Consider the following 57,216-nt stretch of genomic DNA (forward strand, 5'->3'; position numbering starts at 1 on the left):
GTCGGTCGACAGCGAAGCCTTGGTGATACCCAGCAGCACGTCGGCATGCGTGGCGATCAGCTTGCCTTCGGCACGCAGGCGGTCGTTGGTGTCCAGCAGTTCCGAACGCTCGACCTGCTCACCGACGATGTAGCGCGAGTCGCCCGAGTTCGTGATCTGCACGCGACGCAGCATCTGGCGAACGATCACCTCGATGTGCTTGTCGTTGATCTTCACGCCCTGCAAGCGGTACACGTCCTGCACTTCGTCAACGATGTAGCGGGCCAGCTCTTCGATACCCAGGAGACGCAGGATGTCTTGCGGGTCGGCAGAGCCGTCCACAATCAATTCGCCGCGGTTGACCACCTGGCCTTCGTGCACCAGGATGTTCTTTTCCTTGGGCACCAGCTCTTCGTGCTTCTTGCCATCGGGGTCGGTGATTTCCAGGCGAACCTTGCCCTTGGTCTCCTTGCCGAAGGACACGGTACCGGTCTGCTCGGCCAGCACGCCCACATCCTTGGGCGAACGGGCTTCGAACAGCTCGGCCACGCGCGGCAGACCGCCGGTAATGTCTCGAGTCTTCTGGCCTTCAACCGGGATACGTGCCAGCACTTCGCCCGGCGCCAGTTCCTGGCCATCGCGCACCTGGATCAGCGAGCCGACCTGGAAGGCGATGTTCACCGAGTGATCGGTACCGGGAATCTTGACTTCGTTGCCGTTCGAATCGAGCAGCTTGACCTGAGGACGGATGACCTTGGCAGCACCACGACGCTTCGGATCGATCACCACCAGGGTGGACAGACCGGTCACTTCGTCGACCTGCTTGGCCACGGTCACGCCTTCTTCGACGTTCTCGAACTTCGCCTGACCGGCGAACTCGGTAATGATCGGGCGCGTCAGCGGGTCCCAGTTGGCCAAGATGGTGCCAGCCTTGATGGTCTGGTCGATCTTGATCGACAGGATCGCACCGTACGGCACCTTGTGACGCTCGCGCTCACGACCGTGCTGGTCGGCAATGATGATTTCGCCGGAACGCGAAATCACCACCAACTCGCCCTTGCCGTTGGTCACGTAGCGCATCGTGGCATTGAAGCCGATGATGCCGTCCGACTTGGCTTCGACGCTCGAGGCCACGGCTGCACGCGATGCCGCACCACCGATGTGGAAGGTACGCATGGTCAGCTGGGTGCCCGGCTCACCGATCGACTGTGCAGCGATCACGCCCACGGCCTCACCGGTATTCACCAGGCCACCACGACCCAGATCGCGGCCATAGCACTTGGCGCAGAGGCCGAAGCGCGTGGCGCAGGTCAGCGGGGTGCGGGCCTTGATCTCGTCGACGCCGGCTTGCTCCAGCATGTCCAGCGTGTCTTCGTCCAGCATCTTGCCGGCTTCCAGCACGACGACTTGCGTCTCGGGATGCAGCACGTCGATGGCAGCAACACGACCCAGCACGCGGTCACGCAGGGACTCGATGACTTCACCACCTTCAACCAGCGCGCGCATGGCGATGCCGTTGTCGGTGCCGCAGTCGACCTCGGTGACGACCAGATCCTGGGTCACGTCCACCAGACGGCGGGTCAGGTAGCCCGAGTTCGCGGTCTTCAGCGCCGTATCCGCCAGGCCCTTACGAGCACCGTGGGTGGAGATGAAGTACTGCAGAACGTTCAGGCCTTCGCGGAAGTTCGCCGTGATCGGCGTCTCGATGATCGAGCCGTCAGGCTTGGCCATCAGGCCCCGCATGCCGGACAGCTGGCGAATCTGGGCCGCGCTACCGCGGGCACCGGAGTCGGCCATCATGTAGATGGAGTTGAAAGACTCCTGATCCACTTCCTTGCCGTGACGGTCGATGGTCTTCTGCTTGGACAGCTGGCTCATCATGACCTTGCCGACTTCGTCGCCGGTCTTGCCCCAGATGTCCACGACCTTGTTGTAGCGTTCGCCGGCGGTCACCAGGCCCGAGACGTACTGCTGCTCGATTTCCTTGACTTCCGCTTCGGCGCGGGCGATCAGCTCAACCTTCTGCTTCGGAACCAGCATGTCGTCGATGGCGATCGAGATGCCGGCGCGTGTTGCAAGCTTGAAGCCGCTTTGCAGCAGCTTGTCGGCCAGCACCACGGTTTCCTTCAGGCCGCACTTGCGGAAGGACGTGTTGATCAGGCGCGAGATTTCCTTCTTCTTCAACGCCTTGTTGATGTTCGAGAACGGCAGGCCCTTGGGCAGGATCTCGCTCAGCAACGCACGACCAACGGTTGTGTCGACCAGCTTGGTTTCCGGTACCCATTCACCATCGGCACCCTTGCTGTACTCGGTCAGACGGACCGAGATCTTGGCCGTGATTTCAACAGCACCGTTCTCCAGGGCGCGCAGCATTTCGCTGACGTCCGAGAAGATCAGGCCTTCGCCCTTGGCGTTGATGCGGTCACGGGTGGCGTAGTAAAGGCCCAGCACCACGTCTTGCGACGGGACGATGGACGGTTCACCCGAAGCCGGGAACAGCACGTTGTTGGAGGCCAGCATCAGCGTGCGGGCTTCCATCTGCGCTTCGATCGACAGCGGGACGTGAACGGCCATCTGGTCACCGTCGAAGTCGGCGTTGAAGGCGGCGCAGACCAGCGGATGCAGCTGGATGGCCTTGCCTTCAATCAGCACCGGCTCGAAAGCCTGGATGCCCAGACGGTGCAGCGTCGGTGCGCGGTTCAAGAGAACCGGATGCTCCTTGATGACCTCTTCCAGGATGTCCCAGACCACCGGCGTGCCGGATTCGACTTCCTTCTTTGCGGCCTTGATCGTCGTCGCGATGCCCATGGCTTCGAGGCGCGAGAAGATGAAGGGCTTGAACAGCTCGAGCGCCATCAGCTTCGGAAGACCGCACTGGTGCAGCTTCAGCGTCGGGCCGACGGTAATGACCGAACGACCCGAGTAGTCGACGCGCTTGCCAAGCAAGTTCTGACGGAAGCGACCGCTCTTGCCCTTGATCATGTCGGCCAGCGACTTGAGGGCACGCTTGTTCGCACCGGTCATGGCCTTGCCACGACGGCCGTTGTCCAGCAGCGAGTCGACGGCTTCCTGCAGCATGCGCTTTTCGTTGCGCACGATGATTTCAGGGGCCTTCAACTCCAGCAGACGAGCCAGACGGTTGTTGCGATTGATGACGCGGCGATACAGGTCGTTCAGGTCAGAGGTCGCGAAGCGGCCACCATCCAGAGGCACCAGCGGACGCAGGTCCGGCGGCAGCACGGGCAGCACGTCCAGCACCATCCAGTTCGGCTTGATGCCCGAACGCTTGAAGGCTTCCATCACCTTGAGGCGCTTGGAATTCTTCTTGACCTTGAGTTCCGAGCCGGTCATGTCGTTGCGCAGGCGATCGATCTCGACATCGAGATCCATATCTTCCAGCAACTTCTTGACGCCTTCGGCACCCATCAGCGCGATGAACTCGTCACCGTACTCGATGCGCTTCGCGTCGTAGTCGTCCTCGGTCATGATCGAGAACTTCTTCAGCGGCGTCATGCCCGAATCGACAACGACGTAGGCTTCGAAGTACAGCACGCGTTCGATGTCGCGCAGCGTCATGTCGAGCACCAGGCCCAGACGGCTGGGAAGCGACTTCAGGAACCAGATGTGCGCGCAGGGAGCGGCCAGGTCGATGTGACCCATGCGCTCACGACGAACCTTGGTCTGGGTGACTTCGACGCCGCACTTCTCGCAGATCACGCCACGATGCTTCAGGCGCTTGTACTTGCCGCACAGGCACTCGTAGTCCTTGATCGGGCCGAAGATCTTGGCGCAGAACAGGCCATCACGCTCGGGCTTGAAAGTCCGGTAGTTGATGGTCTCGGGCTTCTTCACTTCGCCGAAGGACCACGAACGGATCTTCTCGGGCGATGCGAGCCCGATTTTGATCGCGTCGAAGTGCTCGTCGGGCGTGAATTGCTTGAACAGGTCCAGCAAACCTTTCATGTGTCTCTCCTGTTCCTAATTAGTTGCGCTCGAGTTCAATGTCGATGCCAAGGGAACGAATTTCCTTGACCAGCACATTGAACGATTCCGGCATGCCGGCTTCGATGGCGTGCTCACCCTTGACGATGGACTCGTAGACCTTGGTCCGGCCATTCACGTCGTCGGACTTCACAGTCAGCATTTCCTGCAGGATGTAAGAGGCGCCATAAGCTTCCAGCGCCCACACTTCCATTTCACCGAAACGCTGGCCACCGAACTGGGCCTTGCCGCCCAGCGGCTGCTGCGTGACAAGCGAGTACGGGCCGGTAGAACGGGCGTGCATCTTGTCGTCGACCAGGTGATGCAGCTTCAGCACGTGCATGTAGCCAACCGTCGTGGGACGCTCGAACTGCTCGCCGGTGCGGCCGTCATACAGGAAGGCCTGCGTACGGGTCGGGGTCAGGCCCTTCTTCGCAGCGATGTCGTCCGGATAGGCCAGCTTCAGCATGCCGCGGATTTCTTCTTCCTTGGCACCGTCGAACACCGGCGTTGCGAACGGCACACCCTTGGACAGGTTGCCGGCCATCTCGATGACTTCGGCGTCGCTCAGCTCGTCAATGCTCTCGGCCTTGCCGCCGTTCTTGTTGTACAGCTCGTCCAGGAACTTGCGCAGTTCGCTGACGGCGGCATGCTGTTGCAGCATGTCGCCGATGCGCTGGCCAATGCCCTTGCCAGCCCAGCCCAGGTGGACTTCCAGCACCTGACCGACGTTCATCCGCGAGGGCACACCCAGCGGGTTCAGAACGATGTCGGCGGTGGTGCCGTCGGCCATGTAAGGCATGTCTTCAACAGGCACGACCTTGGAGACCACGCCCTTGTTGCCGTGACGGCCGGCCATCTTGTCGCCAGGCTGCAGGCGGCGCTTGACGGCCAGGTAGACCTTGACCATCTTCAGCACGCCAGCCGGCAGCTCGTCGCCTTGCGTCAGCTTCTTGCGCTTCTCTTCGAAGGCCAGATCGAACGAGTGACGGGTCTGCTCCAGCGAGTTCTTGATGGACTCGAGCTGGTTGGCGATGTCGTCCTCGGCAGGACGCACGTCGAACCAGTGGAACTTCTCGACGCCAGCCAGGTAGTCCTTGCTGATGACCGTGCCCTTGGCGATCTTCTGCGGGCCGCCGTTGGCCACGCGGCCCACCAGCAGCTTCTCGATACGGTCGAAAGCGTCGCTCTCGACGATGCGCAGCTGGTCGTTCAGGTCCAGGCGGAAGCGCTTCAGCTCGTCGTCAATGATCTGCTGGGCGCGCTTGTCACGCTGGATACCTTCACGGGTGAAGACCTGCACGTCGATGACAGTGCCTTGCGTGCCTTGGTCGACGCGCAGGGACGTGTCCTTCACGTCGGAGGCCTTCTCGCCGAAGATGGCGCGCAGCAGCTTTTCTTCAGGCGTCAGCGTGGTCTCGCCCTTGGGCGTGACCTTGCCCACCAGCACGTCGCCAGGGCCGACTTCTGCACCGACGTACACGATGCCCGACTCGTCCAGGCGAGCCAGTTGCTGCTCGGACAGGTTGGGGATGTCGCGGGTGATTTCTTCGCTGCCAAGCTTGGTGTCACGCGCGTTGACCACCAGCTCCTCGATGTGAATCGAGGTGTAGCGGTCTTCGGCGATCACGCGCTCGGAGATCAGGATCGAGTCTTCGAAGTTGTAGCCATTCCAGGGCATGAACGCCACCAGCATGTTCTGGCCCAGGGCCAGTTCGCCGATGTCGGTCGATGCGCCGTCCGCAATGATGTCTTCCGCTGCGACCTTGTCGCCGCGCTTGACGATCGGACGCTGGTGAATGTTGGTGTTCTGGTTCGAACGCTGATACTTGATCAGGTTGTAGATGTCGACACCAACTTCACCGGCCACGGTCTCGTTGTCGTTGACGCGAATCACGATGCGGTTGGTGTCGACATAGTCGACCACACCGCCGCGACGCGCCGCGACCACGGTACCCGAGTCCTTGGCTGCCACACGCTCGACACCGGTACCCACCAGCGCCTTTTCGGGGCGCAGGGTCGGCACGGCCTGACGCTGCATGTTGGCGCCCATCAGTGCGCGGTTCGCATCGTCGTGCTCGAGGAAGGGCACCAGCGAAGCAGCCACCGACACGATCTGCGTCGGGGCCACGTCCATGTACTGGATGCGTTCCGGCGAGGTCAGCACCGATTCGCCGTTTTCACGGGCAGACACCAGTTCGTCGATCAGCTGGCCTTGCTCGTTCAGCGAGGCGTTCGCCTGGGCGATGACGTACTTGCCTTCTTCGATGGCCGACAGGTAGTCGATCTGGTCGGTGACCTTGCCGTCCACCACGCGACGGTACGGCGTCTCGAGGAAGCCGTATTCGTTCAGCTGGGCGTACAGAGCCAGCGAGTTGATCAGGCCGATGTTCGGGCCTTCCGGCGTTTCGATCGGGCAGACGCGGCCGTAATGGGTCGGGTGCACGTCACGGACTTCGAAGCCGGCGCGCTCGCGTGTCAGACCACCCGGGCCAAGAGCGGAAACACGACGCTTGTGCGTGATTTCCGACAGCGGGTTGGTCTGGTCCATGAACTGCGACAGCTGCGAGGCACCGAAGAATTCCTTCAGTGCAGCCGAGATCGGCTTGCTGTTGATCAGGTCGTGCGGCATCAGGGCCTCGGTCTCGGCCTGGCCCAGACGTTCCTTGACGGCCTTCTCGATACGGGCGAGACCCGAGCGGTACTGGTTCTCAGCCAGTTCGCCCACGCAACGCACGCGACGATTGCCCAGGTGGTCGATGTCGTCGACTTCACCGCGACCATTGCGCAGCTCGACGAGGATCTTGACCACGTCGAGGATGTCCTCGTTGGACAGCACCATGGCGCCTTCCGGCGTGTCGCGACCCACACGGGCGTTGAACTTCATGCGGCCCACGCGCGACAGGTCGTACGTATCGACGCTGTAGAACAGGCGGTTGAACAGCGCTTCCACCGCGTCTTCCGTCGGCGGCTCGCCGGGGCGCATCATGCGGTAGATGGCAACGCGGGCAGCCAGTTGGTCAGCGGTTTCGTCAGCAGCCAGGGTCTGGCTGATGTAGGCGCCTTCGTTCAGCTCGTTCGTGTACAGGCACTGGACTTCCTTGATACCGGCCTGGCGCAGCTTCTTCAAGAGCGCGTCGGTCAGCTCGTCGTTGGCCTTGGCGATGATCTCGCCGGTGTCGCCGTCGACCATGTTCTTGGCCAGCATGCGGCCGACCAGGAAGTCTTCAGGCACCGTCACGTGTTGCGTGCCGGATTGCTCCAGCTGGCGCACATGGCGGGCGGTGATGCGCTTGTCCTTCTCGACGATGACGGCACCGCTCTTGTCGGTGATGTCAAAGCGGGCGACTTCGCCCTTCAGGCGGTCGGCGACGAATTCCATCTGCGCGCCGGCGTCCATCAGACGGAAATTGTCGAAGACGAAGAAGTGCGCAAGGATCTGCTCGGGGTTCAGGCCGATGGCCTTGAGCAGGATCGTGACCGGCATCTTGCGGCGACGGTCGACACGGAAGAACAGCACGTCCTTGGGGTCGAACTCGAAGTCGAGCCACGAACCGCGGTAAGGAATGATGCGGGCCGAGAACAGCAGCTTGCCGGACGAGTGCGTCTTGCCCTTGTCGTGCTCAAAGAACACGCCGGGCGAACGGTGCAGCTGGGAGACGATGACACGCTCGGTGCCATTGACGATGAAGGAGCCGTAGTCGGTCATCAGAGGCACTTCGCCCATGTAGACCTCTTGCTCCTTGATCTCCTTGACGGTCTTCGCCTGCGGCGATTCGCGGTCATAGATGATCATCTGCAGGCGCGCACGAACGGCGGCTGCATAGGTCAAGCCACGTTGTTGGCACTCGCGGGTGTCAAAGGGCGGCTTGGCGATGTTGAATTCGAGGAACTTCATTTCCACGAAACCGTTGTGCGAAACAATCGGGAACGCGGAAAGGAAAGCAGCTTGCAGGCCTTCAGGCTTGCGCTTCGCTGGGGGGGTATCTTTTTGCAGGAAGGCGACGTACGACTCCTTCTGCATGGTGAGCAAATAGGGAACGTTGAGAACGCTCGCTCGCTTGCCGAAGCTCTTGCGGATTCGCTTGCGCTCGGTATAGCTATAGGGGGTTGTTTGCGCCATAAACACTCCGTGTCGAGAGCCCACCCCTGGCCGTGGGACGGGCTTCGTCGGCGACTGGCTACTCGAACCCGATCCAGAACGGATGGCTCGATGCTTGGTGGTTGGCCACTACCAACCGCTGGCGGACAACCCAGGCATTGCACCCGGGCCCGACCAAACCGGCTCTCTGCAGTCGGATCAGAGAGCACTTGAAAGAACCGCGCATCATACCCGAGCGCGAGCCTTTCAACTGTTCTCAACAGGAGTAACCCTTAGACGACTAAAGGGGAGGTCCGAAGGACCGCCCCTTTAGTGTTGTGGAGGGGAGCACCCCTCCCCAAAGTCTTACTTGAGTTCGACCTTGGCGCCGGCTTCTTCCAGCTTCTTCTTGGCGGCTTCGGCGTCGGCCTTGGCGATGCCTTCCTTGACAGCCTTCGGAGCGCCGTCGACCAGGTCCTTGGCTTCCTTCAGACCCAGGCCGGTGATTTCGCGCACGGCCTTGATCACGCCAACCTTGTTCGCGCCGGCTTCCAGCAGAACAACGTTGAACTCGGTCTTTTCTTCAGCAGCAGCAGCGCCACCGCCAGCAGCGCCGCCAGCAGCGGGAGCAGCCATCGAAGCGGCGGACACGCCGAACTTCTCTTCAATTGCCTTGACCAGATCGTTCAGTTCCAGAACGGTCATGCTGTCCAGGGCGGTCAGGAATGCGTCTTTATCGAATGCCATGATGTGTTTCCTAAATACAGATTGGTTGCGTTTGACGATATCGTCGTCTTAGGCTGCAGCAGGGGCTTCAGCAGCGGCTTCAGTAGAAGCAGCGCCTTCACCACGCTTTGCAGACAGGGCTGCCAGCACGGCCGCGGTGCGTTGCACCGGCGACAGCAGCAGGCCGGCGATTTGCGACAGCAGGACTTCCTTGGACGGAACGGAGGCCAGGGCCTTCACACCATCCACATCCAGAGCCTTGCCACCGTAGGCACCACCCTTGATGACGAGCTTGTCGTTGGTCTTGGCAAAGTCAGCGATGACTTTGGCAGCCGCGACAGCGTCTTCCGAAAAGCCGTAGATCAGCGGGCCGACCATGGCATCCGATGCAGCTTCGAACGAAGTGCCTGCGACAGCACGACGTGCCAGGGTGTTCTTCAGCACGTGAAGATACACACCTTGGGCACGCGCAGTGACGCGCAGCTTGTTCAAGGCTTCAACGGTGAGGCCACGGTACTCGGCCAACGCCAAAGTCTGCGACTTGGCTGCTTGCGCGGCCACGTCGGAGACAACAGCTGCCTTCTCGTTGCGATTGAGACTCAAGGTCTACTCCTCACATTACGCCCTCGGTCTTGCGACCTTCGGGCACCGGGATTCAGCGACCTTCTGTTTCGGGAACCTGCGCTCTGTTGAAATTCAACTCGGCGCAAAAATCCTTTGCAGCGGGACCGCCATCTGCGCTGGTTGAGACCGAGGTCTCTGATTAAGCGTTGCCTCCCGGGACTGCGGAGACTTCACACCAGCGGTCTTGGATGACGCGCTGCGAATTTGCATTCGCAACGCCCCACCAATTCATCGGTGCGACGCCAGACTCGCGTCGCCCCTCAATTGAATCAAGCTTAGGCAGCAGCCGATGCGTTGATCGAGCCGATGTCCACGCGGGCGCCAACGCCCATCGTCGACGAAATGGCGACCTTGCGCAGGTAGACGCCCTTGCTCGACGCTGGCTTGCTCTTGTTCAGAGCTTCGATCAGCGCGCGCAGGTTGCCTTCCAGCTTGTCGGTGTCGAACGAGCGACGGCCGATCGTGCCGTGGATGATGCCGGCCTTGTCAACGCGGAACTGGACCTGGCCAGCCTTGGCGTTCTTGACGGCGGTGGCGACGTCCGGGGTCACGGTGCCAACCTTGGGGTTAGGCATCAGGCCGCGCGGACCCAGGATCTGACCCAGGGTACCGACGATACGCATCGTGTCCGGCGAGGCGATGACCACGTCGAAAGGCATGTCGCCAGCCTTGACGCGCTCAGCCAGGTCTTCCATGCCGACGACGTCAGCGCCAGCGGCCTTGGCTTCTTCAGCCTTGGCACCCTGGGCGAAAACGGCGACGCGCTTGGTCTTGCCGGTGCCGTTAGGCAGCACGACAGCGCCACGAACGACTTGGTCCGACTTCTTCGCATCGATGCCGAGTTGCACTGCAACGTCAATCGACTCGTCGAACTTGGCGGTAGCCAGGCTCTTGACCAGGGTCAGAGCGTCATTCAGACCGTACAGCTTGGTGCTTTCGACCTTGCCTTGCAGGGCCTTCTGCTTCTTGGTGAGCTTTGCCATGATCAGACGCCTTCCACGATGATGCCCATCGAGCGGGCCGAGCCAGCGATGGTGCGAACAGCGGCGTCCATACCGGCAGCCGTCAGGTCCTTCTGCTTGATCGTGGCGATCTCTTCCAGCTGAGCGCGGGTCAGCTTGCCGACCTTGTCCAGGTGAGCGCGGGGCGAACCCTTCTCGACCTTGGCCAGCTTCTTGATCAGGGCGGTCGCCGGTGGCGACTTGATCACGAAGGTGAAGCTCTTGTCTGCGAAGGCGGTAATCACCACCGGCAGCTTCATGCCCGGCTCATGGCCCTGCGTCTGGGCGTTGAACGCCTTGCAGAATTCCATGATGTTCAGGCCACGTTGGCCCAGTGCGGGACCGACCGGGGGCGAAGGGTTCGCCTTGCCGGCAGCGACTTGCAGCTTGATAAAGCCGACAATCTTCTTTGCCATGTTTCTCTCCAAACAGTGTCATTGCGGCAAAGCATTGACACCTGAGTGCTAGCGCAAAGGACTGGTTACCTTTGCTCCTCTTGTCCGCATCTCGTTGCGGACTGACTACGGTCGGTAGCAGCGGCCGAAACCGCCAGGCACCGACAGGCCTTAAACCTTCTCGACTTGCCCGAAATCCAGTTCGACCGGCGTGGCACGACCGAAGATCGTGACCGAGACGCGGACCTTGGACTTGTCGTAGTTGACTTCCTCGATCGCGCCGTTGAAGTCGGTGAACGGGCCGTCCTTGACGCGCACGATCTCGCCCACCGTCCACTCGACCTTGGGCCGGGGCTTCTCGATGCCTTCTTGCATCTGGTTGACGATCTTCATGACCTCGGCTTCCGAGATCGGAGCCGGGCGGTTCTTGGCGCCACCGACAAAGCCGGTCACCTTGGAGGTGTGCTTGACCAGGTGCCAGGTGTCGTCTTCCATCGCCATTTCGACCAGCACATAGCCGGGGAAGAAACGACGCTCGGTGACCGACTTCTTGCCGTTCTTGAGCTCAACGACTTCTTCGGTCGGCACCAGGATGCGGCCGAACTTGTCTTGCATGCCGGCGCGGTCGATGCGCTCACGCAGGTTGCGTTCAACAGCCTTTTCCATGCCCGAATAGGCATGCACCACGTACCAGCGCTTGGGCAGGCCAGCGGGGGCTGCAGGAGCTTCTGCACCTGCGACGACGTTCAGTTCTTCACTCATCTCGTCGTTCCTTTTAGCGCTTCCAGCCCAGGATCAGGTCGTACAGCACCCATTCCAGCGTCTTGTCGGTCAGCCACAGGAACAAGGCCATCACGACGACAAAGGCAAACACGTAGCCCGTCATCTGCATTGCTTCCTTGCGGGTCGGCCAGACCACCTTGCGCACTTCGCGCAGCGAGTCCTGACCGTAGGCGATCAGCGACTTGCCAGACTCGGAGGTGAAGAAGGCGCCCGCAGCGGCGGCCAGCAAGACCAGCAGCGCGGCCCACTGCGCGATCGGGCCTTGCTTGGCCAGCGCGTAATACGCGGCCAGTGCACCGATCAGCAGCACCACGGCGCCGGCCAGCTTCGCCTTGTCGGCGCCGGTCGTCACTGTTTCGACTTGAGTATTGGACATTGAACTCTTCAACTTTCAGGCCCGGCCTCGCAGCCTGACAAATACATTCGGGACAGACCCATCAGCAGCAAAGCCCGCCGGGAATTACTCCCGCGGGCTGCTTGCTTGACCACTGGAACCGGCGATTATCGCAGAGGACTAATCGCTGGCAGGGGCAGAGGGTCTCGAACCCCCAACCTTCGGTTTTGGAGACCGACGCTCTGCCAATTGAGCTATGCCCCTGTGGTCTTTCAAACTTTAGGCAATGATCGTAGCGACCACGCCCGAACCGACGGTACGGCCACCTTCGCGGATAGCGAAGCGCAGACCGGTTTCCATGGCGATCGGAGCGATCAGCTTCACGGTGATGCTGACGTTGTCGCCAGGCATGACCATTTCCTTGTCCTTGGGCAGCTCAACAGCACCCGTCACGTCCGTCGTGCGGAAGTAGAACTGGGGGCGGTAGTTGTTGAAGAACGGCGTGTGACGGCCGCCTTCTTCCTTGCTCAGGACATAGATCTCGGCCGTGAAGTGCGTGTGCGGCTTGATCGAACCCGGCTTGGCCAGCACTTGGCCACGCTCGACGTCTTCACGCTTGGTGCCGCGCAGCAGGATACCCACGTTGTCGCCTGCTTGACCTTGGTCCAGCAGCTTGCGGAACATTTCCACGCCCGTGACGGTGGTCTTCTGCACGTCGCGGATACCGACGATTTCGATTTCCTCGCCAACCTTGACGATGCCGCGCTCCACGCGACCCGTCACCACCGTGCCGCGACCCGAGATCGAGAACACGTCTTCCACCGGCAGCAGGAACGTGCCGTCAATGGCGCGGTCCGGCTGGGGGATGTACGTGTCCAGCGCATCGGCCAGACGCATGATGGCTTGCTCGCCCAGGTCGCCCGTGTCGCCTTCCAGCGCCAGCTTGGCCGAACCCTTGATGATCGGGGTGTCGTCGCCCGGGAAGTCGTACTTGGACAGCAGCTCGCGCACTTCCATTTCGACCAGCTCCAGCAGCTCGGCGTCGTCCACCATGTCGCACTTGTTCAGGAACACGATGATGTACTTCACGCCCACTTGGCGAGCCAGCAGGATGTGCTCGCGCGTCTGGGGCATCGGGCCGTCAGCGGCCGAGCACACCAGGATCGCGCCGTCCATCTGTGCCGCGCCCGTGATCATGTTCTTCACATAGTCAGCGTGGCCCGGGCAGTCAACGTGAGCGTAGTGGCGGTTGGCCGTTTCGTACTCGACGTGCGCGGTGTTGATCGTGATACCACGGGCCTTTTCTTCAGGAGCCGCGTCGATCTGGTCGTAGGCCTTGGCCTCGCCGCCGAACTTCTTCGACAGCACCGTGGCGATTGCAGCCGTCAGCGTGGTCTTGCCGTGGTCAACGTGACCGATCGTGCCCACATTGACGTGCGGCTTGGTCCGTTCGAATTTACCTTTTGCCATCTTGCGCTCCTGGCGATCAGATCAAAAACAACAAGGGGGAAGAAAAGAGGTGGTGCCCATGACGCGGATCGAACGCGTGACCTCTCCCTTACCAAGGGAGTGCTCTACCACTGAGCCACATGGGCATCGACACAGGTTTGACGGCCACCCTCTTGGTGACCGACCGGCAAACCGGTGCCGACGACTTCTCTTTTTGACGACTTCTTCTACTGCCGCAGAACCTGCCCCATCGCTGGAGCGGGAAACGGGAATCGAACCCGTGTCATTAGCTTGGAAGGCTAAGGTTCTACCATTGAACTACTCCCGCCCGGGAGCAACACCTACCGCCAAGATCGCACCCTTTCGGGCCGGTTCAAGACGTTCGCTTTGGTGGAGGAGGCTGGATTCGAACCAGCGTACGCGTTAGCGGGCAGATTTACAGTCTGCTGCCTTTAACCACTCGGCCACCCCTCCGAAGCGAGCCCACGACTATAGCACAGCATTTTTGGTCGGCAAAGCAATTTCACCCCAAGGCCAGCAAGGCGACTTCCGCACACGGGCACCCCACAAGCAGAGATCGCCGGCCAGCACAGGTTCGGTCGCACGAGCACCCTCCCGGGGCGCGCGCCAGCAATACCACCATCACCCGGCATGCAGCAGACCAAAGAGGAACCGGCCATACCAATCTACTACCAAGCACAGGAACCCAGGCTGCGCAAGTCGCGCACCTCCATTTTCAGGGGGATCCTGCCGCCATGTCGCGTCGGGAAAGCAACGCGCAAGGGAAAACGCGAACTCAAAAGTGGTAGCAAAGTGGCACTACTGAACAGTATAGTGGCATGGCATTGGTTGCACTTACACGTCCCCTGGAGGCGCCAGCCCCATGCCACTTGCCTAACTGGTATGCGTTGGTTCCACGTTTCAACAGGCCGAGATTGATCCCTACAGGCCATTTCGAGGAGCAGTTCATATGAAGGTCAAGAAGACCCCAGTCGCCGCAGCGGTGTCCATCACCCTGCTTGCTGCCACGTTTGCAGCACATGCTCAGCAAGCTGAGCCGGCGAAGAAAGAAGCCGCGCAGCTGGAGCAAGTGGTTGTCACGGGTATCCGTGCATCGCTGCAGACGGCTGCCAACATCAAGAAGAACGCCAACGCCGTGGTGGACGCCGTGTCTGCCGAAGACATCGGCAAGCTGCCGGACTCGGACGTGGGCCAATCGCTGGGCCGCATCCCGGGCATCTCGGTGGGCCGCGCGTTCGGTCAAGGCGCGACGGTGTCGATCCGCGGCTCTGACCCGCAGATGACCTACACGACCCTGAACGGCCAGACCGTCGCTTCGACCGGCTGGTATGACCAGCTGGACATCGACCGCTCGTTCAACTACTCGCTGCTGCCCTCCGAACTGATCGGCGGCATGAAGGTCTACAAGTCCTCGCAAGCCGACCTGACCGAAGGCGGCATCGGCGGCACCGTGATCGTCAACACCCGCAAGCCGCTGGAAATGCCTGCCAACACCGGCTTCGCCAGCATCAAGTACGGCAAGGGCACGATCAGCGACGCCGAGAAGGAAATCTCGGGCCTGTACAGCTTCAAGAATGATGCACGCACCTTCGGCGCCCTGATCGCCGTGGGCCATTCGGACGGCTCCTACATCCGCCGTGGCATCGAGGCCGACAGCCGCTGGTCTTCGGACATCGCTCCGACCGCCTTCGTGCAAGACCGCAAGCGCGATGCCATCAACCTGTCGCTGCAAGCCAAGCCGGTGCAAGGCCTGGAGATGGGCCTGAACATCCTGAAGCTCAAGCTGGCGGCCGACAACTCCAACAGCAGCGACTACATCTTCCACGATGCCAACTGCGACAAGCGCAACACAGCCGTCAAGTCGCCCTGGAATCCCGATGGCATGTGCCTGCACAGCACCACCACGGCCGCCAAGCCGCTGATGAACCAGTTCTTCCAGAACTGGGCTCGTGCTGCTGAAATGACTTCGGACAGCGTGACCTTCGACGGCCACTACCAGACCGAAGGCGCCAAGTTTGACGTCGTCGTCGGCAACACCAAGGCCGACGGCGGCACATCGCTGACGACCAACTACGCCTACGGCTGGTGGGACAAGCCGGCCAAGTGGCAAGGCACGATCGACGCCACCGGCAAGCAGATCGTTCTGAGCCCGACCTCGAACCAGTCCTTCAGCGCCGCCAACCTGCCTGCGACCAGCTCGCCGGAAACCTGGGCAACCTCGCGCGGCCCCAACAAGGACCAGGAAAAGTTCGGCCAACTCGATGCCACCTTCGACCTGGCATGGGGTGCCCTGACCTCGTTCAAGACCGGCGTCCGCCTGGCTGACCACACCTTCGAGAAGCGCTCCTACCGTCCGGTCTGGAACGCCACGATCGCCCCGGTCAACACCGCCAGCCTCTATGAAGGCCAGGTCGGCGTCGCCAGCTGGGAGATCCCGCGTCCGAACATCGGTGCCATGCTGGCCAACACCAGCAAGAACATCTCGGGCTGGATCGAAGACCGCTCGGCCTTCAGCGAGCTGAACGAAAAGAACAAGGCCATTTACGGCATGTTCGAATTCGAAGCCGAGAAGATTCGCGGCAACTTCGGCCTGCGCTACATCTCGACCGATGTGAAGAACACCGGCTTCGCGTTTGACGGCACGCCGCTGGCTGCGGGCGACTACGCCGGCAACGAGAACTGGGGCCGTGGCTTTGCAGTCAAGAAGTCCAGCTACAACGATGTGCTGCCCAGCCTGAACATCGCCTTCGACCTGCGCAGCGACCTGATCCTGCGTGCCGCTGCCTCGCAAGCCATCACCCGCCCGAACTTCGTCAATATGTTTGGCGTGTCGGTGTCGGGCTACAACGATGACCGCGTCGGCAACGAAACCTGGACGCTGGGCAATGTCGGCCTGAAGCCGATGAAGTCGAGCCAGATCGACCTGAGCCTGGAGTACTACTACGGCAAGGGCAACCTGATCTCGGCCACCTACTTCAACAAGGACATCTCGAACTTCATCACCGCCAATGTGCTGACCAACCAGAAGGTCGGCCTGGTCGATCCGAAGTCCAAGGTCGACAACTGGACGGTGCAGAGCTTCGTGAATGCCGGCGGTGGCCGCCTGCAAGGTCTGGAACTGCAGATCAACCATGCCTTGGGCAACGGCTTCGGCGTGTCGGCGAACTACACCTTCACCGAAGGCACCGCACCGGCCAGCAGCTATGCCGACAACCTGGGCATCTTCACCCAGTCGTCCAAGCACAACATCAATGCCGTGGGTTACTACGAAGACCAGAACTACTCCGCTCGCCTGGCCTACAACTGGCGTTCGAAGTACATGATCCGCGAGAACTCGTACTGGTACGGCAACCGCATGCATGACGGCTACGGCACGCTGGACGCGAGCTTCGGCTGGAACATCACCAAGAACCTCAAGCTCAGCCTGGACGTGACGAACCTGTTGAAGAAGGACGACATCCAGTACGGCGCGATGGACGCGAGCCTGCCGGCCGACGTGCTGCACAAGGACCCGCTGAAGGCAGGCTTCCCGGCCTGGTCCTTCTCTGGCGAGCGCACCTACAAGATTGGCCTCAGCGCCAAGTTCTGATCGAGGTCCATTCGATCACTTTCAAAGCCCGGCAGCCGCCGGGCTTTTTTTTGCTCGTGGCCTCAGAAGTCGTAGAAGGTGTTGACCGTCAGGCGACCCCGGCGCGGATCGCTCGTGATGCTGCGCTGCGGATTGATGCAGGCCGTGTGCAGCAGGCTGCCGCGGTAGATCACCAGGCGATTGAAACGCGCGGGCATCATGCCCAGGAACTCGAAGTGCTCGTCGCCCTCATCGAAGTAGCGCGGCCTGGGTGGGCTGGCGTTGAGCTCGGCATAGTAGGTGTCGAGATAGCGCTCGCTGGTGTCCGCCGTGATCTGCTGCAGGCAGGTGGTCTTGTGGCGATAGAAGCCGGTGCCCCCGTGGTTCTCATCGCAGAGAAAGAGCAGCACTGCCATGTGATGCGGCGTACTGGCATCGAAGTGAGGCGTGCGCTGCAAAGGTCCGAGCGCCTCCGGCCTCATCGTGGTGAGCGAGAAAGTGCAATCGCTCTTGCGCATCTTCAGCGACTCATCGACCTGGAAATTGAGCCGTATCAGCGGCTCCATCAGCGCGGTGAGATTGGCTGAGTAGTCTGCGGGCACGCGCGCCCGAATGCCGGGGTAGCCCTTGCCTTCGTTCATGCCCGGGCAAGGCTGGAACTCGCTCTTGCAGGCAGCCTCGAGAAGCGCCTGCGGGTCTTGCAGAAAGTCGTCGATGAAGACCACCTGATGCTCACCCACCTGCACCGACTGGATGTTGGGCGGCATGCGGATCTGGAAGGCATTGAGGCTCATGGTCGCAACTGTAGCGGGCGTCATGCCGCCAGACCTTGGTCAGACCTTGATGTAGATGCGGCGCTTGTCCAGCCCGCGCACGATCACCGCCCAGGCGGCTACGAACACCAGTGCAAAGGCGACTGACTGGCCGTAGGGGCCAACGAGTGGTGCGAGCCAACCGAAGCCCTTGGCATAGATGGGTGTCATCCAGCCGAAGCCTTCAAGCAGCACGGTGCACATCCATGCGCCGGCATAAGCGGCGATGGCGTTCAGGCCGAAGGCGCGGCCCCAAGGATGCCCGCCCTTCTGGTCAACCCAGACATGGGCCGCGGCCAGCGCAAGCGCGGCCAGGCCACCGGTCCAGAGCACAAAGGATGATGTCCACAACTGCTTGTTCAATGGCAGCGATGCAGACCAGGCCAGGCCCAGGGCGGCAGCCAGCACGCCGGCGCCCAGCAGGTTCACCATCTGCTCGCGCCGCAGCAGATGGCCGCAAAGCAGGCCGAACACGCAGGTGGCCAGCGCACCGAGCGTGGAGAGCAGCCCTTCCGGATCGAAGGCCACGCCGCTCGCTGCATCCCACTCATAGGCGAAGCGGCCGAGCACTGCAGTGTCGATGCGTTGCGCAATGCCGCCCAACTTCTCGAGGGTCGCGTCGCCATGCAGCAAGGCGCCATAACCAGCGAGCAGCACCGCGAACAAGGCCCATTGCATGCGTGGGCGCAGGTAGATCGTCACCAGCCCCGCGAAGGCAAAGCAGATGCCGATTCGCTGCAGCACGCCCATCACGCGGAACTCGGGCTTGTTCATCAGCCACCACGCTAGCGCATGCAGCGTGAGGCCGAGGCCGATGATGCGCACACTGCGAACGAGCACCGCCGTGCGCAGCGGCGCCGTTGCAGCACCGGAGTCAATGCGAGGGCCAAGACTCAGTGCCGAAGAGACGCCAACGATGAACAGGAAGAACGGGAAGATCAGGTCGGTTGGCGTGAAGCCGTGCCAGGCGGCATGCTCCAGCGGCCAGTACACATGGCCCCAGTCGCCCGGGTTGTTGACCAGCAGCATGGCAGCCACGCTCAGGCCGCGCAGGGCATCGACCGAATCGAGACGACGGCTCATCAGGCGCCCTCAGAAGTCAGGGATCAGAAATCGCAGCGGCTCTCGAGCCCGCTGGCCGGCACGGTGTCTTCACGCGACACGCCGCGGCGGCGGTAGTCCTGCACCGCAGCGTCAACTTCGGCCGGACTCAGGAGGGCATTGCGCGCATGGAAGACCCAATCCACCTCCTGCTGCCAGCGGCGCGGCTCATCGCTCCTGGGCAGCAGGCCGCCGGGCGAGAACCAGAGGTTGAAGCTGATCGCCAGCGGCACAACGGGGTAGTTGCGGCCGCCATGACGTGCCAGCTCGCGGCCATCGAGGAACCAGCGCACCTTGCCCTCGCCCACCTGCATCTGCAGCGTGTGCCAGCCGTTCAGCGAACCGAATTCCTCATGCTGCTGGTTGTGGGCATCCCAGGGGTCGATGCGCACCGTCTGCCAGCTGATGCCGTAGAGCCGCGTCTTCTCGCTGCCCCAGCCGCCATTGGCCAGATACTCCCAGTCCAGCTCGCTGAACTGCGGGTCGTAGTCGTGGCGCAGCGGTGCCACGGCATAGAAGGTCTGGATGACAGGGTCGCCGTCGATGCCGCTGAACGGCTGGTCGTTGAAGCGGATGCGCGCGGCGAAGGTGCCTTCAAGGTACTTGCGCTGATGGCAGATCTGCGCCTGCTCGGTGCCCGCTCCAGTGCCATCGGTGCGGCCGCTCAGGCGCAGGAGGCGATTGCCCTTTTGCGCCGGGTCGTCCACCAGGCTCAGGCCAGCAGCCTTCCAGCTTGCGCCTTCGACGCCGGGATGGCCGGCCTTGCTGCGTGCGGTCCAGCCGTGGCTGAACAGCGCGACGACATCGGCTTGCGAAAAATCGTCGAACAAGCGTTCGGGCGCAGCTGCATGTGCGCCCGTCGATGCGAGCAGCAGCACCAGCAATAGGGACCTCATGCGCTGGCCGTTGCTTCGCTCTGCTTCGCAGCCTCCGAGCCCTCGCGACCCGGGATGCGCACGAAGAACATCAGGATGAAGGCCGGCACACCACAGGCAATCGTCCAGAGGAAGAACTGCTGGTAGCCCAGCGCCAGCTGAATGTCGCCGCTGATGGTCTTGGACAGGATAAAGCCCAGCTGCATCACGCCCGAACCCAGCGCGTAATGGGCAGTCTGGAACTTGCCCGGCGCCACGGCCTGCATGATGTAGAGAATCATTCCGACGAAGCCGAAGCCGTAGCCGAACATCTCGACGCTCACCGCAGCGCCGATATGGAACGAGTCCGTCGGCAGCGTCACGCTCAAGTAGTAGAAGACCGCGTTGGGCACCGCCATCGCAATGATCAGGATGGGCATCGCCCGCTTCAGGCTCAGCCACGAGGTGAAGTAGCCACCCAGGATGCTGCCAACCAGGAAGGCTGCCGTGCCGGCCGTGCCGTAGATGGCACCCACCTGCTCGGTGGTCAGGCCGAGGCCGCCTTTGTCGCGAGCCTCGATCAGGAACAGCGGCCCGATCGTCTGCACCTGGCCTTCGGCAAAACGGAACAGCACGATGAAGAGAATGGCCAGCCAGATGCCTGGCTTCTTGAGGAAGTCGACGATCACTTCCTTGAGCGTCTTCACGATGCTGGCCGCGCTCAGCGAGGCATGCTCGGTGTTCAACGCACCCGGCAAGGCCCAGGCGTTGTAGCTCGCCAGCAGCGCCAGCACGACGGCCAGCAGGGCGAAGATCGTCGACCAGGCATTGAACACGCCGATGGACTTCTCCAGATGCCCGGCCAGTACGAGCAGGCCACCCAGCGTGAGGAACTTCGAGGCGTTGAAGAATGCGCCCTGCCAGCCGGCGTAGGCTGCCTGCGACTTCGCATCGAGCGAGGCCATGTAGAGGCCGTCGCAGGCGATGTCATGCGTGGCTGAGGCGTACGCCAGCAGGAACAGCACCGCAATTGCTGCCTGGAAATACATCGGCAACTGCAGCGCACCGGCCATCAAGGCCAGGCCGGCCGCGCCGGTGAACTGCATCGCCACGACGATCAGCTTCTTGCTGCGCGCCAGCTCCAGGAAGGGGCTCCACAAGGGCTTGATCGCCCAGGCCAGGCCCAGGAGGCCGGTCCAGCGGGCGATCTGGTCGTTGGCCACACCCATGTTCTTGAACATCAGGCCCGCGATCAACATCACGACGAAGAACTGCATGCCCTGCACGAAGTACAGGCTCGGCACCCAGGTGATGGGCGAACGTTGCTGGCTCATGGTTCTTCTCCTCGTCTGTCTTGTTGTCGTGATCGTCGGGAAGGCTCTGTCTAGTTCAGCGTCACCGGCGGCTTGGCCGTCGCCTGCAGCTCGCCGCGCAACCAGCGCTTCAGCGCATCGAGAGCGCCATCGGCATAACCCCAGCTGACCACCGCCGGCGCGGCGATGTCCAGCACCTGGAACGGATTCCAGAGCGCCAGATGCAGGTCCGGGCGGGCCGAGCCGGCACTGGCCTGGTAGCGGCCGCGCTGGTTGGACACCAGCACGTTGACGCGGCCATCGGCCGGAATGTCAGCGGCGGAAATCGCGCGCAGATTGGGCAGATGCTTGAACTCCACATCGGCGAACCAGCCTTCGAACAGCGCAGCCACCTGAGCGACCGAAGCCCCCGCTTCGGACACGCCGTCGCTCGCGACGCTGGCCTGGCAGATCACGCGCAGCGGCGCGGCGCGGTCCGGCGCCATGGCGCCACGCAGTGCCGTCAGGCCGCGGGCCCAGATATCGCGCATCAGCCGGTCGTCTTCGGCGCGCTCGCTGGCCGCGTAGTCTCGGTGGCTCAGCGGGTACTGCGTAGCCAGGCGATCCAGGCGGGCCACCGATTGCGCCAGGCGCTCGGCCGTCAGGTCGCCCGCCGCCAGCGCCGCGCCGATGGCGTCAATCGCTTCCGCCTGCTCGGCCAGCGAGCCCTGCGCCAGTGGCATGTCGGCGCCGGCTTGCAGCGCCAGCACGGAAGCGCGGGCATAGCCGTAGCGCTCGAACACGGCCTTCATCATCAAGGCATCGGTGATCACCACGCCGTCGAAGCCCATGCTCTCGCGAAGGATGCCGGTCAGGATGCGCTTGGACAAGGTGGCCGGATGCTCGCCATCGAGCTGCGGATAGACGATGTGGGCCGTCATGACTGCAGGTGCGGCCTCGGGGCCCGATGCCAGTGCACGGAAAGGCTTGAGCTCCAGGGCCTCCAGCGCAGCGAGAGACTTGTCCACCGTGGGCAACGCGTGATGCGAGTCCACATGGGTGTCGCCATGCCCCGGGAAATGCTTGACGCAGCAGGCCACGCCTTCGCGCAGCGAGCCGCGCATCCAGGCGCGAGCCAGGCGGGCCACCCCTTCAGCGTCTTCGCCAAAGCTGCGCTCGCCGATCACCGGATTGGCCGGGTTGTTGTTGATGTCCAGCACCGGCGCGAAGTTCCAGTTGATGCCGAGAAAGCGCAGGCCTCGGGCCACGGCGGCACCGGTGGCCTCGGCCAGGGCTTCATCGCCAATCGCGCCCAGCGCCATGGCGGCCGGCGCCTGCGGCAGGCTGGTGGCGCGGATCACCGAACCGCCCTCCTGGTCGATGCCGATCAGGGCCTTGTCGCCCATCACCGCGCGAAGGTCGGCGGTCAGTTGGCGGATCTCGTCTTCGGTGCCGAGGTTCTTGCGGAACAGGCAGATCGCGCGGATCTTGCGATCACGCAGGAAGGCTGCAGTGTCGGCGTCGAGCGATTTGCCCGGGATATCGACCATGACCAACTGGCCAGGATGAACAGGGAACTGGCTCATCGACAACCTCAGTGTGTCTTCGTGACTTTGGCCAGATGGCGCGGCTGATCCGGGTTCAGGCCACGTGCCCGCGCCAGCGCCTCGACCATGGGATAGAAGCTCTGCACCGCGGCAATCGGGTCCAGGTCTTCATTGCCGGTGCAGCTCAGAGGCAGCTCGGCGCCAGGCGTGCCGGCCGGGGCGGCCAGCAGCACGCGGGCACCACGGCCACGCATTTCTTCGGCAAGGGCCAAGAGGCCAGCTTGCGCCGGGCCGCGCGGTGCGAACACCAGGAGCGGATAGCCTTCCTCGACCAGGGCCATCGGGCCATGCTTCACTTCGGCGCCCGAGAAGGCTTCGGCCTGGATGCCGCAGGTTTCCTTGAACTTCAGGGCCGCTTCCAGCGCGATGGGCAGCGAAGTGCCACGGCCGATCACGAACAGGCGATCAGCGTCCTTCAGCGCATCGACAGCCACGCTCCAGTCCTGACGCGCCGCTTCTTCCAGCGCCGCAGGCAGTTGCTGCAGCGCGGCCGACAGGTCTTCATCACCTTGCCAGGCAGCCACCACGCGCGCGCCGGCAACCAGCTGGGCGATGTAGCTCTTGGTGGCAGCCACGCTCTGCTCCGGACCGGCATGCAGGCCGAACACATGCTCGCTGGCCTCGGCCAGCGGCGAACCTGCCGCATTGACGAATGCCACCGTGCGCGCACCGCCTTCGCGGAAGAACTTCTGCGGTGCAACCAGGTCGGGGCTCTGGCCCGACTGCGAGAACGCGAAGGACACCAGACCCTTGCACTCGATCTTGCTCTGGTAGAGCGTCACCAGCGACATTGGCAGCGAGGTGACCAGGCGGCCGAGACGCGCCATCATGAGGTAAGCCATGTAGTGGGCAGCGTGGTCAGAACTGCCGCGAGCCACCGTCAGGAGCGAGCCGGGCGGCAGCTCGCGCAGCGACTCACCGAGGGCTGCGTAGGCATTCTGGTCAGCGGCCAGCTGGCGCGCCACGGCGGCAGGTGCGCTCAGGCACTCTTCAAGCATTCGCGTAGTCAATTTCTTCTCCTTCAACGACCACGCGCTGCATCTGCAATTCACGGTCCATCACCACCAGATCCGCCCAGGCGCCCACGACCAGTTGGCCGCGGTCATCCAGACCCATGTATTCCGCCGCGTTCGCCGACACGCGGCGCGAAGCGTCTTCAATTTCCAGGCCCAGCTGGAACACGAGATTGCGCAGCGCCTGGTCCATCGTCAGCGTGCTGCCGGCCAAGGTGCCGTCGGGCAGGCGAACGCCGCCCATGCACTTGGTGACCGTGTGGCGGCCGAGCCTGTACTCGCCATCAGGCATGCCCGCGGCCGCCGTCGAGTCGGTGACGCAGAACATGCAGGGGATGGAGCGCATCGCCACGCGGATCGCACCCGGATGCACATGCAGCAGGTCCGGAATGATCTCGGCATAGCGCGCATGCGCCAACGCCGCGCCGACCATGCCGGGCTCGCGGTGATGCAGGCCGCTCATCGCGTTGAACAGGTGCGTGAAGCCGCGTGCGCCCTTGTGCAAGGCGGCCACGCCGTCTTCATAGGTGCCGGCCGTGTGGCCGATCTGCACGCGAAAGCCCGCCTCGACCAGCTTGGGGATCAGCTCCACCATGCCGGGCAGTTCGGGCGCCAGCGTGATCAGCTTGATCGGTGCCAGCTCGTTCAGTGCGCGCACTTCGGTGAGGCTGGCGTCCTTGGCGAAGTCGGGCTGTGCGCCCAGCTTGCCGGGATTGATGTACGGGCCTTCCAGGTGCACGCCGAGCACGCGCGCGCCTTGCGGGTCGCGCGCCTTGCACAGAGGCCCGAGCGCCGTGAGCGCATTGCGGATGTCTTCCAGCGGCGCGGTCATCGTGGTGGCCAGCATCGAGGTCGTGCCGTGGCGCACATGGCGGCGCGACATCTCGCGTGCCGCGTCGCCGCCCTCCATCGTGTCGCGGCCACCGCCGCCATGCACATGGATGTCGATGAAGCCGGGCAGCACGATGGGCAGGCTGCTGGCGCGCACCTCGGCCTCGCTCACTGCTTGGCCAGCGATGCGGCTGATACGGCCGTCCTGCTGCTCCAGGGTACCGCGCACAAAGCCTTGCGGCGTCAGGATGTGACCATCAATCGCCTGCATCACGCTCATCCTTCGCGCCTCATTTCTGCGACGAAGTCGTAGTAGTCACTGCGGCAGTAGCTGTGCGTCAGCTCCACCGCCTGGCCACCATCGAGATAGCCCACGCGGGTGATGAAGAGCACGGCCTGGCCCACCGGCACCTGCAGGAGGCCCGCCAGCTTGGGGTCGGCATTGATGGCGCGAATGTGCTGCAAGGCACGCACCGGTGCGCCGCCATGCTTGGAGAGATACGTGTATAGCGAGGCGTCGACCTTCTGCGGATCGGGCAAGACGGAGGCCGGCAGCACGCTGACCTCGTAGGCCATCACCACTTCATCGGCAAGGCGCAGGCGCTCAAGGCGCGCGACGCGCTCGCCGGTGGTCAGGCCGAGCGACAGTTGTTCGTCCGGCGCGGCCAGCGAGAAGCCGCGAGTCAGCCAGCGCGAGCTGGGCTTGAAGCCGCGCTGATGCAGTTCTTCCGAGAAGCTGGTCAGGCGCGACAGCGGCTGCTCCAGCTTCGGCGCGATGTAGTTGCCCGAGCCGCGCTTGCGCACGATCAGCCCCTGCTCCACCAGGCGGTCAATCGCCTTGCGGGCGGTGACGCGCGACAGGTCCAGCGATTCCGACAGGACGCGCTCGGAAGGCAGGGCTTCGTCGGCGTGGTACTGGCCTTCGCGGATTGCCTGCGCCAACTTGTGCGCCAGCTGCATGTAAAGCGGGGAAGCCGCCTGCGGATCCGGTTTGAACTGGAAGGGCAGTTTGTTGTTGCTCATGGACGACCCATTTCGGAAATAGCGCGACGAATCATCAGCAAGGCACCGGCCGCCGAGTCGCCCTGAGGCGGCACGCAGCGCTGGCGCAAGGAAGGCGAGAACAGTGGCCCCAGGCGCAAGGCAATGCTGCCGCACAGCGCCATAGGCAGGTCGCCGGAGGGGTCCAGCGCGGCGGCAAGCTTTTCGAGCTCAGCCACTGCTTCGTTGACAAAGGTCTGCGCGGCTGGGTCGGTGTCGGCATGCTCGAACACAAGCGGCGCCAGGCCGGCATAGCCGTGCTGGCCAGCGCTGGCGCACCAGGCCAGCAGGGTTTCGCGGTCACGGCCGCATTTGGCCCAGATGGCGCGCGCCAGCGGCCCGCTCTCGGCGCGCCCATCGAGAGCCTGGTGGGCGTGGCGCATGGCCTTCTGGCCCAGCCAGGCACCGCTGCCCTCGTCGCCGATCACCCAGCCCCAACCACCGATGCACACACGGCTGCCATCGCGGCGCACGGCCTCGCCGACCGAGCCGGTGCCCGAAGCAATGACCGCGCCGGGCTGACCTGCGTGAGCACCGAGCACGGTGGTGTAGCCATCGTTGTCGAGCTTGACGTGGGCATAGCCCGGCTGCGTCGCGATGAACTCGGCCACAGCATCGGTCAAGCCCGCGCCAGAGAGGCCCAGGCCGATGGCGCATTCAGATAGATCAAGGCTGGCAATGCCCGCCTGCTGGCAGGCCTGCTGCAGTGCCAGCTGGATATGAGCCCAGGCTTGTTCAACGCCCTGAGCCAGGGCCGAAGGGCCGCTGTCGCCCTGACCGAGCAGGCGGCCATCGATACCAGTCAGGCGCAGTCGCGTACCGGTGCCACCGCCGTCAACGCCGACAAGGAAGCGCACTGCAGAGACAGCTTGTGCCGCTGCGCTGGACCGGGTGTGGGTGGCGGACGTCATGGTGATACCAGTCTAATACCAAACGCTTTCGAGCGTCAATTGGTATTCCACTGGTTTTGACCCTGAGAAAAGCCGCTGGTCAGAGTGACAAAAGCGGGCCCCAGGTCGACCGGCATGCGCTGCACCATACCAGTTTAGAACCAAGCCGCCGATTGGTGGCAGCCCTAGGGCCACACCCTAGTCGCTCAGCGCCCAGTCAAGGGATTGGCCCTGGCCGGCCAGCCATTGGGCAGCCTGCGAGAAGTGAGCGCAGCCAATGAAGGGCTGGGGCGGCCGGGTGGCCGACAGGGGCGAGGGATGATTGGCCTGCAGCAGCAGATGCTGCGGCCCGGCCGCCTGGATCAGCGCCGCCTTGGCCTGGGCATGAGCGCCCCAGAGCATGAAGACCTTGGGCGCGGCGTCCCTTGCGGCGGCCTCGATCAGCGCATCAGTGAGCGCCTCCCAGCCGCGCTTGGCATGGCTGGCCGGTGCGCCATCCTCCACCGTCAGGCAGGTGTTGAGCAGCAGCACACCGCGCTGCGCCCAGGCCCCGAGATGAGGCGTCATGGGGGGCTGCTGACCCAGGTCGCGCTGCAGCTCCTTGAAGATGTTGCGCAGGCTGGGCGGGACCTTGTTGCCGGATGGCACCGAGAACGCCAGGCCCTCAGCCTGTCCGGGGCCGTGGTACGGGTCCTGGCCCAGGATGACGACGCGGACCCGCTCCAGCGGCGTCAGTCGCAGCGCGCGCAAGGGATCGGGCGGATAGATGACAGCGCCCGCTGTCTCACGTTGGGACAGGTGATTCAGCAGGCCCTGACCGGCCGGGCTTTCGCGCCAGGCCTCCAGCACCGGCCGCCAGCCGGCGTCGACCTGCCAGTCGAGCGGCAACTGCAGCTTCACGAGAAAAACAGCTCGGCCAGCGCCTGGCCCGGCACCGGCGCGCGCATGAAGGCCTCGCCGACCAGGAAGGCATTCACCTGCGCGGCGCGCATGGTCTGCACATCGGCCGGGCCGAGGATGCCGGACTCGGTCACCAGCAGGCGATCCGCCGGCACGTTCTTCAGGAGGCCCAGCGTCGTATCCAGCGTCACTTCAAACGTGCGCAGATTGCGGTTGTTGATGCCAACCAGCGGCGTCTTCAGCTTCAAGGCGCGGTCCAGCTCGCGGCCGTCGTGCACCTCGACCAGCACGTCCAGGTTGAGGCTCATGGCGCAGGCCTCGAGGTCGGCCATCAGGGCGTCTTCGAGGCTGGCGGCGATCAGGAGGATGCAGTCCGCACCCATCGCGCGGGCCTCGAAGACCTGGTATTCGTCGACCATGAAGTCCTTGCGCAGCACCGGCAGCTCGCAGGCCGCGCGCGCCGCCTGCAGATAGGCCACCGAGCCCTGGAAGAAGGGCTCGTCAGTCAAGACGCTCAAACAGGCCGCGCCATGGGCTGCATAGCTCTCGGCGATCTCGGCCGGACGGAAGTCTTCGCGGATCACGCCCTTGCTGGGGCTGGCCTTCTTGATCTCGGCGATCACGCCGCTCTTGCCACTAGCGATCTTGGCGCGCAGCGCCTTCTCGAAACCGCGCAGATCGCGTCGGCCTTCGGCCTCCTCGCGAACACTGGCCAGCGAGCGGCGGCGCCTGGCAGCCGCCACTTCCTCATGCTTGACCGCATTGATCTTGTTCAGGATGTCGGACATGGGTATCAGGCCTTCGCAAGAGCCTGCGTCGCGGCGACGAACTGGTCCAGCTTGGCACGCGCCGCGCCGCTGGCAATCGCCTCGCGCGCCTTGGCTATGCCGGCGGCAATTGAATCGACCACATTGGCTGCATACAGCGTCGCACCGGCGTTGAGCAGCACGATGTCGCGCGCCGCGCCGTCTTCATTGGAAAGCGCACCCAGCAGCATCACGCGCGACTCTTCCGGGCCGGCCACCTTGAGGCTTCGGTTGCTGACCATGGAGAGGCCGAAGTCTTCCGGATGGATCTCGTACTCGCGCACCTCGCCATCCTTCAGCTCGCCCACCAGCGTGGCAGCGCCGAGCGAGATCTCGTCCATGCCGTCCTTGCCGTAGACCACCACCGCATGCTCGGCGCCCAGGCGCTGCATCACGCGCACCTGGATGCCGACGAGGTCGGGGTGGAACACGCCCATCAGGATGTTGGGCGCGCCGGCCGGGTTGGTCAGCGGTCCGAGGATGTTGAAGATGGTGCGAACGCCCAGCTCCTTGCGCACCGGGGCGATGTTCTTCATCGCCGGATGGTGGTTGGGCGCAAACATGAAACCGATGCCGGTTTCGGCCACGCTCTGCGCCACCTGTTCGGGCTTGAGCATGATGTTGGCGCCGAGCGCTTCCAGCACGTCGGCGCTGCCGGTCTTGCTGGAAACGCTGCGGTTGCCGTGCTTGGCGACTTGCGCGCCCGCAGCGGCAGCCACGAACATCGAGCAGGTCGAGATATTGAAGGTGTGGGCGCCATCACCGCCCGTGCCCACCACGTCGACCAGATGCTTGCTCGGCGGCACCGGCACCTTGTTGGACAGCTCGCGCATCACCTGCGCAGCGGCGGTGATCTCGCCGATGGTTTCCTTCTTGACGCGCAGGCCGATCAGGAGGGCCGAGGCGATCACCGGCGACATCTCGCCGGCCATGATGCGGCGCATCAGCGAGAGCATCTCATCGTGGAAGATCTCGCGGTGCTCGATAACGCGGGTCAGGGCTTCGTTGTCTGAAATGGGCATCGCAAATCCTCAAAGGCCAAAGTATTCGCGCATCGCGGCGACGGCACGGTCGACGCCAGCAGCGTCAACATCGAGATGAGTCACAAAGCGCAGGCGGTAAAGGCCGGTGGCCAGCACGCCGCGCGATTTCAGGAAGGGGACGACGCCCGCGGCCTTTTCCTTGTCCGGGCCGGACACGTCGACAAACACGATGTTCGTCTGCGGCTGTTCCACGGTCACGCCGGGCAGGCCTTGCAGGCCGGCGGCCAGGCGCTGAGCCAAGGCATGGTCTTCGGCAAGGCGGGCCACATGGTGGTCCAGCGCGTAGTGCGCCGCCGCGGCCAGCAGACCCGCCTGGCGCATGCCGCCACCGCACATCTTGCGCCAGCGGTGCGCCTGCTTGATCAGCTCGCGGCTGCCGCAAAGCACCGAGCCGACCGGCGCGCCCAGCCCCTTGGAGAAGCAGACCGAGACGCTGTCGAAATGCCGGCAGATCTCGCGGGCCGCTTCGTACGGGTCGCCACCTGCAGCCACCGCGGCATTGAATAGCCGCGCACCGTCGAGGTGGCGCGACAAGCCCTTGCTCAGCGCGAGATGCGAAGCGTCTGAGAGATACGCCAGCGGCAGCACCTTGCCGCCAATCGTGTTCTCCAGCGTCAGCAAGCGAGTGCGCGCGAAGTGCGCGTCGTCCGGCTTGATCTGCGCCTCGATCTCGCTCAGGGGCAGGGAGCCATCGGCCGCATGCGCAATCGGCTGCGGCTGGATCGAACCCAGCACCGCTGCACCGCCGCCTTCCCAGCGGTAGGTGTGGGCGTACTGGCCGACCAGGTATTCATCGCCGCGCTGGCAATGGCTCAAAAGCGCGCAGAGATTGCTCTGCGTGCCGGTGGGCATGAAGAGCCCGGCCTCGAAGCCCAGGCGCTCGGCCGTGGCGGCCTGCAAGGCATTGACGCTGGGGTCGTCGCCAAACACATCGTCGCCCAGCGGCGCCGCCTGCATGGCCGCACGCATCGCAGCGGTCGGCTGCGTGACGGTGTCGCTGCGAAGATCAATGACGGTGCTCATGACTCACAGCGCCAGTTGCAGAAAGTTCTTCAGCATCGCGTGCCCATGCTCGGACAGGATGGACTCGGGATGAAACTGCACGCCCTCCAGCGGCGTGGCCGTGCCGGCCAATTCGCGGTGGCGCACACCCATGATCTCGCCGTCTTCGCTGCGCGCGCTGATCTCCAGCACCGCCGGCATCGTGGCTTCCTCGATCACCAGCGAGTGGTAGCGGATCACGCTGAAATCCTTGGGCAAGCCCTTGAACACGCCCTTCTGGTCGGTCGTGATGGTGCTGGCCTTGCCGTGCATCTGCGTCTGCGCGCGGATGATCCTGCCACCCAGCGCCGCGCCGATGCTCTGATGGCCCAGGCAGACACCCAGGATGGGCAGCTTGCCCGTGAAGGCCTGGATGGCTTCCACACAAACGCCCGCTTCGGCCGGAGAGCAGGGGCCGGGCGAGAAGACCAGGTGATCAGGCTTCAGGGCGCCGATTTCCTCGACCGTGATCTGGTCATTGCGCACCACCTTCACGTCGGCCCCGAGTTCGCCGAAGTACTGCACCAGGTTGAAGGTGAAGCTGTCGTAGTTGTCGATCATCAACAGCATGTCAGAACCCCTCTTCCACAAGTTCAGCGGCACGGAGCAAAGCGCGCGCCTTGGCTTCCGTCTCTTTCCATTCCAGTTCAGGCACCGAGTCGGCCACGATGCCCGCTGCCGCCTGCACGTACAGCGTCTGATCCTGGATCACGCCGGTGCGGATCGCAATCGCCAGGTCCATGTCGCCGGCAAAGCTCAGGTAGCCGCAGGCGCCGCCGTAGATGCCGCGCTTGACCGGCTCCAGCTCGTCGATGATCTGCATCGCCCGAATCTTGGGCGCGCCGCTCAAGGTGCCGGCCGGGAAGGCGGCGCGGAACACATCCATATTCGTCAGGCCCTGCTTCAGCGTGCCTTCGACGTTGGAAACGATGTGCATCACATGCGAGTAGCGCTCCACCGCAAAGGCATCGCTCAGCTTCACCGAACCGGTTTCGGCAATGCGGCCCACGTCGTTGCGGGCCAGGTCGATCAGCATCAGGTGCTCGGCGCGCTCCTTGGGGTCGGCCTTCAGCTCGGCTTCCATGGCCACGTCCTTCTCGGCCGTGCCGCCACGGGGTCGCGTGCCGGCCAGCGGGCGGATCGTGACCTGCGTGCCGGCCGCTGTCTTCTCCTGGCGCACCAGGATCTCGGGCGAAGCGCCCACGATCTGGAAGTCGCCCATGTCGTAGAAGTACATGTAGGGGCTGGGGTTCAAGGAACGCAGCGCGCGGTACAGGCTCAGCGGTGAGCCGGTGTAGCGCTTGCGCAGGCGCTGGCCGAAGACGATCTGCATGCAGTCGCCAGCCGCGATGTAGTCCTTGGCCTTGAGCACGCCGGCCTCGAAATCAGCACGCGCGAACTCGCGCTCCACCGGATGCGCCTCGCTGCGCGTGACCCGCGGCGCGCTGACGCTGTAGGCCAGCTTGTCGCGCAATTCGGTCAGGCGCTTCTTGCCCTTGTGGAAGGCCTCGGGCTGGCCGGGGTCGGCGTAGACGATCAGGTAGAGGCGGCCGCTCAGGTTGTCGATGACGGCCAGCTCCTCGCACTGCAGGAGCATCACGTCCGGCGTATTGAGGCCGCCGGACTTTTCGGTCTTCGCGAGCTTGGGTTCGACGTAGCGCACCGCGTCGTAGCCGAAGTAGCCGGCCAGGCCGCCGCAGAAGCGCGGCAGGCCAGGGCGCAGCGCCACCTTGAAGCGCTTCTGGTAGGCCTCGATGAACTCGAGCGGGTTGCCCTCATTCGTCTCGATCAGGCGGCCGTCCTGCAGCACCTCGGTGCGAAAGCCGCTGCTCTTGAGCACCGTGCGCGCGGGCAGGCCGATGAAGGAATAGCGGCCGAAGCGCTCGCCGCCCACCACCGATTCCAGCAGGAAGCTGTGCTTGCCCTGGCCGGCGCCGGCGCAGAGCTTCAGGTAAAGCGAGAGGGGGGTTTCCAGGTCAGCGAAGGCCTCGCTGATCAGGGGGATGCGGTTGTAGCCTTCCGCGGCCAGGCTCTGGAATTCAAGTTCTGTGATCACGTCAACACACCTTCGGTACAGGCGTGCCATCAGGCGGGCACGCGTCCGTTACACGGTCGCTGCGCTGGCCGGATCAGTCAAGAAAAGGGGCCCTTTGCGGGCAAGCGGCAAGCAGCAGCGGCTTCAAGAGAAGTCGGTTGGGCAACGCCAGGGCCAGGCTCCCCGGTCGTTCGACCCCTTGATGTGCTTGCGCGTGATGAACATGCGGCCGAGTGTACCGGCTAAATCATCCAGCGAACGAGCGTGAATTCAGGCGCGGACAAGCGCCATGGCCTTGGCACATACTCCAGGCTCAGTATCAAGCCTGCCGTTCGAGCGGGTCCACAACAACGGAGTGGGACATCAAGATGCATCGTCGTTCCCTGATCACGCTGGCGCTGGCCGCCTGCGCTCTCTCCCTGCCGCTGGCCGCCCAGGCCGACACGGTTGAAGTGGCCGGCGTCAAGTACGACACCGCGGCCGACGTGGGCGGCAAGAAGCTGGTGCTCAATGGCGCCGGCATCCGCTACAAGGTGGTGATCAAGGTCTACACGGCCGGTCTCTATCTTGCCGAAAAGACCACCGATCCGGACACCTTGCTGCACATGGCCGGCCCCAAGCGCCTGCACATCGTGGCGCTGCGCGACATCGACGGCAACGACCTCGGCAAGCTCTTCACCAAGGGCATGGAAGCCAATGCGCCGCGCGAGGAATTCGTCAAGTCCATCAACGGCGTCTTGAAGATCGCTGAACTCTTTGCGGCGAAGAAGGAGTTGTCCAAGGGCGAAAGCTTCTCGGTCGACTATGTTCCCGGCGTCGGCTCTCAAGTGCTGATCAACGGCAAGGTGGCGGGCGACCCGATCAAGGAACCCGAGTTCTTCACCGCCCTGATGCGCATCTGGCTGGGCAAGTCGCCCGCGGACGATTCGCTCAAGGAAGCGCTGCTCGGCATCGAGCGCAAGCGCCGCCGCTGAGGCCTCAGGCCGGCAGCTCCTCCAGAGAATCGATGAAGCGGTCGGCATCGACCGCCTCGATCGGCTCACCATGGTTGTAGCCATAGCGCACCAGCACGACAGGACAGCCGGCCGCACGCGCGGCCTTCGCGTCATTGCTGGAGTCGCCAATCATCCAGCTGGCCGCCGGCGGCGTGCCCAGCGCCTCGCAGGTCTTCAGCAACGGCATCGGGTCGGGCTTCTTGCGCTCGAAATCATCGCCGCCAAAGACCTGATCAAAGAATCCATCCAGCCCCTTGCGGCGCAGTAACTCGCGGGCAAAGCGCGCCGGCTTGTTGGTCAGGCAGGCCATGGGCAGCCCGAGCGCGCGCAAGCCTTGAAGACCAGCCAGCACGCCCGGAAAGACGTCCGAGTGCACGCCATTGGCTGACTCATAGTGCCGCTGATAGCGCACCCAGGCCTCGTCATACCAGCACGCGTCGGCGCCAACCTCGGCCAGCGTGCTCCGGATCAAGTGCTCGCTGCCCTGGCCGACCGTCAGCTCGACAAACTCGCGCGTGACACCGCGCTGGCCGAGCTCGGCCAGCACCTGGTTCAGCACGAAGACGAAGTCGCCGAGAGTGTCGACCAGGGTGCCGTCCAGGTCGATCAGGAAGGCTTGCGGCGATGGAAGGTCGTTCAAGGAGAGCGTCATCAGGCCACTCGCATTCCGCTTGCAGCCTCGAAGCGATGCGCCCGTTCCGGCGCCCACCTGATGCCGACGGCATCGCCCACCTGATGCGGTGTCCGGCCGGCCACGCGCGCGGTCAAGGTGCCCAGCGGCGTCTCCAGCTTCAGATAGGCTTCCGGCCCGGTCGGCTCCAGCATCAGGACCTTGCCATTCAAGCCATCACCCGGCGCACCCAGCTCCACATGCTCCGGCCGCACGCCGATCTGCACGCCGGGCTGCTCCGCCATCTCGAAGAAGTTCATCGCCGGTGAGCCGACGAACTCGGCGACGAAGCGGTTCGCCGGGCACTCGTAGATGGCCTCGGGGGTGCCGAATTGCTGGACCTGGCCGTCCTTCATCACGGCGATGCGGTCACCCAGCGTCATGGCCTCGACCTGGTCGTGGGTCACGTAGACCGTGGTCGTGCGGGTGCGCTGGTGCAGGAGCTTGATCTCGGCACGCATCTCGACGCGCAGCTTGGCGTCGAGGTTGGACAGCGGCTCGTCGAACAGGAAGAGCTTGGGGTTGCGCGCCAGGGCCCGGCCCATGGCCACGCGCTGGCGCTGGCCGCCGCTGAGCTGGGCCGGGCGGCGGTCCAGCAGATGCTCGATCTGCAGCATCGCGGCCACGCGCTTCACGGCGGCCTCGCGCTCGGCCTTCGGCACCTTGCGCATCTCCAGCGCGAAGGCAATGTTCTGCGCCACGTTCATGTTCGGATAGAGCGCATAGCTCTGGAACACCATGGCGATGTCGCGGTCCTTGCTGGCCACGTCGGTCACGTCGCGCTCGCCAATCTCGATGCGGCCACTCGTCGGCTGCTCCAGGCCGGCGATCATGTTGAGCAGCGTGCTCTTGCCACAGCCCGAGGGGCCCACGAGGATGAGGAACTCGCCGGCCTCGATCTCGATGTCGATCCCCTTGAGGATCTCGGTCTCGCCAAAGGTCTTGCGGATCTCTTTGATTGCCAGCGCGCCCATCGTCTTGAACCTCATCAACCTTTCACGGCGCCGGCAGTGAGCCCGCGCACGAAGTACTTGCCCGCCAGCACGTAGACGATCAGGGTGGGCAACGCGGCGATCAGCGCGGCGGCCATGTCGACGTTGTACTCCTTGACCGAGCTGGAGGTGTTGGCCAGGTTGTTCAGCCCCACGGTGATGGGCTTGCTGTCGGCACCGGAGAACACCACGCCATAGAGAAAATCGTTCCAGATATTGGTGAACTGCCAGATCAGGGTGACGACCAGGATGGGCGTGGACAGCGGCAGCACGATGCGCCAGAAGATCTGCCAGAAGCCGGCGCCATCGAGCTTGGCCGCACGCACCAGTTCATCGGGCAGGCCGGCGTAGTAGTTGCGGAAGAACAGCGTGGTGCCCGGCAGGCCGGCAATCACATGCACCAGGATCAAGCCGCCGATGGAACTGGCCATGCCCAGCCAGCCCAGCACCTGGCTCATTGGCAGCAGCACCACCTGCATCGGCATGAAGACGCCGAACAGCATCAAGGCAAACAAGAGCTCGCTGCCGCGGAAGCGCCACTTGCTCAGCACATAGCCGTTCAGCGCGCCCAGCGCCGTCGAGATCACCACCGCCGGCACCACCATCAGCATCGAGTTGGCGAAGAAGGGCTGCAGGCCGCCGCAATCGGTGCCGGTGCAGGCGCTGCTCCAGGCCTTGGCCCAGGCCGCAAAGCCCGGCGCCTGCGGCAGCGCAAGCAGGCTGCCTTCGCGCAGCTCGTCCATGCTCTTCAAGGAAGTGGCCAGCATCACGTAGAGCGGCGTCAGGAAGAACAGGGCCAGAAGCCCGAGCGCCACGAACAGGAGGATGCGAAAGGCTCTCATCGCCTGGCCCTCAGCTCGGAATAGAGATAGGGCACGACGATGGCCGCCACCGTGGCCAGCATCATCATGGCGCTCGCCGCACCCAGGCCGATCTGGCCGCGCGAAAAGGCCATGGTGTACATGAAGGTGGCCGGCAGGTCGGTGGCATAGCCGGGGCCGCCGCTGGTCAGGGCCATCACGAGGTCAAAGCTCTTGATTGCCAGGTGGCTGACCACCAGCAGCGTCGAGAAGAACACGGGCCGCAGGCTCGGAATGATGATGCGCCAGTAGATGCGCGGCAGGCTGGCGCCGTCGATCTGCGCGGCCTTGATGATGCTGTCGTCGATGCCGCGCAAGCCGGCCAGGAACAAGGCCATCACGAAGCCGGCGCTCTGCCAGACGCCGGCGATAGCGACGCAGTAGATCGCCATCTCGGAGTCGATCAGCCAGTCGAACGAGAAATTCTCGAAGCCCCAGTCGCGCACGATCTGCTCGAGGCCGGTACCCGGGTTGAGCATCCACTTCCAGGCCGTGCCGGTGACGATGAAGGACAGCGCCATCGGATAGAGATAGATGGTGCGCAGCGCCCCTTCCGCCCTCACCTTCTGGTCCAGCAGGATGGCCATCAGGAGGCCCAGCGCCATGGCGCCGCCGATGAAAAGCCCGCCGAAGACAGCCAGGTTGCGCAGTGCCAGCCACCAGCGCTCCATTTCGAACAGCGCTTCGTAATTGGCCAGGCCGGCCCATTCGTAGTTCGGCAGGAGCCGCGAGGCGGAAACGCTCAACCAGCCGTTCCAGGCCATCAGGCCGTAGATGAACAGCAGGGAGACGATGAAGGAGGGCGCGACGACGAGGCGTGGCAGCCAGGGCTGCTTCATGGGCGGGGCTTCAGCGCGTCTTGGCAGCCGACACCAGGCGCTTCATCGCGTCGGCCGAATTCATCTTGTCGCTGTTCCAGAAATTGCTGATCACGTCCTTGATCGCGCCTTCGGCAGCCGACGGAACGGCCATGCCATGCGCCAGCGAGGGCAGCAAGGTTCCGCCCTTGGCCGCAGCGGCAAAGTCGGTCGCCGATGCCTTGGCGCAGTCGTCGAACTTGTCGAGCTTCATGCCCGAGCGCACGGGAATGGAGCCCTTGGCCAGGTTGAACGTCTCCTGGAAGGCCGGCGACATGATGGCCGCGGCCAGCTCCTTCTGCGCGCGCGCGTTCGCCTCGTTCTTCAGCTTGAACATGGCGAAGGAGTCGATGTTGTAGCTGAAGCTCTTGGCCGAGCCCGGCGAAGGCAGGCACAGGAAGTCCTTGCCCGGCTGCTTGCCGGCAGCCAGGAACTCGCCCTTGGCCCAGTCGCCCATGATCTGCATCGCCGCCTCGCCCTTGATCACCATCGCGGTGGCCAGGTTCCAGTCGCGGCCGGGGGCGTTCTTGTCGGTATAGGGCTTGATGCGCTTGTACGTGCTCAGCACCTTCTCCATCGTCGGGCTGGCCAGTGTCGCCGGGTCCAGCTGCACCAGCGCCTTGGTGTAGAACTCCGGGCCGCCCAGGCCGATGGCCACGGTCTCGAACAGGGTCAGGTCTTGCCAGTTCTGGCCGCCGTGCGCCAGCGGCAGGATGCCGGCCTTCTTCAAGGCCTCGGCGGCGACGAAGAACTCATCCCAGCTGGTCGGTGGCTGGATCTTGGCGCGCTTGAAGACCTCAGGGTTGGCCCAGAGCCAGTTGATGCGGTGCACATTGACCGGCGCGGCGATGTAGCTGCCGCGGTACTTCATCTGCTCGGCCACGGTCTTGGGCAGGAGCTCGTCCCAACGCTCAGCCTTGGCCACGTCGTCGATGGAGGCCAGCACGCCTTCCTTCGCCCAGTCCTGCAGCGACGGGCCCTTGATCTGCGCCGCGGCCGGTGCATTGCCGGACACCACGCGCGACTTCAGGACCGTCATCGCCGAGTCGCCGCCGCCGCCGGCCACGGCAAAGTCCTTCCAGCTGTGGCCCTTGGCCTGCAGGCTGGCCTTCAGGGCTTGCGCCGCCTTGGCTTCGCCGCCGCTGGTCCACCAGTGCAGTACTTCCACCTCGCCCGCAAAGGCAATGGAGCCGATCAGGGCCAGGCTGGCCGCCAGGATTCTTGGCAGGGGGCGTTTCATACGGCGGTCTCCTGAGGTCTTGTCGTTCGGTAAATTATTAATGAAACATTAACGAGCCAGAAGAAAGGACTAACCCTCGGCCGGCAGGCTGATGCGAGCCAGCAGGCCGCGCGGCGCCAACGAGACCAGCACGACGCTGCCCTCATGGCGTTCGACGATCTCCCGCACGATGGCCAGGCCCAGGCCGCAACCGCTGCCCTCGGCGGTTGCGCGAACGAATCGCTGGAAAACACGCTCCAGCTCGTTCTCGGCCAGACCGGGGCCGTTGTCTTCAACCTCCAGCAACACGCGGCCTTGCTCGCTGCGCACGCGCACCGTGACAGAGGCGCCGCGGCCGGCATAGCGAATAGCGTTGTCGACAAGGTTGCTCAAGGCCTCGCGTAAGAGGAAGGCGATGCCTCGCACCAGCAGGGGCGGCGCGCCTTCTTCGGCATCATCCAGGCCCAGGTCCACACCGGCCTGCAATGCACGCGGCACCAGCTCGGCAGTCAGCTCGCGCGCCAGTTGGCGCAGGTCCAGCGGCAGGCGGTCCTGGGCTTTCGCAGATTCGGGCTCGGCGCGAGCCAGCGTCAGCAGCTGGTTGATCAGATGGGCGCTGCGCACCGCGCTTTCGTGCACGCGCTGCAGGCGCTGCACCAGCTCGGGTTCGCTCGCATCGCGCAAGGCCAATTCGGTCTGGCTCTTGAGCCCGGCCAGCGGCGTGCGCAGCTGGTGCGCCGCATCGCTGATGAAGCGCTTCTGCACCGCCACACTGTGCTGCACCTCGGTCAGCAAGCTGTTGATGGCACGCGCCAGCGCGCGCACCTCGGGCGGCGCAGCGCTGATCTGGATCGGCGCGAGGTCGTTGGCCGCGCGGCCTTCGACCTGCCGCTGCAAGGCCGTGAGCGGCGCGAGGCCTGCGCGGATGCCGGCGCCGACGATCATCGTCATCAAGAGCATCAGGCCGGAGAGCGGCAGCACCATGTCCAGCAGGATCTGCCGCGCCAGCTCTTCGCGGTTGGCGCTGGAGCGAGCCACCTGCACCAGCAGCGTCTGGCCCGGGCTGCCCGGCTCGCCATAGCGCAAGTGCAGAGCGGCCACGCGCACGCGCAACTCGCCCTGCTGCGGGTCGCGCAAAACACCGTCGTAAGACAAGGGCTCGCCGATCTGCGACGCCGCACCCGCCGGCAGCGGCGGCAGGTTCTTGTTGCCAAGGATGAAGCGGCCGGGCGGCGTGCTGACCATGTAGAGCACGCGGTCGCTGGGGTCGGATTCGAGGATGTCCTGCGCGGCACGCGGGAAATCGATCAAGAGGCCGTTGTCCTGCGGCTTGACCTGGCGGGCCAGCGCACGCGCGGCCTGCGAGAGGCCGGCATCAATCGCGCGGTTCGCGTAGCCGGCGGCGAGTTGATAGGTGAAGAAGCCGGCGGCGATCCACAGCACCAGTTGCGGAACCAGCAGCCAGACAAAGAGCTGGCGGCGCAGCGAGCGCGCGCCGGGTACTGCGACAAGCCAGCGACGGCTCATGCCACAGATGACTCGTTCTCGAGCAGATACCCGAGCCCACGCACGGTGCGAATCGACAAGCCTGAGTGCTCCAGCTTGCGGCGCAGCCGGTGGATGTACACCTCGATGGAACCGCCGCCGGCATCCCCCCCGTCCTGCGCCCAGGCCTGCGTGATCCTCTGCTTGCCGACGACGCGGTCCTGCTCGGTCAGAAGCAGGTCCAGCAGCAGCCATTCGCGCGGGCTCAGCTCCAGCGTCGCCCCGCGCACGCTGGCACGCCTGGCCGCGCGATCAAAGGTCAGTTGGCCCATCGTCGCGCTGGCAGGCGCTTGCGGCCGGCCGCGGCGCATCAAGGCATGGAGCCGCGCTTCCAGTTCAGGGAAGTCGAAGGGCTTGGTCAGGTAGTCGTCGGCACCGGCATTGAGGCCAGCGACGCGGTCGTCCAGCCCGTCCAGTGCGGTGAGCACAAGCACGGGGGTCAGGCATTGCGCGGCGCGGGCGCGCTTCAAGACGGTCAGCCCGTCGACCAGCGGCAAACCCAGATCCAGGATCACCACGTCGAACTTCTGCTTCAGGAGCAGGTACTCGGCCACCGCGCCATTGGGCGCGTGCTCCACCTCGAAGCCGGCACGGTGCAACTGGGCCGACAAGGCATCGGCCAGCAGCGCATCGTCTTCGGCAAGCAGCAGGTTCATGGGAGCAGGACTGTAGCCGCCCGATGTTGAGGTCGCCGCCGATGCTAGGGTTAACGTTTCTTTAATGCAATCGGTGGATCGTTAAGAATTCTGGCATGCTGCCCTCTCGCCTTGCGCTCGCCTTGCTCGCATCTGCCTTGCCCGCCCTTGCCGCCGAGCCTGTGCGCTGGCCCGCCGCGCCCAGCCCGATCAAGCGCGACGCAGCGCAGGAGGCGCGCATCGAGCAGATCCTCGCCAGCATGACCTTGCCGCAAAAGGTCGGCCAGATGACGCAGCCCGAGATCAAGTTCATCACGCCAGAGCAGGTCAAGCGCTTCTACATTGGCTCGGTGCTGAACGGCGGCGGCGCCTGGCCCGGCGGCAACAAGTACGCCGCGCTGGCGGATTGGGTGAAGCTTTCCGAGGCCTATCACCAGGCCTCGCTGGCGACCGACATGAAGCTGCCGGTGCCGGTGATCTGGGGCACCGACGCGGTCCACGGCCACAACAATGTGCTGGGCACGACGCTGTTCCCGCACAACATGGCGCTGGGCGCCACGCGCAACCCGGCCCTGGTGGCCGAAATCGGTACGGCAGTCGCGCGCCAGGTGCGGGCCAGCGGCATCCCCTGGACCTTTGCGCCGACGCTGGCCGTCTCGCAAGACATGCGTTGGGGCCGCGCCTACGAGAGCTACTCGGCCGACCCGGCTGTCGTGGAGCAGCTCGGCGCCGCCTTCGTGCGCGGCCTGCAGGGTCAGCTCGGCACGGACGAAAGCGCGCTGGCCACGGCCAAGCATTTCATTGGTGACGGCGGCACGCACCTGGGCCGCGACCAGGGCCAGACGCGAGCGAGCGAGAAGATGCTGCGCGACACCCACGGCCGCGGCTACTACGGCGCGCTCGGTGCCGGCGCGCAAACCGTGATGGCCTCGTTCAACAGCTGGTTCGACACCCGAGCCAACAAGGACGAAGGCAAGCTGCATGGCCAGCGCCACCTGATGACGACGGTGCTGAAGGAGCAGATGGGCTTCGACGGCCTGATCGTCTCCGACTGGAACGGCATCGGCCAGGTGTCTGGCTGCAGCGACACCCGCTGCGCCCAGGCGATCAATGCCGGTATCGACATGGTCATGGTGCCCGAGCACTGGCAGGAATTCATCCTCGAGACCATCGCCCAGGTGGAGCGCGGCGAGATCCCGATGGCCCGCATCGACGACGCGGTGCGCCGCATCCTGCGGGTCAAGCTGCGCGCTGGCCTGTTCGACAAGAGCCCGGCGCAGAACCGGCTGGCCGGGCAGGCCGATGCGCTGCTGGCCCGCGAGCTGGCGCGCCGCGCCGTGCGCGAGTCGCTGGTGCTGCTGAAGAACGAGGGCCAGGTCTTGCCTTTGCGCCGCGAAGCGCGCGTGCTGGTCGTCGGCAAGAGTGCCGACAGCATGGAGAACCAGACCGGCGGCTGGACGCTCAGCTGGCAAGGCACCGGCAACAAGAACAGCGATTTCGCTGCCGGCCAGACCGTGCTGGCCGGCCTGCGCGAGACGCTCGGCGAGCAGCGGGTGAGCTTCAGCATCGACGGGCGCGGCGTGCGCCTGGCCGACTACGACGCGGTGATCGCGGTCATCGGTGAAACGCCCTATGCCGAGGGCAATGGCGACATTCCGCCCTGGGGCACCTTGCGCCACGCGGATCGTCATCCGGAAGACCTGGCCGCGTTGCAAGCGGTGGCCGGACAGGGCAAGCCGGTCATCACCGTCTTCATCTCGGGCCGGCCACTCCATGTCAACGATTTGATCAACGCATCCGACGCCTTCGTCGCCGCCTGGCTGCCGGGCACCGAGGGCGGCGGCGTGGCCGACCTGCTGGTGCAAGGCGGCGCGGCCTTCAAGGGCAAGCTGCCTTTCGATTGGCCGCGGGAAGCCTGCCCGCGCGGCGGCAAGCCCTTGTTCGCCCTGGGCTACGGTCTGCAAAACGGCCAGAAGGCCAGCGTCGCAAAGCTGAGCACCAAGCACACGCAAGGCGGCTGCGCAGCGAGCAAGGAGCTGATGATCTTCGAACGCGCGGCGCAGGCGCCCTATGCGTTGATCCTGAACAGCCCCGCCAACGCATGGCCCGAGCTGCGCATCGGCGACGACCTGAACGGCGCCTGGACCCGCCCCGACGTCGTGCTGACCACGACCGACATGCACCAGCAGCAAGACGCCAAGCGCCTGCGCTGGAGCGGCCCGGCCAAGGTCCTGGCCTATGCGGCGCAGCGGGTCGACCTGCAGAAGAACTACCGCGATGGGGCGCTGGTGTTTGACCTGCGCGTCGAACAGGCCGCAAGCCAAGCAGTGAAGCTGGCCATGGGCCACCGCGAGGAGCTGGACCTCTCGGCGGTGATCGCGCAGGCGCCCCTGAACAAGCCCCGCCGCTTTGTCGTGCCCTTGAGCTGCTTCGCGGCGGCCGGTGCGGACCTCGGCAAGATCGAGATTCCATTCGCGCTCTCGACGACCGGGCCGTTCACCGCGAGCCTGGCACGCATACGCATCGAGACCGGCGCCGCCAAGCGGCCCGAGGCCATTGCCTGCAGCGCCTTGAAAAGCTGATGCTGCCGATAACGATCAGCGGGTAACGATATCGCGATGCATCGGCGCCAGCAGGGCCAGCAAGCGGTTCTGCGTGGTGAACGGAATGTTCGCGTCGTCCATGCTCTGCTGCAGCACTTCCACGAGGATGTTGAAGTCCTTCTTGGCGATGCCCAGGTCGGCATGCGAGTTCTTCATCGTCGCGCCCTCGTACTTGCAGGGGCCGCCGCTGAGCACGCAGACCTGATCGGTCAGCTGCTCGGCCAGGGCCTTGGGATTCGTCTCCTTGAAGAACGTGCCGATGCGCTCATCGCGCTTCAGGCGGCCGCTGAAGTCGCTCATGAGCCTGGCGATGCCCGCTTTCTCGCCCAGCGCGCGGTAGAGGCTGTCGTCGCCGGCCCAGGCCGATGCGCTCACGAGCAGGGACAGTGCAATCAGGGTGTTGCGTATCGACATGGTTCGCTTCCTCTCGATCAGAACGCCAGCTGGGCCGACAGATAGCTGCCGGTCTGGCGCTTCGGGATGACCGCCGGCACGATGCGGCCGAGGTCCACGTAGGCGGCGGTCAGGGAGAAGTGCTTGCTCGGGGCCCAGGCGATGAAGAGGTCTTTCCAGTCTTCTTCACGCAGGCCGGCACCCAGGGCGCTGGGGTTGAGCTTGTCGGGCTTGGCGCGGTATTCAACGCCGACGGCCAACTGCTTGCTGAGCAGCCAGGCCAGCGAGATCTCGGGCTGCAGGCTGTAGCCGCTGCTGGCGGTGCCGCCAAAGCCCAGGAGGCCGATCTGGTTGGCCTTGGTGGCGCGCAGCGTGGCGTTCACGAGGATGCCTTGCGCCAGGAAGAGCTTGGTGGCGCTGACGTAGAGGTCAGTGCCGTTCTTGCTTGCGCCGAGCGAGGCAAGCGTGGCTTGCAGGCCGCCCGCGTCGCCGCGCTTGTGCTCGATGCCGATGGCAATCTGCGGCATCAGGCTGTCGCTGTCGAGCACCGCGTCACCCGCCACGCGCAGCTTCACGCCGAAGGTGTCCTGCTTGAGCTGGAGGCCAGGCAGGCCCAGCGCCGTGCCGGTGGCGCCGGTATCGAAGCGCTGCCTGGCCAGCGAGAGTTCGACCCGCTCGTTCCAGCTCACCAGCGCGCCATGGGTGTTCAGGCTGTAGTCCTGGGTCTTGACCCGGGTGGCATGCGCCGTGGCGCCCCATTCGCCCACCGTGGCATAGCTGCCGGTCACGGCCCAGGGCGTGAGCCCGCCGCCGGCCGCGCCCTCGACGCTGGAGACGCCACCGGTCAGCAGCAGCTTGCCGTCGCCGGCCAAGGCCGAGCTGGCCAGCAGCAGGGCAGCCGTAGCCGCCCAGAGATTCTTGATGCGCATGCGCGGTACTCCCTTCCAAGTCAAGGGACAAATGTCCCCAGACACAAACAATTGTTCAAACCGCGTCACAATCCGCCGATGCCAAGCAAGAAAGAACAGTTGCTGGACCTGATCCGCAACAACCCCTTCGTCAGCCAGCAGGACCTGGCGGAAAGCCTGGGCCTGTCCCGCTCGGCGGTGGCCGGCCATATTGCCGCGCTGACGCGCGAGCGGCAACTGCTGGGCCGGGCCTACATCCTGCCCCAGCGTTCTCCGCTGCTCTGTATCGGCGGCGCCAATATCGACCGCAAGCTGAGCAGCTTGTCACCCATTCGGCCTGGAACTTCGAACCCGGCACGGCTGGTGAAGGAGAGCCCGGGTGGCGTGGCCCGAAATATTGCCGAGAACCTGGCGCGCCTGGGCCTGCCGGTGCAATTGCTCACCGCCGTGGGCATGGACGCCACCGGCCAGGGCCTGCTCGCCCAGGCCCAGAGCCTCGGCCTGGACACCAGCGGCTCCCTGCAAGTACCCGATGCCGCCACGGGGAGCTACACGGCCGTGCTCGATGCCAACGGCCAGATGCTGGTCGCCCTGGCCCATATGGAACTGGCCGAGCGCCTGAGCCCGGAGTTCCTGCGCAGCACCGCAGCGCAGCGAGCCCAGGCGCGGATGCTGGTGGCCGACCTGAACCTGCCGGCCGACAGCATCTCGCTTCTGCTCGAAGAAGCCCATGCCGCCGGCCTGCCCACGGTGCTGGTGGCCGTGTCCGAGCCCAAGATGGCACGGCTGCCGCAGGACCTGCGCGGCCTGCGATGCCTGGTGCTCAACCTCGGCGAACTGGAAGCACTCTGCGGCGAAAAGCTCAAGAGTGCCGCCGCCAAACAGCGCGCACTCATCGGCCTGCGCGAACGCGGCCTGCAAGACCTTGTGATCACCGAAGGTCGCAAAGGCGTGCTCTGCAGCCGCCCCGACGGCCGCTTCACCGCGCTGGCCGCGCCCGCCACAGACGTGCTGGACGTGACCGGCGCAGGCGACGCCTTCGCGGCCGGCCTCTGCCATGGCCTGGACCGCAAGCCTGAAGACCTCGAATCCGCCTGCCGGCAAGGCCTGACCCTTGCCGCCCTGACGCTGCAAACCACGGCGACGGTCCATCCCGACCTCTCGCCTGCCACCCTGGAATGAAGAAGATGACCGCAAAAGCCGACTACACCGCCTACATCGAATACTCCGTCGAGGTGGCTGCCGCGCGCGCCGCCGGCAAGCCCCTGGTCGCCCTGGAGTCCACCATCATTTCCCACGGCATGCCCTATCCGCAGAACGTGGAGACGGCGCGCGAGGTTGAGGACATCATCCGCGCAGCTGGCGCCGTGCCGGCCACCATCGCAGTGATGGGCGGCAAGATCCGCATCGGCCTCTCGAGCGATGAGCTGGAGCTGCTCGGCCGCAGCAGTGATGCGCTGAAGCTGAGCCGCCGCGACCTGCCCTTCGCCATCACCAGTGGCAAGGTCGGCGCCACCACGGTGGCCGCGACGATGATCTGCGCCGAGCTGGCCGGCATCCGCGTCTTCGTCACCGGCGGCATCGGCGGCGTGCACCGCGGCGCGCCGGAGAGTTTCGACATCTCGGCCGACCTGCAGGAGCTGGCCAAGACCTCGGTCGCCGTGGTCTGCGCCGGCGCCAAGAGCATCCTCGACATCGCCCTGACCCTGGAATACCTGGAGACGCAGGGCGTGCCGGTCGTGTCGGTCGGCCAGGACAACTTCGCCGCCTTCTACACGCCGGACAGCGGCTTCAAGGCCGACTTCAGGCTCGACACGCCGGCCGAGCAGGCCACCTTCCTCAAGGCCAAATGGGCCCTGGGCCTCAAGGGTGGCGTGGTGGTGAGCAACCCGGTACCGGCAGACGAAGCGATGCCGCGCGAAGAGATTGACACAATCACGGCACAGGCGCTGCAGGAAGCAGCGGCACAAGGTGTCACCGGCAAGTCCGTCACGCCCTTCCTGCTGGCCCGCATCAAGGCCTTGACGGGCGGCCGCAGCCTCTCGACCAATATCGCGCTGGTGAAGAACAATGCGCGGGTCGGGGCGCAGCTCGCCCTGGCGCTGGGGGGCTGAAGCAAAGCTGTCGTCAAATGCGGCCCCGAATGTCCCCGCGCTTCACCGGCGCGCAACATTCGGCCAGGCGGGCACGCATAAGCTCTCGGGCCGACCCAAAGCCACCGTAGAGAAGAAAGTTCCCGCATGCGCAGCAAGCCTCTTGCCCTGACCCTGATCGTGATTGCGCTGGCCGGCGCTGGCTGGTGGTGGAAAGGGCGGAGCACCAGCGATGGGGCGGCGGCCGCAGCCAGCGCGCCGGCCTCCGGCGCTTCGGGTACTGCCAAGGGCGCTCCGCAACTGGTGGGCGTCTGGAGGGCGCAGAAGCAGGACGTGCCGGTGAGCATCGAGGCCAGCGGCACCGTCGTCGCCCTCGCCACCGTGGACCTGCGGGCGCAGACCACCAGCACCGTGCGCGAACTGCTGATCAAGGACGGCGACATGGTGCGCCGGGGCCAGCCGCTGTTCCGGTTTGATGATCGCGCCGACCGTGCCAACCTGGACAAGGCCCGCGCCCAACTGGCCCGCGACCGAGCCAGCCTGAATGACCTGGAGCGCCAGCTCAAGCGTTCCGAAGAACTGAAGTCGCAAGGCTTCGTGGCCCAGAACGCCGTGGACACCGCGCTGAGCAATGTCGAAGCGGCCCGCGCGCTGATCCAGTCGGATGAAGCCGCCGTGCAGGCCGCGCAGGTCTCGCTCTCTTACAACGAAGTCCGAGCGCCCTTCGCCGGCCGGGCAGGCCAGCTCAACGTGGTGCCCGGCACGCTGGTGCAGGCCAATGCGGCGGCCCTGCCGCTGGTCAGCATCGCCCAGCTTCATCCCATCGGCGTCGGTTTCGTGGTGCCGGAGACGCAACTCAGTGCCGTGCTCGCCGCCACCCGCGGCAGCAAGGCCGAAGGCCTCGAAGCGCAGGTCCTCATGCCTGGTGCGCGTGGCGCCAAGGCAGCCGACGAGGCGATCAAGGGCCGCGTCACCTTTGTGGACAACCTGGTGGACGCCAACACCGGCACCTTGAGGCTCAAGGCCGAGTTCGGCAACGACAAGCTGGCCTTGTGGCCCGGCCAGTATGTGCGCGTGCGCATGGTGCTGCGCACTCTGAAAGACGCGGTGGTCGTGCCGCAGGCGGCCATCATCCAGCGCGGCAATGAGCGCTCGGTCTACATCGTCGGCCCGGACAAGACCGCGGTGCAGAAGATCGTCCAGACCCGCTACCCCTTTGGCGAGCTGATCGTGGTCGAGGGCGTGGAAGCCGGCGACCAGATCGTGCTGGACGGCAAGCAGAACCTGCGGCCCGGCGTGCCCTTGAAGACGCAGCCGGCATCGCTGAACCCGGCTGCCGCGTCCGCTCGTGCAGCATCGGCGACTGCCTCGGGTGCCTCCAAATGAACTGGACCGAGCTTTTCATCCGGCGGCCGGTGATGACCGTGCTGCTGAACGTGTCGGTGGTGATCGCCGGCCTGGCAGCCTGGAGCAAGATCCCGGTCGCTGCCCTGCCCAGCTACAACACGCCGGTCATCAATGTGCAGGCCAGCTTGCCCGGCGCCTCACCCGAGACCATGGCTTCATCGGTCGCGTTGCCGCTGGAAAAGCAGTTCTCCACCATCGCCGGCCTGACGACGATCTCGTCCAGCTCCGGCCTTGGCGGCACTTCGCTCACGCTGGAGTTCGACCCGTCACGAAACATCGACGCGGCCGCTGTGGACGTGCAGGCCGCGCTGTTCCGGTCCTTGCGCGCACTGCCGGTCGAGATGACCTCGCCGCCCAGCTACCGCAAGGTCAATCCGGCCGATGCGCCGGTGCTGCTGGTGGCGCTGACCTCGCCCTCGATCAACATCACCGAGCTGAATGATTTCGCCGAAAACCTGATCACGCCGGCACTCTCCACCATCGACGGTGTGGCCCAGGTCTCCATCTTTGGCCAGAAGCGCTACGCCGTTCGCATCAAGGTGCGCAACGACCTGCTGGCCCAGCGCAACATGACGCTGGAGGAGCTGCAGGCGGCGATCCGTACCGCCAATGCGAACACGCCGGTCGGCGTGCTGGACGGCAACCGCCAGACGCTGACCATCCAGGCCAACAAGCAGTTGAAGAACGCGCGCGAGTTCGGCGCGCTGGTGGTTGCCACGCGCAATGGCGCGCCGGTCTTCCTGCGCGACGTGGCCGATGTGCAGGACAGCTTCGAGACCACCAAGTCCTTCAGCAACTTCAATGGCGAGCGCTCCATCGTGCTGGCCGTGCAGCGCCAGCCGGATGCCAACACCGTCAAGGTCGTCGATGCGGTGAAGACCGTGCTGCCGCGCTTCAAGGAGCAGCTGCCCGACTCGGTGCAGATGAACACCTTGAACGACCGCTCGATCTCGGTGCGCGAATCGCTGCACGACGTGTATCTCACGCTGGCGCTGACCGTGGGCCTGGTGGTGATGGTGATCTTCATCTTCCTGCGCCGCGCGGCCGCCACGCTGATACCTGCGCTCTCGCTACCGATCTCGCTGATCGGCGCCCTGACCTTGCTGTTCGCGCTGGGCTACAGCCTGGACAACATCTCGCTGCTGGGCATCACGCTGGCCGTGGGCCTGGTGGTGGACGACGCCATCGTGATGCTGGAAAACATCTACCGCCATATCGAAGATGGCGCCAAGCCCTTCGAGGCCGCGATCCGCGGTGCGCGCGAGATGACCTTCACCATCCTCTCGATCTCGATCTCGCTGGTGGCGGTGCTGATCCCGATCTTCTTCATGCCGGGCGTGATCGGCCTGCTGTTCCACGAGTTCGCCGTGGTGGTGTCGCTGTCCATCCTCGTGTCGGCCATGGTCTCGCTCACGCTCGTGCCCATGCTTTGCAGCCGCTACCTGAAGCCGCATCACGACACCGAGGAAGGCAGGCTCGGCCAACTGTTCGAGCGCGGCTTCAAGGCCACGCAGGACGCCTATGCCAACTCGCTCGACTGGGCCCTGCGCCGGCGCGGCTGGATCTACGGCCTCGCCCTGGCCAGCTTCATCGCGACGATCTGGCTCTACATCGCCATTCCCAAGGGCTTCTTCCCTGAGGAAGACATCGGCCAGATCCAGGCCAGCACCGAAGCCAGCGAAGACACCTCCTTCAACACGATGACGGTGCTGCAGGAGCAGGCGGCGGCCATCGTCAAGAACAACCCGGCGGTGCTGAGCGTCTCGGCTGCCGTGGGCGGCGGCCAGAACGCCACTGGCGCGACCAACACCGGCCGCATGTTCATCAACCTGAAGCCCCGCAAGGAGCGGCCGCCGATGGTGAAGGTGGTGGAGAGCCTGCGCAAGGACCTGCGTGCAGTGCCCGGCCTGCAGGTCTTTCTGCGCCCGGTGCAGAACCTGCAACTGGGCGGGCGCCAAAGCAAGAGCCGCTACCAGTTCACTCTGCAGTCGGTGGCGGCGGGCGAGCTGAGCACCTGGGCGCAGAAGCTGCAAGCAAAGCTGCGCGACGACAGCAAGATGTTCCGCGACGTCACCAGCGACTCGCAACTGCGCGGCCTGCAGGCCAATCTCGTCATCGACCGCGAGCGCGCCAACCTCTTGGGCGTGCAGATGCAGGACGTGCGCACCATGCTTTACGGCGCCTTCGGCGAGCGCCAGGTGTCCAGCATCTATGCCGAGAGCAACACCTACCAGGTGATCATGGAGGCCGGCGACGCCGACCGCATGGGCGAAGACGCTTTCGACAAGATCCATCTGCGCAGCAAGAACGGCTCGCTGGTGCCGCTCACGGCCTTTGCCTCGGTGCAGCGCGGCCTGGGCCCGACGTCCGTCAACCACCAGGGGCAGTTGCAGGCCATCACGCTCTCCTTCAACCTGGCGCCCGGCGTGCCGCTGGGCGAAGCGACGAAGGCGATCTCCGCCTACACCAAGGAAATCGCGCTGCCCGCCTCCATCATCACCAGCTACGGCGGCGATGCGGCGGTGTTCCAGGATTCGCAGTCCGGCCAGCTGCTGCTGATCGGCCTGGCGCTGGCGGTGATCTATGTGCTGCTGGGCGTGCTGTACGAGAGCTACATCCACCCGATCACCATCCTGGCCGGCCTGCCCTCGGCGGCCGTGGGCGCGCTGATCACCTTGCAGGTTTTCGGCATGGACCTGACCATCATCGCAACCATCGGCATCGTGATGCTGATCGGCATCGTCAAGAAGAACGCGATCATGATGATCGACTTCGCGCTGGATGCGCAGCGCAACGGCGGCATGACGCCGCAAGCCGCGATCCGCGAGGCCTGCATCCTGCGCTTTCGCCCGATCATGATGACGACGCTGGCGGCCTTGATGGGCGCCCTGCCCATCGCCCTGGGCCTCGGCGCCGGCGCCGAGCTGCGCCAGCCGTTGGGCCTGGCGGTGGTGGGCGGCCTGATCCTGTCGCAGGCGGTGACGCTCTACATCACGCCGGTGATCTACCTGGCACTGGACCGCTGGAGCGGCCATGGGCCGGACACGCGCGAAGTGGCGCATATGGTGATGACCAGCCACTCCGAGCCGCGACCGAGCTCAGTCCCTGCGGACTGAGCGACGCGTGCCGAGGGCCGGCCCATGTCCCGCATGTGCCGGCGGCAGCAGACTAGGGATCAAGCGGGAAACAACCCATGCGGGCCGGGCCGCCACTTCGTTACAGTGGCGGCCCGGCCCGCATTGGGCGAAAGACAAGCAGAAGGCCCTCGATGGACGCCATTCCCCACCAAGATCTGAAGCGCGGCATCGGCGCGCGGCAGCTGAGCATGATTGCCATCGGCGGCGCCATCGGCACCGGCCTGTTCCTGGCCAGCGGCGGCGCCATCGCCAATGCCGGCCCCGGCGGCGCGATGCTGGCCTACGCCATCATGGGCATGGCCGTGTTCTGCATGATGCAGTCGCTGGGTGAGATGGCCACGCAACTGCCGATCGCCGGCTCCTTCGAAGCCTATGCCGAGCGCTTCGTCGACCCGTCGCTCGGCTTTGCCTTCGGCTGGAACTACTGGTTCAGCTGGTCGATCACGCTGGCGGCCGAGTTCGTGGCCGGCGCGCTGATCGTCAAGTTCTGGTTCCCCGACAGCAACCCGACCTACTGGGCCATGGGCTTCTTCGTGCTGCTGATGGGGCTGAACCTGCTGTCGGTGAAGGCCTATGCCGAGGCCGAATACTGGTTCGCCAGCATCAAGGTGACGACGGTCATCATCTTCCTGTTCGTCGGCGCGCTGATGGTGTTCGGCATGCTGGGCGAGGGCAAGGCGGTGGGCTTCCACAACTGGGGCATCTCGGACGCGGCCAGCGGCAAGAGTGCGCCCTTCGTGGGTGGCCTGGCGGCCATCCTGGGCGTGTTCCTGGTGGCGGGCTTCTCCTTCCAGGGCACGGAAGGCGTGGGCCTGGCCGCGGCCGAAACCGAGGACCCGAGCAAGAACGTGCCCAAGGCTATCCACTCGGTGTTCTGGCGCATCCTGCTCTTCTATATCGGCGCCATCCTGATCATCGGCCTCTTGATCCCGTTCAACGACCCCAACCTGCTGCGCAACGACGAAGGCAGCGTGGCCTATTCGCCCTTCACCATCGTCTTCTCGCACATCCCGAAGGTCGGCTACTACGCGGCCAACCTGATGAACTTCGTGATCCTGTCGGCCGTGCTGTCGGCGGGCAACTCCTCGCTCTACGTGTCTTCGCGCATGCTGTACGCAATGGCCCACAGCCGCAAGGCGCCGCGCATCTTCGGCAAGGTCAATACGCGCGGCGTGCCGGTTGCCGCCGTCTGGGCCACCGGCCTCGTGGGCGCGCTGGCCTTCCTGGCCAGCGAGATCGGTGCCACCAAGATCTACCAGTTGCTCTACAACGCCTCGGGCCTGACGGGCTTCATGATCTGGCTGGGCATCGCCATCTGCCACCTGCGCTTCCGCAAGGCCTGGGTGGCGCAGGGCCGCCCCTTGAGCGAGCTGAAGTTCAAGGCGATGTTCTACCCCTGGGGCCCCTGGGCGGCGCTGGTGCTGTTCCTGATCGTGCTGTTCGGCGCCAATGCCTGGGTGTTCCAGGCCGAGCAGTTCAGCTGGTTCGACTTCATCAGCAACTACATGCTGATCCCGATCTTCGTGCTGCTGTACCTTGGGCACAAACTGATCAACAAGACCCGGGTCGTGCCGCTGAAGGACTGCAACTTCAAGATGGACTGATCGGTCCGACCATGAAAGAGGGGCGCCGCGGCGCCCCTCTTTTCATTGGCTCTTCGCCGCAGCCGCCATCAGCGCGCCAGTTCGGCCCGCATCTGGTCGATCACGGCCTTGTAGTCACCCTTGCCGAAAATGGCCGAGCCGGCCACGAAGGTGTCGGCGCCGGCATCGGCAATCTGGCGGATGTTGTCGACCTTGACGCCGCCGTCGATCTCGAGGCGGATGTCGCGGCCGCTCTTGTCGATGATCTTGCGGGCCGCTTCCAGCTTCTTCAGTGCGGACGGGATGAAGCTCTGGCCGCCGAAGCCGGGGTTGACGCTCATGATCAGCACCAGGTCGACCTTGTCGATCACCCACTCCAGCACATCCAGCGGCGTGCCCGGGTTGAACACCAGGCCTGCCTGCTTGCCCTCGGCCTTGATCAGCTGCAGCGTGCGGTCCACATGGGCGCTGGCCTCAGGGTGGAAGCTCACCAGGTCGGCGCCGGCCTTGCAGAAGGCCTGGGCCAGGCTGTCCACCGGCTGCACCATCAGGTGCACGTCGATGGGCGCGGGCGTGCCGTCGGGCTTGACCGAGTGCTTGCGCAAAGCCTCGCAAATCATCGGCCCGAAGGTCAGGTTGGGCACGTAATGGTTGTCCATCACGTCGAAGTGAATCCAGTCGGCGCCGGCCGCCAGCACGTTGCGGACCTCCTCGCCCAGGCGGGCGAAGTCGGCGGAGAGGATGCTGGGGGCGATGCGGTGGCTCATGGCTGCTTCAAAGGGGAAGTGAGCCCGCGATTTTAGGGGCGCTTGAATTTGCGCAAAGCCGCGTCGACCTTGGCGCGGGCATGGCAGCCCTCGGCGTGGTCGTTGACCATGCCCATCGACTGCATGAAGGCATGCATGGTCGTCGGCCCGACGAACTTCCAGCCGCGTTTCTTCAGGTCCTTGGACAAGGCCTTGGACGCGGCCGTCTCGGTCTGGCCCAGCACATCGGGCGTGGCCGCCGGCTCGAAGCGCCAGAGGTAGCGCGCCAATGAGCCCTCCTCCTCGATCAACTCCAAGGCCCGCTGCGCGTTGTTGATCGCCGCCTCGATCTTGCCGCGGTGGCGCACGATGCCGGCGTCCTGCAGGAGCCGCTCCACGTCTGCCGCGGTGAAGCGCGCCACCTTCTTGAAATCAAAACCGGCGAAAGCCTGGCGGAAGGCCACGCGCTTGGCCAGGATGGTGCGCCACGAGAGGCCCGACTGGAAGCCTTCCAGGCACAGCTTCTCGAAGAGGCGCTTGTCCTCGTCGACCGGGAATCCCCATTCCTGGTCGTGATAGTCGACATAGGGCGGCCAGTCGGCGCCGGCAGCGCACCAGCGGCAGCGCGGCGGGCCGCCGGCGGCGAGGTAGAGATTGGTTTGGTCGTTCATCGGTATTTGTCGCTGATGGCCTTGAGTTGCCCTTCGCGCTCGAGCTTCTGCAGTGCGCGCAGCAGAAGCCGCTCGACTGCGGCAGGCACCTTGCGCCCGACGGCCAGGAACTGTAGATCGGTCTGGAACACGGTCGCTGCGATGCGCAGCTTCTCACCCGAACGGAACTCGCGCAGATGGCGTTGCAGGTTGAGGTCCTGGCCGTAGACATGATCGGTGCGGCCCATGGCCAGCATCTGCAAGGCCTCGAAGTCGGAGGCGACTTCGGTCACCGCCACACCGGCCTCGCGCAGCGTGGCGGCCAGCACGGTGCCGCGGGTCACGACAACAGGCTTGTCCCGGCTGGCCGCCACCAGCTCGGCCAGGTCCCGGGGCTCGTCGCCGCCGTCCTGCCGCATGGCCACCATGTGCTGGATCCGGTACAGCGGCACGGGCAGGTAGCGCCACTGCTTTTCACGCTCAGCCGAACGGAGCAGGCAGAAGAACACATCGATCTCGCCCTGGGCGAGCATGATCTCGACCCGACGCAGCGGCGCCTGCTGGTCCAGGCCGCTGAAGCGCAAGCCGGGCTCGGCCTGCTCCACCGCGCGCAGCATCTCCATGCAGATGCCCGGCCGGTTGGCATCGCCCGGCGCGTACTTGGCCCTCGAATTGCTCTGTTGAACCGTGCGCAAGGTCGTGCCCTGCGCCGGCAAGGAACCCAGCAACGGGCCCAGCAAGGCGAGAGCGAAAAGCGCGAAGGCGATGGAGCGGCAGGACACGACCACCAGCATAACGGGCCAGCCATGTCCTCGCCCTAGAATGGGGCGCATGTCCTCCCCCCACTTCAAGTGCACGGTGCAGGTGCAGCCCCTGGCCGAGCAGACCGATGTCGAGCAAGGCCGCTGGGCCTACACCTATACGATCACGATTGCCAACGACGGCGACATCGCCGCACAGCTGGTGGCGCGCGAGTGGGAAATCATCGACAGCGAAGGCCGGCGCCAGCAGGTGCGCGGCCTGGCCGTCGTCGGCCATCAGCCCTTTCTGCAGCCGGGTGAGCAGTTCCAGTACAGCAGCTGGGCACATATCGCCACGCCTCACGGCAGCATGAAGGGCCGCTACCTCGGCGTGACCGAGAGCGCAGACGTGTTCTGGTCCGAGGTGCCCGAGTTTCTGCTGGCCGACAGCGCCAGCCTGCATTGACGGCCTAGATGGCAAGCCAAGGCGCCTGGGACCTCACCGCCCTGCTCAATGCGGCCGACCCGTCGGCCGCGCTGCCGCTGCGCAATCTGTGGCTGGCCCGGCTGCTGGAATGGCTGCGCCATGCGCCGCTTGAAAAGTCCGAGCCGCTCGAGCGCGGCGCGCGCCCGCTGCCGCTGTCGCGGCTGATCCACCTGCTCAATGTGCTGGAGCGCCACCCGGACCATGCCGCCAACGTGACTGGCGTGCTGGCCGGGGCCTGGCGCGACCTGGATGCCGTCGGCCTGTTTGCCGACGTGGGCTTTGCCTCGCGCATGGCGATGTGGAGCGAGGTGGGCCACCGCCTGCGCCTGCGCCTGCTGCCCGGCACCGTGGAAACCAAGGACCTCGGCGAACTCTTCGGGCTCCTGTTCCCTGATGCCGAGGACGAGGTCTGGCTGCGGGCGATGGACGACAAGCTGCTGCAGCGCCTGTCAGCGCTGTTCGTAGGCGCACTGCCCGATGTGGACTGGCGTGCCGCCCTGGTGGACGCCCTGACGATGCTGGTCAGCGCCATTCGTGCCGCCGGCTTCTCAGGCCCCTTGCGCCAGCGCATGGGCCCCGAGCTGCTGGCCAACAACCCCTTCGGCCAGCTGTCGCGTGCGGCCGAAGACCTGATCGACACGCTGAAGCGTGGCGACGCCGCCGAGCTGCGCCGCGCGCTGCAATACCTGCGCGCCCTGCTCGATGCCTGCCACGCCGCTGCGGCCTCGGTGCCCGAGCATCTGGAGGCCTGGGGCGTGTCGGTGGACATCATGTTCGAGGTCGAGCAATTGCTGGAGCGCGCGGCACGTGCCGAAGCGCTGCTCGATGTATTGGTGGCCGAGCAGCCGGCACGCGAGCTCTTGCAGCTGCTGGCCGGGCTGGTGCGCGTGGTGCATGAGCGGCGCAGCCTGCGCACGCTGTTCGCGCGCCACTACGCGCTGCTGGCCCGCAAGGTGGCCGAACGCAGTGCCCAGACCGGCGAGCACTACATCACCCGCAATGCCGCCGACTACCGGGACATGCTCTGGCGAGCAGCCGGCGGCGGCGCCATGATCGGCGGCACGACGCTGATCAAGTTCGCCCTGGCGGCGATGACGTTCTCGGCCTTCTGGGCCGGCTTCGCGGCGGGCGTCAATTACTCGCTGTGCTTCGTCCTGATCCATCTCCTGCACTGGACGGTGGCCACCAAGCAGCCGGCGATGACCGCGCCGGCCATGGCCCACAAGCTGCGCGACATCACCTCCGAAGAAGGATTGGAGGGCTTTGTCGACGAGGTCGCGAATCTGCTGCGCTCGCAGTTCGCCGGAATTGTCGGCAACCTGATTGCGGTGATACCGGTGGTGCTGGGCGTGCAATTGCTGGCCTGGCTGGCCTTCGGCGGACCGGCCGTCGGGCCCAAGGAGGCCGACTATGTGCTGCATTCGCTCAACTTGCTGGGTCCGTCGGTCTTCTTCGCCGCCTTCACCGGCGTGCTGCTCTTCCTCTCCAGCCTGATCGCCGGCTGGGTCGAGAACTGGTTTGTGTTCTACCGCCTGGACAGCGCAATTGCCTGGAACCCGCGCCTGATAGCGCGCCTGGGTGCAGCGCGGGCGCAGCGCTGGTCAAGCTGGTGGCGGGCCAATATCTCGGGCCTGGCGGCCAACACCTCGCTGGGCCTGATGCTGGGCCTGGTGCCGGTGGTCCTGGCCTTTTTCGGGCTGCCCATCGAGGTCCGGCACGTGACGCTCTCGACCGGCCAATTGGCGGCTGCCGTGGGTGCCTTGGGCGTGGAGATCTTCAAGCAGCCAGCGTTCTGGTGGTGCGTGCCGACGATCGTCTTGATCGGCATCCTGAACCTCGGCGTCAGCTTTGCGCTGGCATTCCTCGTGGCGCTGCGGGCCCGTGGCATTCAGGTGGCAGACCGTGCCCGGCTTCGCTCGGCCATATGGCGGCGCCTGCGCAGCCAGCCGCGCAGCTTTGTACTGCCGCCCAAGGAATGACGATGCTTATTCGTCGTCCGGCCGCTCGCCGCCCTTGCGGCCCGAGAACATGGTCCACCAGACGATGAACACCAGGACGAGCAGCGCGCACAGCGCTTCCAGCAAGATCAGACCCATGACGCATTTCCCCAAGAAGGCGGCGGCGATTCTAGGCCTCGTGCTGGCCGGCTGTGCCGCGCCGCCGGTGAGCTTGCCACCGCCCGTACCGGCCAAGCCAGCGCAGGTCGAGCCGCAGAAGCCGGCCGCCGCCGTGATGCAGCGCGAACGCTCGCGCTGGGTGGCCACCGAGTGGAGCGAGCTGCCCGGCTGGGGCAGCGACAAGGCGGCCGAGCTGTGGCCCGCGCTGGTGCGCGGCTGCGAGAAGCCGGCTGCCAGCTGGGCGGCACTCTGTGCTCAGGCGGCGCTAACCGAGCCGGGCGACGATCTCGCCACCGCCATGTGGCTGATGGAGCGGCTGCAGCCCTGGCGCATTGAAACCCATGAGGGCGAGCAGCAAGGCCTGCTGACCG

The 57,216-nt window shown here is 64.9% G+C and carries 47 protein-coding genes and 4 tRNA genes (2 of these 51 cut by a window edge); 11 read left to right on the forward strand and 40 right to left on the reverse strand.

Annotated features, from left to right (window positions below; all coding sequences use genetic code 11):
- The 13 genes from rpoC to ABT392_RS17270 form a co-directional block, all read right to left on the reverse strand.
- A protein-coding gene (gene rpoC, locus ABT392_RS17210; protein WP_334279890.1) for a DNA-directed RNA polymerase subunit beta' crosses the window boundary here: on the reverse strand, nt 1-3,942 show its 5' portion. 276 nt of this gene lie to the left of the window's left edge; the window shows 3,942 of its 4,218 coding nt (coding positions 1-3,942); the start codon lies at nt 3,940-3,942; its stop codon lies off the left edge, out of view.
- Between the two features lie 19 nt (nt 3,943-3,961).
- Complete coding sequence (gene rpoB, locus ABT392_RS17215) at nt 3,962-8,083, reverse strand: DNA-directed RNA polymerase subunit beta (RefSeq protein ID WP_334279891.1); 4,122 nt, start codon at nt 8,081-8,083, stop codon at nt 3,962-3,964.
- A 324-nt stretch (nt 8,084-8,407) separates the two neighbouring features.
- Complete coding sequence (gene rplL, locus ABT392_RS17220; RefSeq protein ID WP_334279892.1) at nt 8,408-8,788, reverse strand: 50S ribosomal protein L7/L12; 381 nt, start codon at nt 8,786-8,788, stop codon at nt 8,408-8,410.
- Nucleotides 8,789-8,836: 48 nt separating this feature from the next.
- A complete protein-coding gene (gene rplJ / locus ABT392_RS17225) occupies nt 8,837-9,370 on the reverse strand; it encodes a 50S ribosomal protein L10 (protein ID WP_334279893.1) in 534 nt (177 codons plus the stop codon).
- A gap of 296 nt (nt 9,371-9,666) precedes the next feature.
- Nucleotides 9,667-10,374, reverse strand: coding sequence for a 50S ribosomal protein L1 (gene rplA, locus ABT392_RS17230; protein WP_334279894.1), 708 nt, complete (start codon nt 10,372-10,374; stop codon nt 9,667-9,669).
- 2 nt (nt 10,375-10,376) lie between these two features.
- Nucleotides 10,377-10,808: a 50S ribosomal protein L11 gene (gene rplK / locus ABT392_RS17235; RefSeq protein ID WP_282824755.1), complete on the reverse strand. Its 432-nt coding sequence runs from the start codon at nt 10,806-10,808 to the stop codon at nt 10,377-10,379.
- 150 nt (nt 10,809-10,958) lie between these two features.
- On the reverse strand, nt 10,959-11,549 hold the full coding sequence (nusG, locus tag ABT392_RS17240; RefSeq protein WP_334279895.1) for a transcription termination/antitermination protein NusG: 591 nt from the start codon (nt 11,547-11,549) through the stop codon (nt 10,959-10,961).
- Between the two features lie 13 nt (nt 11,550-11,562).
- Entirely contained in the window at nt 11,563-11,946 is a 384-nt protein-coding gene (gene secE, locus ABT392_RS17245; RefSeq protein WP_334279896.1) for a preprotein translocase subunit SecE, read from the reverse strand.
- A 146-nt stretch (nt 11,947-12,092) separates the two neighbouring features.
- Nucleotides 12,093-12,168: transfer RNA gene (locus ABT392_RS17250), tRNA-Trp, on the reverse strand.
- Nucleotides 12,169-12,183: 15 nt separating this feature from the next.
- Nucleotides 12,184-13,374: an elongation factor Tu gene (tuf, locus tag ABT392_RS17255; RefSeq protein ID WP_395385130.1), complete on the reverse strand. Its 1,191-nt coding sequence runs from the start codon at nt 13,372-13,374 to the stop codon at nt 12,184-12,186.
- A 50-nt stretch (nt 13,375-13,424) separates the two neighbouring features.
- Nucleotides 13,425-13,499: transfer RNA gene (locus ABT392_RS17260), tRNA-Thr, on the reverse strand.
- Nucleotides 13,500-13,607: 108 nt separating this feature from the next.
- Nucleotides 13,608-13,681, reverse strand: a tRNA-Gly gene (locus ABT392_RS17265).
- Nucleotides 13,682-13,741: 60 nt separating this feature from the next.
- Nucleotides 13,742-13,827 (reverse strand) — tRNA-Tyr (locus ABT392_RS17270).
- Nucleotides 13,828-14,323: 496 nt separating this feature from the next.
- Between ABT392_RS17270 and ABT392_RS17275 the strand changes: the two genes are divergently transcribed.
- Nucleotides 14,324-16,963 (forward strand): TonB-dependent receptor, encoded by a 2,640-nt coding sequence (locus ABT392_RS17275; RefSeq protein WP_395385129.1) that lies wholly within the window; start codon nt 14,324-14,326, stop codon nt 16,961-16,963.
- 62 nt (nt 16,964-17,025) lie between these two features.
- On the opposite strand, the gene ABT392_RS17280 is transcribed toward ABT392_RS17275, so the two are convergent.
- From ABT392_RS17280 to trpE, 15 genes are all read right to left on the reverse strand, one after another.
- A complete protein-coding gene (locus ABT392_RS17280) occupies nt 17,026-17,736 on the reverse strand; it encodes a DUF6445 family protein (RefSeq protein ID WP_395385128.1) in 711 nt (236 codons plus the stop codon).
- Nucleotides 17,737-17,775: 39 nt separating this feature from the next.
- Nucleotides 17,776-18,837, reverse strand: a complete 1,062-nt coding sequence (locus tag ABT392_RS17285; RefSeq protein ID WP_395385127.1) for an acyltransferase family protein — start codon at nt 18,835-18,837, stop codon at nt 17,776-17,778.
- A 23-nt stretch (nt 18,838-18,860) separates the two neighbouring features.
- A complete protein-coding gene (locus tag ABT392_RS17290) occupies nt 18,861-19,751 on the reverse strand; it encodes a glycoside hydrolase family 16 protein (RefSeq protein ID WP_395385126.1) in 891 nt (296 codons plus the stop codon).
- On the reverse strand, nt 19,748-21,043 hold the full coding sequence (locus ABT392_RS17295; RefSeq protein ID WP_464970830.1) for an MFS transporter: 1,296 nt from the start codon (nt 21,041-21,043) through the stop codon (nt 19,748-19,750). The genes ABT392_RS17290 and ABT392_RS17295 overlap by 4 nt, the downstream gene beginning before the upstream one ends.
- A 50-nt stretch (nt 21,044-21,093) precedes the next feature.
- Complete coding sequence (nagZ, locus tag ABT392_RS17300; RefSeq protein WP_395385124.1) at nt 21,094-22,587, reverse strand: beta-N-acetylhexosaminidase; 1,494 nt, start codon at nt 22,585-22,587, stop codon at nt 21,094-21,096.
- An 8-nt stretch (nt 22,588-22,595) separates the two neighbouring features.
- Nucleotides 22,596-23,618 carry an SIS domain-containing protein gene (locus tag ABT392_RS17305; RefSeq protein ID WP_395385123.1) on the reverse strand — a complete coding sequence of 341 codons (1,023 nt, stop codon included), beginning with the start codon at nt 23,616-23,618 and terminating at the stop codon, nt 22,596-22,598.
- The gene (nagA, locus tag ABT392_RS17310; protein ID WP_334279356.1) at nt 23,599-24,732 is read right to left on the reverse strand and encodes an N-acetylglucosamine-6-phosphate deacetylase; all 1,134 of its coding nucleotides are present in this window, start codon (nt 24,730-24,732) and stop codon (nt 23,599-23,601) included. The genes ABT392_RS17305 and nagA overlap by 20 nt, the downstream gene beginning before the upstream one ends.
- Nucleotides 24,729-25,475: a GntR family transcriptional regulator gene (locus ABT392_RS17315; RefSeq protein WP_334279357.1), complete on the reverse strand. Its 747-nt coding sequence runs from the start codon at nt 25,473-25,475 to the stop codon at nt 24,729-24,731. Before ABT392_RS17315 ends, nagA begins: the two co-directional genes overlap by 4 nt.
- On the reverse strand, nt 25,472-26,404 hold the full coding sequence (locus ABT392_RS17320) for a glucosamine kinase nucleotide-binding domain-containing protein (RefSeq protein ID WP_395385122.1): 933 nt from the start codon (nt 26,402-26,404) through the stop codon (nt 25,472-25,474). Before ABT392_RS17320 ends, ABT392_RS17315 begins: the two co-directional genes overlap by 4 nt.
- A gap of 177 nt (nt 26,405-26,581) precedes the next feature.
- Nucleotides 26,582-27,283 carry a uracil-DNA glycosylase gene (locus ABT392_RS17325; RefSeq protein ID WP_334279359.1) on the reverse strand — a complete coding sequence of 234 codons (702 nt, stop codon included), beginning with the start codon at nt 27,281-27,283 and terminating at the stop codon, nt 26,582-26,584.
- Nucleotides 27,280-28,071: an indole-3-glycerol phosphate synthase TrpC gene (gene trpC, locus ABT392_RS17330; protein ID WP_395385121.1), complete on the reverse strand. Its 792-nt coding sequence runs from the start codon at nt 28,069-28,071 to the stop codon at nt 27,280-27,282. The genes ABT392_RS17325 and trpC overlap by 4 nt, the downstream gene beginning before the upstream one ends.
- Nucleotides 28,072-28,076: 5 nt before the next feature.
- A complete protein-coding gene (gene trpD / locus ABT392_RS17335; protein ID WP_395385120.1) occupies nt 28,077-29,111 on the reverse strand; it encodes an anthranilate phosphoribosyltransferase in 1,035 nt (344 codons plus the stop codon).
- Between the two features lie 9 nt (nt 29,112-29,120).
- Complete coding sequence (ltaE, locus tag ABT392_RS17340; protein WP_334279362.1) at nt 29,121-30,155, reverse strand: low-specificity L-threonine aldolase; 1,035 nt, start codon at nt 30,153-30,155, stop codon at nt 29,121-29,123.
- Between the two features lie 3 nt (nt 30,156-30,158).
- Nucleotides 30,159-30,743: an anthranilate synthase component II gene (locus ABT392_RS17345; protein WP_334279363.1), complete on the reverse strand. Its 585-nt coding sequence runs from the start codon at nt 30,741-30,743 to the stop codon at nt 30,159-30,161.
- A gap of 1 nt (nt 30,744) precedes the next feature.
- Nucleotides 30,745-32,229 carry an anthranilate synthase component I gene (trpE, locus tag ABT392_RS17350; protein WP_334279364.1) on the reverse strand — a complete coding sequence of 495 codons (1,485 nt, stop codon included), beginning with the start codon at nt 32,227-32,229 and terminating at the stop codon, nt 30,745-30,747.
- Between the two features lie 347 nt (nt 32,230-32,576).
- On the opposite strand from trpE, the gene ABT392_RS17355 reads away from it, so the two are divergent.
- Nucleotides 32,577-33,182 carry a chalcone isomerase family protein gene (locus ABT392_RS17355; RefSeq protein WP_395385119.1) on the forward strand — a complete coding sequence of 202 codons (606 nt, stop codon included), beginning with the start codon at nt 32,577-32,579 and terminating at the stop codon, nt 33,180-33,182.
- A 4-nt stretch (nt 33,183-33,186) separates the two neighbouring features.
- Here ABT392_RS17355 and gph read toward each other — a convergent pair whose 3' ends face one another.
- The 7 genes from gph to ABT392_RS17390 all read right to left on the reverse strand — a co-directional run bounded on the left by gph (nt 33,187) and on the right by ABT392_RS17390 (nt 40,002).
- Nucleotides 33,187-33,855, reverse strand: coding sequence for a phosphoglycolate phosphatase (gene gph, locus ABT392_RS17360; RefSeq protein WP_395385118.1), 669 nt, complete (start codon nt 33,853-33,855; stop codon nt 33,187-33,189).
- Nucleotides 33,855-34,847, reverse strand: coding sequence for an ABC transporter ATP-binding protein (locus ABT392_RS17365; RefSeq protein ID WP_395386812.1), 993 nt, complete (start codon nt 34,845-34,847; stop codon nt 33,855-33,857). The genes gph and ABT392_RS17365 overlap by 1 nt, the downstream gene beginning before the upstream one ends.
- A 14-nt stretch (nt 34,848-34,861) precedes the next feature.
- Complete coding sequence (locus ABT392_RS17370) at nt 34,862-35,707, reverse strand: carbohydrate ABC transporter permease (protein ID WP_395385117.1); 846 nt, start codon at nt 35,705-35,707, stop codon at nt 34,862-34,864.
- Entirely contained in the window at nt 35,704-36,564 is an 861-nt protein-coding gene (locus ABT392_RS17375; protein ID WP_334279368.1) for a carbohydrate ABC transporter permease, read from the reverse strand. Before ABT392_RS17375 ends, ABT392_RS17370 begins: the two co-directional genes overlap by 4 nt.
- Nucleotides 36,565-36,574: 10 nt before the next feature.
- On the reverse strand, nt 36,575-37,822 hold the full coding sequence (locus ABT392_RS17380) for an ABC transporter substrate-binding protein (protein ID WP_395385116.1): 1,248 nt from the start codon (nt 37,820-37,822) through the stop codon (nt 36,575-36,577).
- Between the two features lie 69 nt (nt 37,823-37,891).
- The gene (locus ABT392_RS17385; RefSeq protein WP_395385115.1) at nt 37,892-39,328 is read right to left on the reverse strand and encodes a sensor histidine kinase; all 1,437 of its coding nucleotides are present in this window, start codon (nt 39,326-39,328) and stop codon (nt 37,892-37,894) included.
- The gene (locus tag ABT392_RS17390) at nt 39,325-40,002 is read right to left on the reverse strand and encodes a response regulator transcription factor (protein WP_395385114.1); all 678 of its coding nucleotides are present in this window, start codon (nt 40,000-40,002) and stop codon (nt 39,325-39,327) included. The genes ABT392_RS17385 and ABT392_RS17390 overlap by 4 nt, the downstream gene beginning before the upstream one ends.
- Before the next feature lie 95 nt (nt 40,003-40,097).
- On the opposite strand from ABT392_RS17390, the gene ABT392_RS17395 reads away from it, so the two are divergent.
- Complete coding sequence (locus tag ABT392_RS17395) at nt 40,098-42,563, forward strand: glycoside hydrolase family 3 protein (protein WP_395385113.1); 2,466 nt, start codon at nt 40,098-40,100, stop codon at nt 42,561-42,563.
- A 15-nt stretch (nt 42,564-42,578) separates the two neighbouring features.
- Here ABT392_RS17395 and ABT392_RS17400 read toward each other — a convergent pair whose 3' ends face one another.
- A complete protein-coding gene (locus tag ABT392_RS17400) occupies nt 42,579-42,998 on the reverse strand; it encodes a group I truncated hemoglobin (RefSeq protein WP_395385112.1) in 420 nt (139 codons plus the stop codon).
- 17 nt (nt 42,999-43,015) lie between these two features.
- Nucleotides 43,016-43,906, reverse strand: a complete 891-nt coding sequence (locus ABT392_RS17405) for a DUF3034 family protein (protein WP_395385111.1) — start codon at nt 43,904-43,906, stop codon at nt 43,016-43,018.
- A 78-nt stretch (nt 43,907-43,984) separates the two neighbouring features.
- On the opposite strand from ABT392_RS17405, the gene ABT392_RS17410 reads away from it, so the two are divergent.
- From ABT392_RS17410 to ABT392_RS17430, 5 genes are all read left to right on the forward strand, one after another.
- The gene (locus ABT392_RS17410) at nt 43,985-45,067 is read left to right on the forward strand and encodes a carbohydrate kinase family protein (protein WP_395385110.1); all 1,083 of its coding nucleotides are present in this window, start codon (nt 43,985-43,987) and stop codon (nt 45,065-45,067) included.
- 5 nt (nt 45,068-45,072) lie between these two features.
- Complete coding sequence (locus ABT392_RS17415; RefSeq protein ID WP_395385109.1) at nt 45,073-45,999, forward strand: pseudouridine-5'-phosphate glycosidase; 927 nt, start codon at nt 45,073-45,075, stop codon at nt 45,997-45,999.
- Nucleotides 46,000-46,125: 126 nt separating this feature from the next.
- Nucleotides 46,126-47,364 (forward strand): efflux RND transporter periplasmic adaptor subunit, encoded by a 1,239-nt coding sequence (locus ABT392_RS17420; protein WP_395385108.1) that lies wholly within the window; start codon nt 46,126-46,128, stop codon nt 47,362-47,364.
- Nucleotides 47,361-50,501, forward strand: a complete 3,141-nt coding sequence (locus ABT392_RS17425; protein ID WP_395385107.1) for an efflux RND transporter permease subunit — start codon at nt 47,361-47,363, stop codon at nt 50,499-50,501. Before ABT392_RS17420 ends, ABT392_RS17425 begins: the two co-directional genes overlap by 4 nt.
- A gap of 152 nt (nt 50,502-50,653) precedes the next feature.
- Nucleotides 50,654-52,126 (forward strand): amino acid permease, encoded by a 1,473-nt coding sequence (locus ABT392_RS17430; protein ID WP_334279380.1) that lies wholly within the window; start codon nt 50,654-50,656, stop codon nt 52,124-52,126.
- A 68-nt stretch (nt 52,127-52,194) separates the two neighbouring features.
- Here ABT392_RS17430 and rpe read toward each other — a convergent pair whose 3' ends face one another.
- The 3 genes from rpe to ABT392_RS17445 are packed head-to-tail and all read right to left on the reverse strand — an operon-like array spanning nt 52,195 to nt 54,295.
- On the reverse strand, nt 52,195-52,872 hold the full coding sequence (rpe, locus tag ABT392_RS17435) for a ribulose-phosphate 3-epimerase (RefSeq protein ID WP_395385106.1): 678 nt from the start codon (nt 52,870-52,872) through the stop codon (nt 52,195-52,197).
- Nucleotides 52,873-52,904: 32 nt separating this feature from the next.
- Complete coding sequence (locus tag ABT392_RS17440) at nt 52,905-53,522, reverse strand: DNA-3-methyladenine glycosylase I (RefSeq protein ID WP_334279382.1); 618 nt, start codon at nt 53,520-53,522, stop codon at nt 52,905-52,907.
- Nucleotides 53,519-54,295 carry a substrate-binding periplasmic protein gene (locus tag ABT392_RS17445; RefSeq protein ID WP_395385105.1) on the reverse strand — a complete coding sequence of 259 codons (777 nt, stop codon included), beginning with the start codon at nt 54,293-54,295 and terminating at the stop codon, nt 53,519-53,521. The genes ABT392_RS17440 and ABT392_RS17445 overlap by 4 nt, the downstream gene beginning before the upstream one ends.
- 37 nt (nt 54,296-54,332) lie before the next feature.
- Here ABT392_RS17445 and apaG point away from each other — a divergent pair, with 37 nt between their 5' ends.
- From apaG to mltA, 3 genes are all read left to right on the forward strand, one after another.
- A complete protein-coding gene (gene apaG / locus ABT392_RS17450) occupies nt 54,333-54,707 on the forward strand; it encodes a Co2+/Mg2+ efflux protein ApaG (RefSeq protein ID WP_334279385.1) in 375 nt (124 codons plus the stop codon).
- A gap of 8 nt (nt 54,708-54,715) precedes the next feature.
- The gene (locus tag ABT392_RS17455; protein ID WP_395385104.1) at nt 54,716-56,707 is read left to right on the forward strand and encodes a site-specific recombinase; all 1,992 of its coding nucleotides are present in this window, start codon (nt 54,716-54,718) and stop codon (nt 56,705-56,707) included.
- Between the two features lie 115 nt (nt 56,708-56,822).
- A protein-coding gene (mltA, locus tag ABT392_RS17460; RefSeq protein WP_395385103.1) for a murein transglycosylase A crosses the window boundary here: on the forward strand, nt 56,823-57,216 show its beginning. 728 nt of this gene lie beyond the right edge of the window; the window shows 394 of its 1,122 coding nt (coding positions 1-394); the start codon lies at nt 56,823-56,825; its stop codon lies beyond the right edge, outside the window.

Origin of the sequence: Paucibacter sp. JuS9, from assembly GCF_044043925.2 — a bacterium.
Classification (GTDB): domain Bacteria; phylum Pseudomonadota; class Gammaproteobacteria; order Burkholderiales; family Burkholderiaceae_C; genus JAUASW01.

What these genes read in the sequence shown, in the direction of transcription:
- trpD (WP_395385120.1), bottom strand. Translation starts at nt 29,111, where the DNA reads ATGCCCATTTCAGACAACGAAGCCCTGACCCGCGTTATCGAGCACCGC.
- nagZ (WP_395385124.1), bottom strand. Translation starts at nt 22,587, where the DNA reads ATGAGCCAGTTCCCTGTTCATCCTGGCCAGTTGGTCATGGTCGATATC.
- ABT392_RS17285 (WP_395385127.1), bottom strand. Translation starts at nt 18,837, where the DNA reads ATGAGCCGTCGTCTCGATTCGGTCGATGCCCTGCGCGGCCTGAGCGTG.
- ABT392_RS17355 (WP_395385119.1), top strand. Translation starts at nt 32,577, where the DNA reads ATGCATCGTCGTTCCCTGATCACGCTGGCGCTGGCCGCCTGCGCTCTC.
- ABT392_RS17345 (WP_334279363.1), bottom strand. Translation starts at nt 30,743, where the DNA reads ATGCTGTTGATGATCGACAACTACGACAGCTTCACCTTCAACCTGGTG.
- ABT392_RS17315 (WP_334279357.1), bottom strand. Translation starts at nt 25,475, where the DNA reads ATGAGCAACAACAAACTGCCCTTCCAGTTCAAACCGGATCCGCAGGCG.
- ABT392_RS17275 (WP_395385129.1), top strand. Translation starts at nt 14,324, where the DNA reads ATGAAGGTCAAGAAGACCCCAGTCGCCGCAGCGGTGTCCATCACCCTG.
- ABT392_RS17380 (WP_395385116.1), bottom strand. Translation starts at nt 37,822, where the DNA reads ATGAAACGCCCCCTGCCAAGAATCCTGGCGGCCAGCCTGGCCCTGATC.
- ABT392_RS17290 (WP_395385126.1), bottom strand. Translation starts at nt 19,751, where the DNA reads ATGAGGTCCCTATTGCTGGTGCTGCTGCTCGCATCGACGGGCGCACAT.
- rplK (WP_282824755.1), bottom strand. Translation starts at nt 10,808, where the DNA reads ATGGCAAAGAAGATTGTCGGCTTTATCAAGCTGCAAGTCGCTGCCGGC.
- ABT392_RS17445 (WP_395385105.1), bottom strand. Translation starts at nt 54,295, where the DNA reads ATGCTGGTGGTCGTGTCCTGCCGCTCCATCGCCTTCGCGCTTTTCGCT.
- ABT392_RS17415 (WP_395385109.1), top strand. Translation starts at nt 45,073, where the DNA reads ATGACCGCAAAAGCCGACTACACCGCCTACATCGAATACTCCGTCGAG.
- ABT392_RS17385 (WP_395385115.1), bottom strand. Translation starts at nt 39,328, where the DNA reads ATGAGCCGTCGCTGGCTTGTCGCAGTACCCGGCGCGCGCTCGCTGCGC.
- ABT392_RS17280 (WP_395385128.1), bottom strand. Translation starts at nt 17,736, where the DNA reads ATGAGCCTCAATGCCTTCCAGATCCGCATGCCGCCCAACATCCAGTCG.
- ABT392_RS17455 (WP_395385104.1), top strand. Translation starts at nt 54,716, where the DNA reads ATGGCAAGCCAAGGCGCCTGGGACCTCACCGCCCTGCTCAATGCGGCC.
- ABT392_RS17370 (WP_395385117.1), bottom strand. Translation starts at nt 35,707, where the DNA reads ATGAGAGCCTTTCGCATCCTCCTGTTCGTGGCGCTCGGGCTTCTGGCC.
- ABT392_RS17395 (WP_395385113.1), top strand. Translation starts at nt 40,098, where the DNA reads ATGCTGCCCTCTCGCCTTGCGCTCGCCTTGCTCGCATCTGCCTTGCCC.
- gph (WP_395385118.1), bottom strand. Translation starts at nt 33,855, where the DNA reads ATGACGCTCTCCTTGAACGACCTTCCATCGCCGCAAGCCTTCCTGATC.
- nusG (WP_334279895.1), bottom strand. Translation starts at nt 11,549, where the DNA reads ATGAGTGAAGAACTGAACGTCGTCGCAGGTGCAGAAGCTCCTGCAGCC.
- ABT392_RS17390 (WP_395385114.1), bottom strand. Translation starts at nt 40,002, where the DNA reads ATGAACCTGCTGCTTGCCGAAGACGATGCGCTGCTGGCCGATGCCTTG.
- rplA (WP_334279894.1), bottom strand. Translation starts at nt 10,374, where the DNA reads ATGGCAAAGCTCACCAAGAAGCAGAAGGCCCTGCAAGGCAAGGTCGAA.
- ABT392_RS17440 (WP_334279382.1), bottom strand. Translation starts at nt 53,522, where the DNA reads ATGAACGACCAAACCAATCTCTACCTCGCCGCCGGCGGCCCGCCGCGC.
- rpe (WP_395385106.1), bottom strand. Translation starts at nt 52,872, where the DNA reads ATGAGCCACCGCATCGCCCCCAGCATCCTCTCCGCCGACTTCGCCCGC.
- ABT392_RS17425 (WP_395385107.1), top strand. Translation starts at nt 47,361, where the DNA reads ATGAACTGGACCGAGCTTTTCATCCGGCGGCCGGTGATGACCGTGCTG.
- ABT392_RS17400 (WP_395385112.1), bottom strand. Translation starts at nt 42,998, where the DNA reads ATGTCGATACGCAACACCCTGATTGCACTGTCCCTGCTCGTGAGCGCA.
- tuf (WP_395385130.1), bottom strand. Translation starts at nt 13,374, where the DNA reads ATGGCAAAAGGTAAATTCGAACGGACCAAGCCGCACGTCAATGTGGGC.
- ABT392_RS17420 (WP_395385108.1), top strand. Translation starts at nt 46,126, where the DNA reads ATGCGCAGCAAGCCTCTTGCCCTGACCCTGATCGTGATTGCGCTGGCC.
- rpoB (WP_334279891.1), bottom strand. Translation starts at nt 8,083, where the DNA reads ATGGCGCAAACAACCCCCTATAGCTATACCGAGCGCAAGCGAATCCGC.
- apaG (WP_334279385.1), top strand. Translation starts at nt 54,333, where the DNA reads ATGTCCTCCCCCCACTTCAAGTGCACGGTGCAGGTGCAGCCCCTGGCC.
- ABT392_RS17430 (WP_334279380.1), top strand. Translation starts at nt 50,654, where the DNA reads ATGGACGCCATTCCCCACCAAGATCTGAAGCGCGGCATCGGCGCGCGG.
- ABT392_RS17365 (WP_395386812.1), bottom strand. Translation starts at nt 34,847, where the DNA reads ATGGGCGCGCTGGCAATCAAAGAGATCCGCAAGACCTTTGGCGAGACC.
- ABT392_RS17410 (WP_395385110.1), top strand. Translation starts at nt 43,985, where the DNA reads ATGCCAAGCAAGAAAGAACAGTTGCTGGACCTGATCCGCAACAACCCC.
- trpC (WP_395385121.1), bottom strand. Translation starts at nt 28,071, where the DNA reads ATGTCCGACATCCTGAACAAGATCAATGCGGTCAAGCATGAGGAAGTG.
- rplL (WP_334279892.1), bottom strand. Translation starts at nt 8,788, where the DNA reads ATGGCATTCGATAAAGACGCATTCCTGACCGCCCTGGACAGCATGACC.
- secE (WP_334279896.1), bottom strand. Translation starts at nt 11,946, where the DNA reads ATGTCCAATACTCAAGTCGAAACAGTGACGACCGGCGCCGACAAGGCG.
- ABT392_RS17405 (WP_395385111.1), bottom strand. Translation starts at nt 43,906, where the DNA reads ATGCGCATCAAGAATCTCTGGGCGGCTACGGCTGCCCTGCTGCTGGCC.
- ltaE (WP_334279362.1), bottom strand. Translation starts at nt 30,155, where the DNA reads ATGAGCACCGTCATTGATCTTCGCAGCGACACCGTCACGCAGCCGACC.
- ABT392_RS17375 (WP_334279368.1), bottom strand. Translation starts at nt 36,564, where the DNA reads ATGAAGCAGCCCTGGCTGCCACGCCTCGTCGTCGCGCCCTCCTTCATC.
- ABT392_RS17295 (WP_464970830.1), bottom strand. Translation starts at nt 21,043, where the DNA reads ATGAGCCAGCAACGTTCGCCCATCACCTGGGTGCCGAGCCTGTACTTC.
- ABT392_RS17320 (WP_395385122.1), bottom strand. Translation starts at nt 26,404, where the DNA reads ATGACGTCCGCCACCCACACCCGGTCCAGCGCAGCGGCACAAGCTGTC.
- nagA (WP_334279356.1), bottom strand. Translation starts at nt 24,732, where the DNA reads ATGAGCGTGATGCAGGCGATTGATGGTCACATCCTGACGCCGCAAGGC.